The sequence below is a fragment of the Candidatus Dadabacteria bacterium genome (assembly GCA_026708565.1).
Taxonomy (GTDB): Bacteria; Desulfobacterota_D; UBA1144; order Nemesobacterales; family Mycalebacteriaceae; genus Mycalebacterium.
On the sequence record JAPOUR010000036.1, the window covers coordinates 1 to 41,499 of the forward strand.

Consider the following 41,499-nt stretch of genomic DNA (forward strand, 5'->3'; position numbering starts at 1 on the left):
GGATCAAAGAACGGTTCTACATCCACAACCGTAATGTGGAAAGGCCACGATGTCTGATCCCCATCTTCATCCGTTGCAGTCAGGGTATATTGGGTCTTTTCTAACACAGCGGGGAAAAAATGGTCAAAGGGATTAGGACTGTAAAAGACAAGAGAAGGAGAAGAACCGCTTCGTCCGGAGCTATAAGTCAATCCCAAAGGCAGAGCAGGGGTCGGGATTAATGCATAGGTTAAATTCCCGTTGCCACCCTCCGCTTGGGGCAATCTTAATCCACTACGGGGTGTACTGTCAGGAGTGAATGTATAATCAATCCGGGTTGCGGAACTAAAGTCCGGAACTGTGTTTATTTCAACTTTAATGTAGAAATCATAAGTCGCCGTGCTGTCGCTACCCGTTGCTGTCATGGTGTACCGGGTCCTGTCTTTCGCAGTAACTGGAGTTCCGCTAATGTGGCGTGTGGTGACATCAAAAGACAACCCTGCAGGCAGATCGCCAAAGGTTATTTCGTAAGTAAATTCCCCGTCACCGACTGCTGCAGGCAACTCCAAGGTGTCAGTCTTGCCGGTAACAAACAGCTTCTCAACTGGACTGTAGGGAAAGTGGGGACCCGTCTGCCCCCTCGCCTCCTGCACCCCCGCCCCTGCAACAACCGAAAGCAGTAAGGCAACAATGAGACACCGCGATAAAGTGAAAAAACCCAAGTCCTCGCTCCCAGACCCATTGGACAAAAGGCACAACGGGAAGCCGTGCCCCCGCCTAAGGGAATACCCCTATTCTATCGGCGTTTCAACGCCCCTGTCAATTGCCGCCCCCTTCTGTGGACACTGTGAATGGAGCGGACTTTATAGGCAAACACGGACAGGCGCAGAGACCTCCCCCGCCCCGCCTAATAATCCCCAAACGCGTAGTATTTCGTCAGAACAAAATTCACCAGAAACCCGATGCCGATGGCAAAGGCGTTTGCGAGAAAAACGCCGTCAAACGGAATGACCGGCAGGTCGCTTATCTCCCCCAGATGGACCGCCTCAACAAGCGTAATCAAAACGGCGAGATTCACGGCGAGAGCCACAATGCCGGAGACGAGCTTCCGCCACGACGCAGTCGCAAGCGAGCGCCCCCTCAGATTGAAGACAAACAAAACACAGAGAAAAAAGTTGATGGTGGTTCCTATCGCAAAAGAGCAAATTTTCGCCACCGTATATTCGGCTTCAAACCCATGACCGAAAACAGTTATGTGGCCGCCTATCTCAACAAATTCCCTTATGGCCTGAAAGACGGACAAATCCACCGCCGCAGACACCGCGCCCACAAACATGTATTGAATAAAGTGAAGCATCCACGGAGACGGACGGTTTGCAGGTTGCGATTCCACAGTGGCCTTCATTTGAAACTTTCCGCAGGAGCGGACGGGAAAGGTTATACCTATCCCCTGTGTTCCGCAACTATCCCCATATCTTTGTCACCCCTGCCGGACAGGCAAACCACCAGACTTGAGTCCTTAGGCATGTCTCCGGCGACTTTCATCACGTATGCCACGGCATGGGCGGATTCAAGGGCGGGGATTATGCCCTCGGTTTGCGAAAGGAAATAAAAAGCGTCAAGCGCTTCGGTGTCCGAGACCGATGTGTATGTGGCAAGACCGGCGGCTCTGAAAAATGAATGCTCCGGCCCGACGCCGGGGTAGTCAAGCCCCGGAGCTATTGAATGCGCCTCCTCTATCTGCCCGTCCGCATCCTGCAGAACAAAAGTCCTGCTCCCGTGGAGAATCCCCTCCGAACCCGCGGTTATCGTGGCGGAGTTGTTTCCCGGACCGGGCCCCCCGCCGCCCGCCTCAACGCCGGTTTTTGACACTTCGGGGTCATCCATAAAAGGGGCGAACAACCCCGCCGCATTTGAGCCGCCGCCCACGCACGCCACCAGAAGGTCCGGCTTCGGGACGCCGAGAGCGCGAACCTGCTCTTTCACTTCATCGCCGATCACAGACTGAAAATCCCTCACCATCGTGGGATACGGATGAGGGCCCGCAACACTGCCGATAACATAAAAGGTGTCCGCCACGTTTGTTATCCAGTCTCTCATTGCCTCATTGAGAGCGTCTTTCAGAGTGGCGGAACCGGTGTCAACGGGGTGAACCTTCGCGCCAAGCGCCTCCATTCTCAGAAGGTTTGCCCTCTGCCTGACCGTGTCCCTACGCCCCATGTAAACCTCGCACTTCTTGCCAAGCAGCGCGCAAACGGTGGCGGTGGCGACCCCGTGCTGACCGGCTCCGGTTTCGGCAATTATCCTGTTCTTTCCCATACGGTCTGCAAGCATCACCTGGCCGACCGTGTTGTTTATCTTGTGCGCGCCCGTGTGGGTAAGGTCTTCGCGCTTGAGGTAGATTTGCGCGCCGCCGAGTTCCCCGGTCATCCGGCGGGCGAAATACAGGGGCGTGGGCCTGCCGACATAATTTTTCAGACAGCGGCTCACTTCTTCGGAAAACCCCCTGTCGGCGCGGGCTTCGGCGTAGGCGCGCTCAAGTTCAAGAAGCGGAGGCATCAGGGTCTCCGAGACGAAACGCCCGCCGAAATCGCCGAAAAACCCCTCTCTATCGCTCTCCGTCGGCAAAACGCACCTCCTCCATAAACCGTTTCACTTTGTCCGGATCTTTAATGCCGGTTTTCTTTTCAACGCCGGAGCACACATCAACCGCATAAGGGCGGACGGCGCGGACGGCGTCCGCAACATTGCCCGGATTCAGCCCGCCGGAAAGAAACAGCCGCCTGCCCCCCAAATCAAAACCGCGCAACAACCCCCAGTCAAAAGACTCCCCCGTTCCCCCGAACCTTCTTTCGGAAAAAGTGTCAAGCAGAACAAACTCCGAATCATACATATCAACCTGCGCCAAGCTTTCAGAACCCTTCACCCGCACCGCCCTCATATACTTTCCCGGAATTTCCCGGCAGAACTGCGGCGTCTCGTCCCCGTGAACCTGAACGATGTCAAGCCCCGCCTCATCCACCGCGCGGCGCACAAAATCTATGTCCTGATTGACGAAAACTCCCGCCTTCATCACGCCCGGCGGCAACTCCCGCGCAATGGCGGCGGCGGCGGCGGGTTCAACATGCCTGCCGCTTCCGGGGAAAAAGATAAATCCGAGAACGGACGCGCCCGCATCCGCCGCCATAAGGGCGTCATCGGTGTTTGTTATTCCGCAAACCTTAACCTCGGTCATGGAGACCCAAACCGCCGCGCTACTTCTTCTTTTTCTTCGCGGATGACCTGCGCGCCATGGGAACAAAACTCCTCTTGCCCTTGCCGACATACACCTGCCGGGGACGCGCTATCTTGGTTTCCGGATTCGTTATCATCTCCTCCCACTGCGCGAGCCAGCCGGCCGTTCTCGCTATCGCGAACAGAACGGTGAACATGCTCACCGGAAGGCCGAGGCTCTGGTAAATGAGCCCGGAGTAGAAGTCCACATTGGGATACAGTTTGCGCTTGACGAAGTAGTCATCCTCAAGGGCTATCCGCTCAAGTTCAAGGGCGATGTCCAGAAGGGGGTTTTTGCCGACCTTCTTGAAAACCTGATGGGCTGTGCCCTTGATTATGGCGGCGCGCGGGTCATACGCCTTGTAAACCCTGTGCCCGAATCCCATAAGGCGGAACTCTCCGTTTTTCGCCCTTTTGATGTATTCGGGGATGCGTTTTTTGTCGCCGATTTCGGCAAGCATTTTGAGCACCGCCTCGTTTGCCCCTCCGTGTAGGGGGCCGTAAAGGGCGCTTACCGCCGCCGCAGTGGCGCAGTAGGGGTCGGGAAGGCTGCTTCCCGCGTCTCTCATGACGCTTGTGCTGCAATTCTGCTCATGGTCGGCGTGAAGGATGAAAAGCACATCAATCGCCCTCTCCACAACGGGGTCGGGCTTGTAATCCTTTTCGTTTATCCTGAACATCATTCTCAGAAAGTTTCCGGTGTAACTGAGTTCGTTGTCGGGGTAAACATAGGGCAAACCGGTCGCGTGCCTGTATGAAAATGCGGCTATGGTCGGCATCTTGGCGATGAGCCGGTACATCTGGAGCATCCTGTTGTCCGCATCCTCTATGTTCTTTGATTCCGGGTAAAAGGTGGAGAGCGCCCCGACGGTGCTCATCATCATCCCCATGGGGTGGGCGTCATAGCGGTAGCCGTCCATGAATTTTTTGATGTTCTCATGCAAGTAGGTGTGGTGCATGATCTCGTAAACCCATTCGTCGTGCTGTTTTTTGTTCGGCAACTCGCCGAAAATCAGCAGATAGGCGACCTCAAGAAAGGAGCTCTTTTGCGCGAGTTCCTCAATGGGGTATCCCCTGTAGCGGAGAATTCCCTTCTCGCCGTCAATAAAAGTTACCGCGCTCCGGCATGAGGCGGTGTTGGTGAACGCCGGGTCGTAACTCATCATTCCGAAATCGTTCGGTTTGACCTTGATTTGCCGCAGGTCGGCGGCCTTTATGGTGTCGCTCTCAACGGGAACATCGTATTTCTTCCCCGTCCTGTTGTCGGTAATTGTAAGAGTGTTTTCAGGCATTTGTTTATCCCTCCTTCGTCAAAACTTCAGGCGAAACCCGTTTTGTATTCGCCGTTAGTCAGTTTAACAATAAACCGGCTCGTTATCAAGAAACGAACCCTCAACCCACTTCCATAAGTGCCGGGTCCATCTCCTCAAGATGGTCGGCGAGAAGCCGCTCAATGTCCGCCTCATTCCTGCAAACCATAAGTTGTTTCCGCAAATCCGAAAGCGCGGCGCGGGAGACGCGGTTTAATATGAATTTGACCACCGGAATCCTGTGGGGAGAAACGCTGATGTTCCTGTATCCGAGGGCAAAGATAAGTAGCGCCCCCTTTGGAGAACCGGCCATTTCGCCGCAGATGGAAACCTCAAGATCGTTTTTGTCCGCGCTTTTGCGTATGGAGTCCAGAACGCGAAGAACCGCCGGATGAAAAGATGTGTAAAGATGCCCCACCGCCGTTGAGTTTCTGTCCACCGCAAGCAAATACTGCACAAGGTCGTTTGTGCCCACCGATATGAAATCAACTATCTCCGAGTATTCGTCAATCAGCGGCACAAGCGCGGGAACTTCAAGCATTACGCCCAGTTGCGGAATGTCTTTGAGCCCCATACCGGCGGCAATGTCATCCATTATCTGCCGCGCGGTCTCAACCTCCCAGATATTGGAGACCATGGGAAGGAGAATTCTCAGCCGCGCGCCGCGCGAGGCGGCAAGCAGTATGGACCGTATCTGCTCCCTGAACAGGTCAAGATACTCCATTGAAAACCGTATCGCCCTGAGCCCCAGAAGCGGGTTTTCCTCCTCCGGTATGTTGAAATACGGCAGAATCTTGTCCGCGCCCATATCAAGGGTTCTGACCGTTACGCAGCCGCGAAAATGCTCCGATATGTCGCAGTATATTGCCGTCTGCTCGTCAACGCCGGGCGGCTTTTCAAAACGGGTGAATGCAAACTCCGTCCTGAACAGCCCCACATCCTCAACGCCCTGAGCCGCGGCGGTTTCCACATCATCAGGAAAACCTATGTTCGCCGTGACGGAGACCCCGACGGGGTTGCGCCCGGCGGTTTCATCGGTCTCAAACAGGTGGCGAATCTCCTCAATTCTCTTGCCGCTGCTCTCATACTCGCGTATCAGGGTTTCGTCCGGATTGACAAAAACAAACCCCGTCCGCCCGTCAACGATTACACTGTCGCCCGATGACACAAGGTCGCAAATGTTGTCTATGCTTATAACCACCGGAATGCCGAGCGATTTGGCTATGATGACCGCATGGGATGTTTGTCCGCCGCGTTCCGTTATCACGCCCGAAACCCGTTTTTTGCCGAGCATGGAGACAAACGAGGGGCCTATGTCCTGAGCGACCAGCACGGTGGAGCCCTCCGGGTCTTCGGCAACCTCGCCGCCCCCGGCTTGAAGCCCGAGCAGTTCGTGCAGCAGTTTTTCGCCTATGTCCCTGAAGTCCTGCGCTTTTTCACGCACATAGCGGTCGGGATGGTGCTCAAACCTTGCCGCTATGGACTCAATGCCCTGAACCACCGCCGTTTCGGCGGAGACGCCGCCGCTTTCCAGCCGGGCGAGAAGCACCCCGCGAACCGAGTCCGGGCTCTCGCTTGAAAGAAGCATGTGGTGCGCCTCAAAAATTTCAATGTCGCTTTTGGAAAGAACATTGTCCTTGCCGAGGACTGATATGAAGTCTTTCATATCCTTTTGAACTCTGGAAAACGCCTCAAGCAGGCGCTTTCTTTCCTCCTCCGGCGGGCGCGGCGGAGACGCCGCGACCCCGGCGCGCCCGAAAAGCCCCCTGACGAGAAAAACCTTCCCGACCGCCACCCCCGGAGACGCGCCCGTGCCCTGGTAGGTTCTGGTTCTGTGCTCCAGAATGGACGGCGTGTGAAGGCGGTCAAGCGTGTCGGCCACCTCAAGTAGCCCCGCAAGACGCGAGGAAATTATCTCAAACAGCGTCTGCTCCGCCGGTGTGATGTGCCTTTTCTCGCTGGTCTGCCCCACAAGGACGCCCACGGGGCGGTTGTTGAGAACTATGGGCACGCCCAGATAGCAGTCGTATTTTTCCTCTTCGGCGATGTCTGAAACCGGCCTGTATTGCGGATGGCCGGACACGTTCATTGACACAAACGGGCGCATGGTCTGAAATATCATTCCCGCAATGCCCTCGCCTGCGGGCAAAGTAACATTCGCCGCCGGTTTGTCCGCAAGGGCGGTGCTTGCCATAAGGCGGAGGTTTCCACTCTCCCTGTCGGTGATGTATATTGACACGATTCCGAAATGGAGAGACTCGCTTATTTTGCTGACCACGCCCTTGAGGATGGTGTCCAGTCCCGTGGATTTGTTTACAAAATCGCTTATTTCCTGAACTATTTTCAGGTGAAGGTGTTCTCTGTCCACAGCGCGCGGCATATAAATCTCCGCCTCATTATACAGGCAAAACGGCGCGGAGGCGGTTTCAGGCGGCCATGAGCACTCCGGAAGGCAGACTTCGCGCGGCCGTCATAGGCTCCGGGCCGGCGGGCTTCTACACGGCGGACAGGCTTCTCAAAAAAAGCCCGGGCGTGGCGGTGGACATGTTTGACCTGCTTCCCACGCCGCACGGTCTTGTGAGGCACGGAGTCGCCCCCGACCACCAGAAAATCAAATCTGTCTCAAGAATCTACGACAAAATAGCGGAAAGTCCGGACTTCCGCTTCTTCGGGTTTGTGGAGTTTGGCAAAGACCTGTTTCTGGAAGACCTTAAAAGCCGCTATCACCAGATAGTTTTTGCGACCGGAGCGCAGACCGACAAAAGAATTGCAATCCCCGGCGAGGACATGCCCGGAAGCCACACCGCAACCGAGTTTGTCGCGTGGTATAACGGACACCCCTACAAATCAGACCTTGATTTTGATATGTCGCGCGAGCGCGCCGTAATCATCGGCATTGGCAATGTGGCGGTGGACGTGGCGAGGATTCTCTGCCTGTCGCCCGAAGAACTGGCAAAGACCGACATGGCGGACTACGCCGTGGAGAAACTCTCCCGCAGCAACATCAGGGAGGTGTTCATGGTCGGAAGGCGGGGTCCCGCTCAGGCGGCGTTTACCAATCCCGAACTGAAGGAGCTTTGCAATCTTGAACAGGCCGATGCCCTGACGCGCCCCGAAGAGACGGAACTTGACGATTTGACGCTTGAGTTTCTTGAGAACAACCCCAGCGCGGCGACCCGGAAGAAGATTGAAATCCTGAAAAGTCTTTCAGGGGCGGCGACCGGCAAAAAGAAAAAACTGCATATCCGGTTTCTGCTTTCACCGGCGGGCATTAACGACGGGGCGGACGGGCGCGTCTGTTCGGTAACTTTTGAGAAGAACAAACTTGCGGCGAGTGATGACGGAAGCATAAGGGCCGTCTCCGGCGGCGGAACGGAAACACTTGAGGCGGGCATTGTGTTTCGCTCCATCGGCTACAGGGGCGTGGCTCTCAGGGATGTTCCGTTTGACGAAAAGGCCGGAGTGATTCCAAACTCCGCAGGCAGAGTGCTTGACAAACCCGGCGGACGCGCGCAAACGGGTCTTTACACGGCGGGCTGGATAAAAAGGGGGGCGTCCGGGGTCATCGGCACAAACAAGACCGATTCGGCGGAAACGGTTGACAGCATGCTTGAGGATTTCGCGGCGGGCTCGCACCTGCGCCCCGACAAACCCGAAGAGTTCATAACCAAACTGCTTGAGCGGAGAAAGCCCGAGCATGTGAGTTACCGGGAATGGAAAAAAATAGACGAAGAGGAAAAAGAAACCGGCAAAAGCCGGGGGCGTCCGAGGGTCAAATACACCAGCGTTGACGAGATTTTGAAATCGCTGGGGAAGAAACCCTGAAAAAACTACACCGCTTTCAGTTTCAGTTTGCGCCTCACGGGGTCAAGATGGCGGACGGCAAGGGTTACTTCCTGCCCCTCTTTGAGGTTTCCCGTGTCAACCCCGATGGAAAACTCCGTCAAATAGTCGGGCAAATACGCGAAAACCCTGCCATCCCAGATGCGCGAGACTATGGCGCGGAAGCGCACATCGGAGCCCAAACGCCTGAAATGCTCAAGCAACCAGAACCTTCTTCTGCTTCTCTGGGCGGTCCTTCTGCGGGCGATAGGCTCGTCCGTCCGCGTGATAAGGTCAAGCACTGCCTGCTCGCCCAGCGCGGGGCTTCCCGTTATCTCGGCTAAAATCTGCCTCTGCACCACAAGGTCTCTGTATCTTCTTATGGGCGAGGTCGCCTGCGCGTAGCAGTCAACTCCAAGAGCGCGGTGGGCGCCGGGCGCGGTGTCTATTTTTGACGGCTTCATCAGGCGTCCCACCCGCGCGGGGAAAAGAGGGTCTGCGCGGTCAAGCGCGCGCGCTTCGGGCGAAACCTTTGAGAGTTGCAAGCGAAAAATTGCGGCAGTCCCCCTGTCTTTGAGAAAGGAGGCGCAAATCGCGTTGGCGGTTATCATCATTTCGGAAACAATTCCGTGCGCGGCTCCGGGCTCATCTTCGTGTGCGACTTTCAATCCGCCTTCTGCGTCAGCCTTTATAACAAGGCCGGGAATCTGAACTGAAACCGCCCCCCGTTTTTCTCTCGCCTCCTTCAGGTTCGCGCATATTCGCGCCAGACGCCCCCACTCCGGAGAGGATTCAATCATGGCGTCCGCCTCCGCATAAGAGAGGTTTTTCCTCACCACTATCTTTGATGAGACAAAGCGGAAACTCTTCACCTCGCGCGCCTCTTCGTCAAAGTCCATCAGGAGAGAAAGCGCCGCGCGCGGCTCGCCCCCGGCGAGGCTGAGCCGCCCCTTTATAAGTTCGGGGGGAAAGATGTCCGCCCGGCGTTCGGGCAGATACACGGTCTCGGCGGTCTCCACTGCGGCGCGGTCAAGCGGGCTTTCCGGCTTTATACACAGCGCGACATTGGCTATGTGGACTCCCACCCGCGCGCCCGCGCCGGTCAGTTCAACGGAAATGGCGTCATCTATGTCTTCGGTGGTCTCGTCATCAACGGAAAACGCCTCAAGGCCCGTAAGGTCTTCAAGGTCCCCGAAATTGACATCTCCGGAGAGCAACCGCGCCGCCTGCTCCATGGCTTCGGAACTGAATCCTTTGTCAATGCCCGCCTTTATTATCGCCGGGTCCGAGCCTTCGGGCAGGTCTCCGGTTTCAATGAGAAACCGGACGGCCAGGGCGGGGTCGCTCAGGCCGGTTTTCGTCAGTATGGCGCGCGCGTCCTTGAAGGCAGGAAGGTGTTCCGCATTTTCAATATACGCCATGAGGGCGGCCACGCACGCGGCGCGGTCAAAGCCGCCGGGTTCAGTCGGTTCGCCGTCCTGAACGGACTTTATCCACCGGACGGCGTACTGCTGCTGCTGTTCTTTTTCAGCGTGTCTTTTCAGCCGCGCAAGAGTCTTCTCAACATCTTCGGGGGGCAGGGGAACGTAGCCGCCCGACTGTCTGCGGAAGTAAACGGCGTCTTTGTCAACCGCCCAGAAAAGTTTCAATGTCTCTTCGGGAGACAGGGCGCCGGGGAAACAGTGGGCTGCGTATTCAAAACTTACCGCGCCCTGCCCGTCCAATTCAAGCCAGAGGGGTTTCAGGTCAAAATCCCCCCTTGCCTTTTCAAGGCTTTTTCTGAGTTTCCTCATCTCCATTGTCATCTCGCGCGGAGAGAGGCCGTCTTTAACCTTGATTCCGGTAAGGAAGGCGACTTTTTCCTCAGGGAAGGAGAGTTGTTTCCCCTCTTCGGAGACCACCGTCAGCTTTCCGGCGGAGGATGAGAGAAAGACGCCGCAGGAGGGCTCCTGTCTTTTCCTGAAAATTACAATTTCGCCGGAAGCGGGTGTTTTGTCCGGAGTTGAACTCAAAGCGGGAAGTTTATCCCTGTTTTGAGGCGTCAAGTCAAAAACTCAGGTCTGTTCCGGTTTTGGAAGGGAAAAACAAATCTCATTTGGATTTGCCGGACTTCAAAGCCGCCGCTATGAAATCACGGAACAAGGGATGAGGTGAAAGCGGCGTGGAAAGGAATTCGGGATGAAACTGGCAACCCACAAACCACGGGTGGCCGGCCACTTCCACAATCTCAACCAGAGAGGAATCCGGCGAGCGGCCGCTGATTATCAGACCGGCGGAAACAAGCCGCTCCTCATAATTGTTGTTGAACTCAAGCCGGTGCCTGTGCCGTTCCGATATTCGCGCCTTGCCGTATGCCTTGCGCGCAAATGTGCCGGAGGAGACAACGCACGGATAAGCGCCGACCCTCATGGTGCCGCCCATCTTTTTGATGTTTTTCTGCTCCTCCATAAAGTCAATCACAAGGTGCGGGGAATCTGGGGCAAACTCTCCCGTGTTTGCCTTTTTCATCCCGCACACATTTCGCGCGAACTCCACAACCGCCATCTGCATTCCAAGACATATTCCGAAAAACGGTATCCCCCTCTTCCTCGCCCGCGCCGCCGCCTTTATCTTGCCTTCACAACCCCTTTCTCCGAAACCGCCCGGAATCAGAACACCGTCCGCGCCTTTGAGGAGCGCGGAATCCTCGCTTTTGATGTTTTCGGAATCAACATACCTTATGTCCGCCTTGCAGCGGTTTGCCATCGCGGCGTGAACAAGCGCCTCGTGGAGGCTTTTATACGCATCGCTGTGCCCCACGTATTTCCCCACAACCGCTATGGTAACGGTTGTCCGCGCCCGGTTAATACTCTCAAACATCTTGCGCCAGCGCGACAGGTTGGGCTTTCCCGTCCAGATGTTCAGGTGGGAAACCACCATTTCGTCAAGCCCCTCGTTGTGAAGGATGAGCGGGACCTCGTATATGGAATCCGCGTCCCTGCCCGATATGACCGAAGCGGTTTCCACATTGCAGAAAAGCGCTATCCGCTCCTTAACATTGTCCGGTATCAGGCTCCGGGTGCGGCAGATAAGCAGGTCGGGCTGAATTCCTATCTTCAGCATCTCCTTGACGCTGTGCTGGGTGGGCTTTGTCTTGAACTCTCCCGCGGCGGACGCATAGGGAACGTAAGTCAGGTGAATGAATATGCAGTTTTCCCTTCCCACTTCCGACCTTATCTGGCGAACCGCCTCAAGGAAGGGAAGGCTCTCAATGTCTCCCACTGTGCCGCCTATCTCAACTATCACCACATCACTGCCGCTCTCTCCGAGCGCCTTGATTCTGGACTTTATCTCGTCCGTTATGTGCGGAATCACCTGAACGGTCTTGCCGAGAAATTTGCCCTCTCTCTCCTTGCTGATAACCGAATCGTAAACGGTTCCCGATGTGAAGTTGCTCGCCCGCGTGAGAACGGCCTTGGTGAACCTCTGGTAGTGTCCGAGGTCAAGGTCGGTCTCGGCGCCGTCATCGGTAACGAAAACCTCCCCGTGCTCATAAGGGTTCATAGTTCCCGGATCAACATTGATATACGGGTCAAGTTTCTGCACGGCGATGGAAAGCCCCCTGCTTTCAAGCAGAAGCCCCAGAGACGCCGCCGCTATCCCCTTGCCGAGAGACGACATGACGCCGCCGGTAACAAACACATACTTGACGGACCTGGCCTGCCGTTTGTTTCGCGCCCGGTTCATTTTGCAAGCGCGCGCACTTGCGCCGCTATCTCCCGCGCAGCCTTGCCTCTGTGGCTGATACTGTTTTTATGTTCCGGGCGGAGTTCGGCCATTGTCCTGCCGAGACCGGGAAGGAAAAAGACAGGGTCATAACCAAAGCCGCCCTCCCCTCTTTCATCGGTGGTAATTTCACCTTCGCACCGCCCTTCGGCGGTGAGTTCGCCGCCGTCGGGAAGCGCCATGGTCAGGTGGCATACAAAACGCGCTCTTCTGTCTTTCACTCCAATAATCTCGGACATTAACTTATCGGTATTTTCCCGGTCTGTCGCATTTTCTCCCGCATAGCGCGCGGAGCGGACGCCCGGCCTGCCGCCCAGCCCGTCCACCTCAAGCCCGGAATCATCCGCGAGAACCGCCCTGCCCGGCTTTGTCCCTATTGCCTCAAAAACTGCCCGCGCCTTGATGCGCGAGTTTTCCGCAAACGTTGCCCCCGTTTCCTCCGGCATAACAACGGAGGGAAATTCACCGAGAAAGGAGACTTTTTTGAAGAGGCCGCCAAACATGGCGCCGAATTCACGCGCTTTCCCTTCGTTGCCGGTTGCTATTACGATTTCATTTAATTTCAAAAGGTTTTCCCTGAAACAGTGGTGGAGGCGGCGGGAATTGAACCCGCGTCCGCAAAAGAGACCCGCCCAGCTTCTACATGCTTGTCCCGCCGTTGTTTAACGAAAAAAGTTGCCGACGGGCAAACGCTTTTTCCGCTGTCCCGACTGTTTTCTCGCCGTTCGCGCGCCGGGCGACGCGGGCGGCAGAGCCTGCTGAATGCCGCCTCACAAAGCCCGCAGGCGCTGCCCTGTGAAGCGTTGCGGCGTTAATCAGGCCGCAAGTGCGTTAATTGGTTCGCCGTTTAATAAGCGACGGGTCAGTTTAACGAGTTAGCCCGGCTCGGCATGCGGCATGAGCTGTCTTCAAATACGTCGAAGCCAGTTCGCCCCCTGTCGGGAAACGGATAATAACAGATGCGGCGGATATTTCAAGAAGAACGTTGCGTTACCGCCTTCTTGCCCCCCGCTTCATCGCCCTCTCCATCTCCCTGTCCGCCTCGCGCCTCTTTATGTCGCCGCGCTTGTCGTAGAGTTTTTTCCCCTTCACAAGCGCAATCTCCGCCTTCGCAAAACCGCCCCTGAAATATATGGCGGTCGGAACGAGAGTGTATCCCTTCATTTGAGTTTTCCCGATGAGTTTGTTTATCTCGCGCTTTTTAAGAAGCAGTTTTCTTGAGCGGCCGGGGTCTTGTTCAAGCGCGGACGCCGCCTCGTAGGGGGCGATGTAACTGCCCACAAGAACCACCTCTCCGGCGCGCGCAATGGCGTAGCTTTCCTTTATGCTCGCCTTGCCCGCCCGCAGGGATTTGACCTCCGGGCCCGTCAGCACAAGACCGGCCTCAAATTTCTCCTCTATATGATAGTCCCGATTAACGGTGGGATGTGTGCATACCCTCTTCATCACAACCACGGCGAAGCCGCGCGCACGCGCGGGAAATCAGTAGAAGGTGCCCGCCACCCCGATAACGGTGGCAATGAAACTTACGGGCGCAAGGTCTTCAATGGTGTCCAGACTTGTGTTGGCTTTGATGATGGTGTCCTTTGCGGCATCATAGAGGTCTTCATCATTGACCAGTTTCCCGATTGAGCCGCGCCCCTCGTCAACCTTGGTGAGTATGGAATCAAGCCGGGCGGCGGCGTCAGACGCGGAACTGAGAAACTTCCCCGCGCTTTGGATTATTTTGTCAAAATCGTGAGGAGAACTGCCTTGCAGGGCCGCGTCGGGAGGAAGCGGCTCTCCGCCGGAGGAATCAAGGGAAAGGTTGATGTAGCCGGTTCCGAGTAAACTGCCGAGCCGTATGGTCGCCTCGGTGTTTTCAGTCAGGGGAATATCCTTTTGAACCCGCGCGGAAACTTTGATTTTTGAGCCGTCCTCGGAAAATCCTATATCTGTAACATTCCCCACCCGGACGCCTTCCATTTTGACAAACGCGCCTCTCTCAAGGCCGGGGGCGGAATCAAAGTATATGCCCAGTTGCCTGTAGTCCGAAAGAAACGGCAGCGACCCGGCAAACTCAAGCACGACAAGAACGGCAACAACCCCCGCGAGGAAAAACGCCCCGATCTTCAAGTCTCTTTTTCTGTTGTCTCTCAACCTTCCTCCACCCGGTCTCCTCTGAGAAACCGGCTCACAAGCGGGCTGGCGCCGGATGAAACCTCTTCGGGCGTTCCCGTCTCCGCTATGCGCCCGCCGTGCATAATAGATAACCTTCCGGCAATGGAAAAAGCAAGTTGTATGTCATGGGTAACAACCAGCTGCGTTATTCCGACCTTGTCCCTTATGGTGAGAATTATTTCCTCAACCGACTTTTTTGTCGCCGGGTCAAGCCCCGTTGTCGGCTCGTCGTAAAGCAGAAGGTCGGGATTTGTGAGAAGCGCCCGCGCTATGGCGACCCGCCTTTTCATTCCGCCGCTGAGTTCGGAGGGAAGCGCGGAGCCCCTGCCCTGAATTCCCACAACGGAGAGAGCCGCTTCGGACACCTCCGCCAGCTCCGCCTCGTCTTTTACAAGGCCGTGCTCCCTCGCAAACAGTTCAACATTTTCCGCAACGGTCATTGAGTTGAAAAGCGCGGATGACTGAAAAACAAGGGAAACCCTCGCCGTTGTTTCGGAGACGGAAAGGGAGTCAACCAGAACCTCCCCCTCATCGGCTTCCTCAAGCCCCGCCATGTGGCGGAGGAGAACCGTTTTGCCCGAGCCGCTTCCGCCTATAAGCACCATCACCTCTCCGGGCTCCGCCTTCAGGTTGACGCCTCTGAGAACCTCGCGGGAGCCGAACGATTTTTTCAAATTCCTCACCTCAAGCGGCACGGGGCGGCCGTTAAGGCGGGAAAGCAGAATTTCAAGGTTTGTTTTTTCCATCGTTAAACTATCCCGAAAACCAGCAGGATTTTTGAAATGAAGTAGTCGCACACGAGTATCATAACGATTGAGGAAACAACCGCGCGTGTTACGGAAACACCGATTTGCCTCGGCCCCCCGCTTGTCTCAAGGCCGATCTTGCAACATATCATCAGTGTTATGACGCCGAACACAAGCGCCTTTATAACGCCGTTCAAAACGGTTGAGAAGGTTACAAAATCTCCGAGATTGTTGAAGTATGTGGCGGACGAAAGCGATATTGCCGGATTGGTCGCCCCCACTATGGCGCCGCCCGCCCAGCCGGTAACGATTATGAAAAGCACAAGCACCGGCATGGAAATGACAAACGCTATCAGGCGCGGCATTACAAGAAACTTGACGGGGTCTATCTTCATCGTTACAAGCGCGTCAATCTCGTCGTAAACCCTCATGGACGCTATCTCCGCCGTTATGGCGGAGCCCAGCCGCCCGGCCACCAGTATTGAGCACATCACGGGGCCTATCTCCCTTGAAACCGCTATCCCGATTAGCCCGCCGAGCGTCTCCTGAATTCCGAAGTCCGCAAGCAGGGGGCCGGTCTGAAGGGCGAGAACAGCCCCGCCGGAAAACCCTATCGCGGCGGCGACAAGCAGCGTGTCCGCGCCGATGATTGATATCTGGCGGAAAATTTTGTCGCGGTTTGCCCCCGCATCCTTGCACCAGTAAACGGACTCAATAAAGATCTTAAGCGCCCCTCCCGTGAAGGATGCAAAACGTTCTGCGATTCCCGTTATCATGCCACGCAACTCCCGGCGTCTTCCACCGGCCCCCCGATTTTAACAGGAATAAACAGAAATCTTATTCTCCGCCCTTCGGCGTCCGAGGAATAACCGAACATTTTCGGCACGATATAAAACGACTTTTCCCCGCACGACCTTCTGTAACCGACCGCTCCGAACAGGGCGGAAACCGAAAACCGCCCGGGCGCGCGGCGCGTCTCAAACACCCTCCACAGAAAAGCGTAGTTTCTGTATATCTTCCGGCTTTCCCCCATGACGGATTCAAGCGGCGAAAACATGTGGAAGTGGGAGTTTCCGGCCCCGTCCTTCGCATAGGAAAAAACGGGCCAGAAATCAATCCGCAACGCCGGGTCCGGTGTGCCGCCAAACGGTTTTTTGCGCCGTATTTTCAGAGCGAGCAGAACCCTGTCCTGCTTGTATTCGTATGTTTCCAGTTTCGCCCTTGACGAGCCGTAAAGGGGCCAGAGAAAAAACCGCGCCTTTTTCACCCCGTATATTTCGGATGTTCCGAAAAACGGAAAAAACCTGATCCTTTTGCCCTCATCGCTCCGTTTGAAATTTACAAGGGGCCACGGCATGTGCCACGACCTCAGGTTTGTCGCTGGGTCAACGCTTTTCTGAAAAAGCGGCCACAAAAATATCCTGTGCGACTGCGTTCCGTAGTCAAACCTGTAGTAAAAGGGAAACAGTGACTTGAAAAACCTGTATGAGGGCCCGCTTCCTTTTTTCTGCTCAAAATAAAACGGCCACAGGGCAAAACGCGTGTGAGAGTCTCCCTGACGGTGAGAGCCGAAAAGCGGCCACAGGCGGAAGCCCTCCCGGTCTCCCGAATAAAAAGCGAGAATCGGCCACATTATGTTTGTGGCAGAGCCGCGTTCCGATTCGGTGCGGAAGTAAAGGGGAAGCATGTAAAACTTTGTTGAGTTTCCGAAATTCCCGTAAAAAGGGGCAACCGCAAACACCCGCCGCTTGGGAAGGAGCGAGGAGCGGTAAAATATCAGGGGATAAAGTCTGAAATCGGTCTCCGGGCCCTCCGAGCGGGCTTCGGGCCCTCTGCCGAATGAGATTGCGTTAAACAAAAACCCCGCCCTGTAGCCCTGCCGGGCTCTTTTGTAATGGAAAAACGGATACAGAATGTCCGTCTCAACCGTCTCCGTCTTCGGGTCTTTTTTCACATAGAAAAGGGGCCTGACGCCGAACTCGTCATCACTTTTGAGAAACGGGCCGAAGGAGTATGCGCTGTCAAAACCCTCCTGACCGTGAAAGATAAAAGCCCGCGCGGGATGCGCCCCGGCAAGGCACAAAAAAAACAACGCGCCCGCAAGCAGCGCTCTTGCCGCCGCTTTCATAACGACTCCGGCGCCTTCTTGCGGGCCATGCCTCCGGCAACGGTCATTACCTCGTAGGGAATAGTCCGCGCCCAGCCCGCCACATCTCCGGCGCTCACAACGCCGTCTCCGAACAGAACCGCCTCGTCTCCCGCCTTCACTTCCCCGGCGTCCGTTATGTCAATCGTTGTAAAGTCCATGCACACCTCGCCCACCACGGGGGCCGCCGCCCCGCCCACCGAAACCTTTGCGCGACCGGAAAGCGCTCTGAAATATCCGTCCTTGTATCCCACGGGAACGGTCGCCAGAAGGGTCGGCCTTTTGGTCACAAAAGTCCCGCCGTATCCCACCGGCATTCCGGCGGGCATTTTTCTTATTCTGACAATGGAGGTTTTAACTTTCATAACCGGAGCAAGGCCGGACGGGTCAAACGATGAGCCGTAAAGCATAATTCCGGGTCTCACCATGTTGCCGAAAGACCCGGGAAACCGCTGAACCGCCGCGCTGTTTGCAATATGCCTGAGGCGGGGCGGCATTCCCGCGCGGGCGAGTTCGGAAACCGCCGATTCAAAACGCTCCACCTGTGTTAAAGTCCGTTCGGCGGGTCCCGAAGAGTCGGCAAGGTGGGTGAACACGCCTTCAAAATGCAGGTTTTTGGCGGCCCGCGCCTTTTCCATAATGGCCGCCACATTCTCCGGCTCCGCGCCGAGACGCCCCATTCCGGTGTCAACTTTCAGGTGGAAGGAGACCTGTTTTCCGGTCTCTGCGGCGGCTGAGGAAAGGCGGCTGACGCATTCTTCGGTAAAAACTGAAAAAGTGAGGCCCGCGCGCGCGGCGTCCGCCGCCATGCCTTCGGGGGCGACCCCCATAACCAGAATGGGAGCGGAAACGCCGGATTCCCTTAACTCAAAGCCCTCTTCAACGGAAGAGACGCCCAGCATTTTGACTGGCGGCATTTTCTCAAGGGCGCGGGAAATCGTGACCGCGCCGTGCCCGTAGGCGTCGGCTTTGACCACCGCTAAAATTCCAACATTGTTTCCAACTGTCCGCGCCGCCGTGTTCACATTGTTTTTCAGCGCGTTCAAGTCAATTTCAGCCCATAAGCGGTTCATGAAGCAAAGGTCGCAGAGAGGGGAAAGCCCTGAAGTTATGATAAGTCAACGGGTCTGGGAAAGCAACAGGGATGAGTGGGGGATTTCTGTCATTCCGTGCTACGACACGGAATCCAGAGGGGGTGGGGAGGTGTTTCGTTGCAGAAACGGGGGGCTGTCTTTAGAATGCTTGCTGTTCAGTGAGACAATGACGGGAGGAGTTGAGAAATGGAAAGAGTAAATGAAGATGACATAACGGTCCTGATGGAGGCAACAAGCGAAGGCGACATCGAAACAATACGCGAATTGCTGAAAGAGGGAGCGGATGTAAACGCAAAGGATAATTACGGCAGTACAGCCCTGATGGAGGCGGTGCGCCACGGAGATACCGAAGCAATAAGGGAATTACTGAAAGCGGGAGCGGATGTAAATGCAAGGGATAATCACGGCGGGACGGCTCTGATGGACGCGGCGGGTTTAGGAGACACTGAGGCAATAGGGGATTTGCTAGAAGCGGGGGCGGATGTAAACGCAATGAATAATGACGGTGTGACAGCCCTGATGGAGGCAACGGGTTGGGAGCAGACCGAAGCAATAAGGGAATTGCTGAATGCAAGCGCGGATGTAAATGCAAAAAATAACAAAGGCCAGATGGCGTATGACCTTTGGAAAAGAAACCGTAAAGATGATCCGCAAGTTGCTGAAAGCGGGAGTAGATATAGGAGCATTGGATAATAAAGGCAGGACACCTCTGATGGTGGCAGCGGGCAACGGACATACCGAAGTAATAAGGGAACTGTTGAAAGTGGGAGCAGATATAGAGGCATGGGATAATGAAGGCTGGACACCCTTGATGTTGGCAGCGAATAGAGGACAAACGGAAGCAATACAAGTGTTACTGAAAGCAGGTGCAGATATAGAAGCAAGGGATGAATATAAACTGCGGTCTCTTACGCCTCTGATGGCGGCGGCAGGTAAGGGGCATACCGAAGCAATAAGGTTGCTGCTGAAAGCGGGAGCGGATGTAAACGCAAGTAACTATGTCAGCAAGACGGCTTTAATATGTGCAACGGAAAACGGAAATACTGAAGCAATAAGAGAATTGCTAAAAGCGGGAGCGGACGTAAGTGACGATAGGGCTCTGATAAGGGCGGCAGAAAACGGAAATACCGAAGCAATAAGAGAATTGCTAAAAGCGGGAGCGGACGTAAACGCAAGGGAGAATGATGGCGATACATCTCTGATGAGGGCGGCGGAAAATGGAAATACCGAAGCAATAAGAGTGTTGCTAAAAGCGGGGGCGGATATAGAGGCAAGGGGTGATGAAGGCCGTTTTATAAGCGAAGGATGGGGTAGTCCGGGCTGGACACCTCTGATGCATGCAGCGGGCAACGGACGTATCAAAGCAATAAGGGAATTGCTGAATGCAGGAGCGAACATAGAGGCAAGAGGCAGTAATGGAGACGGAACGGCTCTTATAGTAGCAGCGGGCAACGGATATACCGAAGCAATAAGAGTGTTGCTGAAAGCGGGAGCGGATGTCGACGCAAGGCATAATGGCGGCAAGACGGCTCTGATGAAGGCAGCGATGGAAGGGCAGACTGAAGTAATAAGGGAGTTGTTGAAAACGGGGGTGGGTACAGAGACAAGGGATTCCGTATATGGCCGGACGGCCCTAATGTGGGCAACGGTCAACGGGCAAACCAAAGCAACAAAGGAATTGCTAAGAGCGGGGGCTAATACAGAAGCAAAAGATAATTGGAACCGGACAGCTTTTGACTTGTGGTACGAAAGCGGAGCAAAAAACCATCCTGATTTTCACAAAATCGCGGAGTTGCTGAAACCTTAAAGGGGTTCTACCAATCTGGATGTTGGTTCTCGCCCAACAAAAAGCCCCGCCGAGTGGCAGGGCTTTTTTCATCACCTTTATACTCCCATAAAGATGTCTATTATTTGCAAAATTGCTTTAATGGCTTCTTTCATAGTTTTAATGACTTTCTGCCATTTTGTTGGCTTTTCTACTTCGCCAACTTGAATGTTGATGTTGATGATGCGGATGTCTATTTTCAATCCACAATCCTTTCATTTTCCATAAATTTTATACCTCCTTATTAAAGGAGAGGCGAGGCTTCCCCGACGCCCTCTCCGTCTTTATTCACTTTTACCTGCCACACAACAGTAGCCGACAAAAGATTAACCTCGCACTTTACACACTCACAATGAGGTTGTCAAGTTTCTTTCTGGATCCGTGCCGCAGCACGGAATGACGGGAGGCAAACAATAGCGGAAGATGACCATAGACACGACCATAGTCAAAATGTATAGTGAAACAGCAGAAAGGAGTGAAGAAGGCGTGATAACCAAAAATGGCAAACCTGTGTCAAAGTTAGTTCCGTTTCGGGCGGGGCAAGAAAGCAAGGGTCCCTTCTTCGGCAGAGGCAAAGGCAGAATTAAGATACTTGGCAACGTAGTTTCCCCGGTTACGGATGAGGGAAATGCGGAGAAAGGGTTTGTGGTTAACAGGGAAGACGGTTGATACTCCTTGATACGCACAGTTCCCGAACTGCTTTCGCTTAACGGAAACGGCGAGAACCGCTTTTTGTGATTGTCCGCCGGAGAATCATTCAAACCTCATCGGCTCAGCAAGTTTTTTGTTCTTTGCGATCTCCTGTTTCAATGCGGTGAATTCATCATCAGTTAAGCCGACCTCTCCCCATATCATTGCAAGAGCGTCTCCCATAAGAAGACCGTCCTCCGGCTTTGCCACCTTCGGAGAACCATCAGGCAACTTACAAGATTTGCGTTTCGTAGTCAGAATAATGGAATGATACCCCCTACAACCGGACTGCAAACCCCGCCCCACCCCTCTGGATTCCGTGTCGTAGCACGGAATGACGGGCAAAGACATCTCTCTTTCGGAAGAGACTCTCTATTCAACCCAACTCTCACCTATACACTTCTTTTCTGTGTCCAATCTTGATTATTCTGATTGTGTCTTCCCTGTCATCTATTGAATAGATAATCCTGTAATCGCCCTGTCTTATTCTGTAATTTTTCACACCCTTTCCGCCGCCCGCCATCTTTTCCACTCCCGCCATTCTTGGATTGCCGGAAAGAAGCGCAATTTTGCTTATGATTTGCTGTCTGGTTCTCTTGTCGCCGACTGAAAGCAACTCCTTTTCTGCAGACGGCTTGAAGGAGAGTTTATATCTTCCCACTTTTCTTCAGTCTCGCCACAACTTCATCAAACGGAATATCCGGCTCGCTTTTGCGTTTTTCAATGTCCGCATAGTCTTCCGCATCTTCCGCAAGAGAAAGTTTAAGCGCCTGATTTACGAGGGATGAAACGGAAGTGTCAGTCCCGGTCGCCTTCTTGCGAACCGCGCGGGCGACCTTCTCCTCAAGATAAACTGTCGTCTTGTGTGTTTCAGTTGCCTTCCGCATCATTTCAGCAATGTATCTCCGTGCCTGTGTAGTGTCAAACCCCACCCCCTCTGGATTCCTTGTCGCAGCACGGAATGACAGGTAGGCGGCTCTGCCGCCCCCGAACACGGACGGATACAGACAAACACGGACTGACCGCCGCAAATGGGCGGCGAAACCGCCTCCGGTTTCCGTGATAAACTAACCCCTCAAGAGGCGCAACCACCCACAATGAACCCCACCGAAATCAGAGCAACCGGAATAATCGGAACAATACTCGCCGCCCGGCTTTTGGGCATCTTCCTAATCCTGCCCGTTTTCAGTTCCTACGCCCTGCTCTATCCGGGCTCATCCCACTTCCTCGCGGGCATTGCCTTCGGCATATACGCGCTCACTCAAGCCGTATTACAAATCCCCTTCGGGCGGGCAAGCGACCGCTTCGGCAGAAAACCCGTCATCATCGCCGGGCTTGTCCTCTTTTGCGCGGGCAGCGTTGCGTGCGGCCTTGCGGACAGTATATGGGAACTGATAGCGGCAAGAGCCATTCAAGGAAGCGGAGCGGTCGGCTCAGTCGCCATTGCCGCGCTTGGAGACTTCACAAGGCCCGAAGTGCGCGGACAGTCTTTTGCGGCGGTGGGCATTATCATCGGGGCGGCGTTTATCGCCGCCACAGCCGCAGGTCCCGCAGTGGCGGCTTGGCTTGGATTTGAAACCGTCTTTTACATCCTCGCGGCAATGGGCGCGGCGGCAATGGCGACAACGATTCTCTTGTTCCCCGGCGCAAAAGGGCAACCGGAAACGGGAAAAACTGTCGGTCTTCTATCCGCCCTCCGCAAGGCGGACATCCGGAAAATTATGGCAAGCGCATTCATACTTTCCACCGCGCTCAACATATTTCTGTTTGTCTATCCGCTCAACTGGCAGGACGCGGGCGGCGACATATCGCGGATTTGGAAGGCGTATCTTATTGTCCTTCTCCCCTCGGCGGTTCTCTCCTACCCCTTCCTCAAGGCGATGGAGAGGCGGAAAACGATGAACATCCCCGGCATGGCGGCGTTTGCCCTGCTTGCGGCGGGAGTGGCGACCATTGCTTTCGGCGGCAGCAAAACGGGCATGATAGTCGCGGGCGCGATGTTTTTTCTCGGACACTCCATATTTCAGCCGCTGCTTCCGGCGTTTCTCACTCAGGCGACTCCGGGCGAATCACGGGGAAGCGCGGCGGGGTTTCTTAACCTTTCAACCTTTCTGGGGGCGTTTGCGGGAAGTCTGGCGGGCGGGGTTTTCTACGCCGCCGGCGCGAGGGCGGCGCTTATGGCATGCCTTGCGCTCGTTGTCGCGTGGGCGGCTGTCGGCATTCCCAAAGCGCCCCGCGCGGGCGGGGGAACGGAGCGGACATGACCTTCGGGGAACTTTACAGGGACGGCTCAAAGCCGGTTATATCGTTTGAAATTTTTCCTCCCAAAACCCCGGAGGGAAAAAGCAAACTGATGCGGACGCTTGAGGAACTTGCGGAGATGCGCCCGGCGTTTATCTCCGTTACCTACGGGGCGATGGGAACGACACGGGAGGGCAGTTTTGAGATAGCGTCCCGCATTAAAAGCATGGGCGTTGAGACCGCGAGCCATCTTACTTGCGTGGGCTCTTCGGGAGCGGAAATAGACGGGATTTTGACGGATCTCGGAGAGCGCGGAATTGAAAATATAGTCGCGCTTCGGGGCGACCCGCCCGCCGGGAAACAGTTTGTTGCGGCGGAGGGCGGATACGGGCACGCAAACGAACTTGTGGAGCACATCAGAAGATTTGAAAAACAAAACGGCGGGCGTTTCGGCGTTGCAGTCGCCGGGTATCCGGAAAAGCATGTTGAAGCCGAATCAATGGAAAAAGACATGGAAAATCTGGCGCAAAAAGTCCGCGCGGGGGCGGACGCCGTTATCACCCAACTGTTTTACGACAACTCGCGCTACTTTGATTTTTTGGACATGGCGCGCGGCGCGGGTGTGCAAACCCCGATTGTGCCCGGACTGATGCCCATACTCTCAAGCCGTCAGGTTGTGAAAATAACCTCAATGTGCGGGAGTTCCGTGCCGCCCGATATTATGAAACGGCTTGAGCGGTGCGAGAGCAAAGGCGGCGACCCCGCCGGGGTGGGAGTGGACGTCTGCGCGCGGCAGGCGGAGGAACTGCTCAAGGCGGGAGCGCCGGGCATACATTTTTACGTCCTGAACAGGGCGTCTCATGTGAAATCGGTTCTGAAACGGCTGGGGCTGTAGTCAGGGGGCAAGGCGCTCAATTATCCAGCGGCCGTTTTTGTCCAAACGGTGGCGAATTCTGTCGTGCATGCGGTTTTCCCTTCCCTGCCAGAACTCAAACACGGACGGCGTTATTCTGTATCCCTTCCAGTGCGGGGGGCGGGGAATCTGCGGCAAGCCGCTAAAACGGTCTTCGCAACTCCTGAAACTTTCCTCCAGTTCCCCCCTGTCGCTCACAACCCTCCCCTGCGGAGACGCCCACGCCCCCAACTGACTCGCGCGGGGCCTTGACGCAAAATAATCATCAGCCTCCTTTTCAGAAACCTCCCCAACCGCGCCCTCTATTCTCACCTGCCTCTCAAAGGCACTCCAGAAAAAACACGCCGAAACGCGCGAATTTTCCGCCATCTCCAAGCCCTTTCTGCTCATTGAATTGGTGTAAAAGACAAACCCGCGCCCGTCCGCCTCTTTGAGAAGAAGCATCCTGCAAGACGGCTTCCCGCCGTCCGAAACCGTGGAAAGCGCAAACGCATTTGGAAGGTCAACGCCGGACTTGACGGCTTCCTCATACCACAGGGAAAACTGCTTGAACGGGTCGGGCGAGACCGTCTGTTCGTCAAGCCTCATAAGCGTGTATTGCCTGTCCGTCCTACCCACGCCGCCCGCCTCCAATCTCCGAACGGAGAAACGTTTCAAGGTCTTCATCTTCAAAGCGGAAACCCGCCTTTATCAGTTTTTGGGGAACAACCTTCGCGCCGCCGAGGATAATCTCTTCACCCATTTCACCCAGAACGAGTTTTATTACCCGCTTCGGAACAGTAAAGAAAACGGGGCGCTTCAGCACGCTGCCAACGGTTCGGGAGAAATCCCCGCTTTGGACGGGAGAAGGTGAAACGATATTCACGGAGCCCGAAATCCCGCCGTTGTTAATCAAAAACCGCATCGCCCTGACCGCATCGGCAAGGGATATCCAACTGAACCACGCGCTTCCGTCTCCCGCTTTCGCGCCGAGACCGAGGGAAAAAACGGCCCTTGCCGCGCGGAGCATGGCGGCGCGGTTTGAGAGGACAACCCCGAACCGGAGGCGGGCGACCCTTGTTGCCGGAGATGCGGCGCAGTCCGCCGCATCCTCCCACCGGCGGGCGACATCGGCAAGAAAGCCCTCCCCGGCGGCGCTTTCCTCCGTGAGCAACTCATCGCCCCTGCTTCCGTAAAACCCCGTTGCGGAAGCGCAGAGAAACACCTTCGGCGGACGGGAAAGACCTGAAAACATGTCGGCGAAAAACTCCGCGCTTTCAACCCTGCTTCGCTCAATCTCTTTCTTTGCGGCGGCCGTCCACCTGCGCATTATTCCAAGTCCGCACAGATTCACGGCGGCGTCCGCGCCTTCAAAGTCACCGGGGGCGGCGTCAAAGAAAGCCCCCCCGGCGCGGCGGGACCGCCTGAGACGCACAACGCCGTGGCCGTCCGCCTCAAGGGAGGCGGCAAGAGCGGAGCCGATAAGACCGCTTGAACCGGATATTAAAACTTTCACGGTATAAAATAGTGTTTGACGGAGCGGGAAAAAACAACCCGGCGGCCTCAGGAACCAAACGCCTCAACTATTCTGTTCTGATACATGGCGACCTGGTCGGGGTCAAGAAAGTAGTGGGGGGCGCTTAAGATCGGCAGGTCAAGAAAGTCGGCGCAACTCTCAATTTTCTTTCTGCACAGGTCTGTGGGGCCGACAACGGCGAAGGTCTCAAGCATGTCATCGCTCACATTTTCCACCATGCCGTCAACATCCCCTTTGAAGTAGGCGTCCCGTATCTTCTGAATCTGCTCCGTGAAGCCGTGCAGAATGAAGGGTTTCCAGTATGTCTTTACCGTGGCGTAAAACGCGACAGTTGCTTTTGCCGCTCTGCGGACTTCCGGCAGGTCGTCCGCGCCGCAGACCGCGCAAATGAATATGGAAGAGACACAAAAATCACTCCGCTCCCGTCCGGACCGAGCAAGCCCGTCCCGAAGGGAGGGAAGCACACTTTCTTCAATGTATTTCCTTGAACAGACTATGTGTCCTATGTAGCCGTCCGCAGACTGTCCCGCCGCGCGCGCCATGTTCTCCCCCACCGCGGCGAGGAACACCGGGACGGACCGGCGGACCGGCGCAAACGGCCTCCTGAAACCCTTCATATTGATGTCGTAATGCTCTCCCCCGTAAACCACGTCTTCCCCCGTGTGCGAGACGGAAATCACCCGCCTTACTATGTCAACGCACTCCCTGATTCTGGCAACGGGTTTGCCGTGAGGCTGGCCGTGCCACATCTCGTTTGTGCGCCGGGCTCCGGAGCCGAGCCCTAAAATGAGCCGCCCGCCGGACGCCTCGTCCACGTCCATGGCGCTCACGGCGGTTATCAGGGGACTCCTCGCAAACGCCAGAGAGACGGCAGTGCCGAGTTTGATTGTTGATGTGCGCGGGGCTATCGCCGCAAGCTGCTGAAACGCCGTTCTGTAAAGTTCCGTCGCCCAAACGGAATGAAAACCCGCCGCTTCGGCCAATCTTGAAACCTCCACTATCCCGTCAAGGGAGTGGGAGTCAACTATCAATCCGAGCGGGGCCGCCTTCATTGCGGGAGAAAACCGGTTCAGTTTTCCGGTTTCGTCTCCGGTTCAGGTTCGGCGGCGGCTTCGGCCTGTTTCTCCGGCGCGGCTTCGGCGGGAGCATCGGGAGATTCGCCCGCGCTCTCCGGCGCGGCTGCGGAAGGTTCGGGAGGCGTTTTCGGCGCGTTTTCCTCCGTTACGGCGGAATCGGTTTCGGGCAACGCCTCCTCTTTCTCCTTTTTCGCCTCATCTTCCGGAGAAGGCGGCAACGGCAGGTTTGATTTCTTTTGCGTCTTCTTTTTTGAGGACGGCTTGTATTCCTCGGTTACAAGTTCTATACGCGAAACGGGCGTCCGGTCTCCCCTGCGAAATCCGAGGCGGACTATCCTTGAGTATCCGCCGGGACGCTCTTTGTGCATTCCGGCAATTTCAGTGAACACCTTTCTTGCCACTTCCTTGTCGTTTATGTAGCCGAAGATGCGCCTTTTATAGGAAAGCCCCCCGTCCGGCGCGTCCTCTCCGGCGCTGTTCTTTGCAAGGGTGATTATCTTGTCCGCAACGCGCTTCAGTTCTTTGGCTCTGGCGTCAGTGGTTTGTATGCCGCCGTGCCTGAAAAGCTCCGTTGCCATGTTGCGGAACATCGCCTTTCTGTGCTTGGTCTTTACGCCAAGTTTTCTTCCCAGCCTTCTGTTTCTCATCGCTCAAACTTCCCGAAAACACAAACACTCCGGCGCTCAGGGTTTTGCCCTGCTCTCTTTGACCCGGTTGTATATCTCCTGATTGATATTCATATCAAGAGACATCTGCGGCGAGAGGGTCTTCAGTTTCTTGAGCACATCCTCAAGGGAGCTCTTGCCAAAACTGGGCAGGTTAAGCAACTCGCTCTCACTCTTTTGAACAAGGTCTCCGACATACTCCATATTGGCGCTGGTCAGGCAGTTAAGGGAGCGGACGGAGAAGTCCACCTCGTCAAGCGGAGTGAACAGAATTTCCTCGTCCCCTTTTATCGTATAGGTCTCCTCGCTCTCTTCCTGATCAACCCCCTGGTCGCTGAAGTTTATAAACCGCTTGAGTTGGTGAGTGATAATCTTCGCCGCATACGCCAGCGCGTCTTCGGGAACCACGGAGCCCTTTGTCCATATCTCAAGCACGAGATTTTCATAGTCGGTCTTCCTCCCGACGCGGGCGTTCTTTATGGAGTAGTTCACCTTGGTCACCGGCGAGAAAAAGGCGTCCACCGGAAGGTATTCCTCTCCCATTGAGCGCGGGGCCTCTCTCTCTTCAACCGGCTGGTAGCCCCTGCCGGTCTCAACCACCAGACTCATCTCAACTTTGGTCTTGGTTGAAACGGTCGCTATGTAATGGTCGCCGTTCAGAACCTGCATATTGTTTGTTGATTGGATGTCCGAGGCTTTGATCTCGCCGGGACCCTGAAAAGACAGTTCCAAAACCTGCATATCCGGCGTGTTCGCCTTGAAGTTGACCCCTTTGAAGTTCATCAGTATCTCCGAAACATCTTCGGCAACACCGGAGATGGAGGAAAATTCGTGAAGAACGCCCCCTATCTTCACCGCCGTAATGGCGGGTCCCTGAAGGGAGGAGAGCAGAACCCTCCTCATCGCATTTCCGACCGTAACGCCGTAGCCCCTCTCAAGAGGCTCAAAGTTGAACTTTGAATAAAAAGGCGTCACGGTCTTTTCGTCCTTGACGACCTTTTTCGGCCTTACGAGTGTTGTCCAGTTGCTCTGAAAATCTTTCAAACTTGCTTCCTCCTATTTAATCATTCAAAAGGGGCCGTGCGACTACACCCTTGAATAAAACTCAACAATCAGGTTCTCACTGATGGGAACCTGAATGTCCTCCCTTTGCGGAGTCCTTACCACCTTCCCCCTGTATTTTTCCCTTTCCAGAGCGAGCCACCCGGGAAGGCTCTTTTTCTCCGACAGCCCCAGAGAGCGGTTGATGCCCGGCATCTTCCTGCTTGCTTCCCGCACCTCAACAACATTGCCCGCCTTCACCCTGCATGAAGGCACGTCAACGCGCGCGCCGTCAACGGACACATGCCCCAGATTGACAAGCTGGCGCGCCTCATTGCGCGAAGACGCAAAACCCAGACGAAACACCACATTGTCAAGGCGCGTCTCAATCAGGGAGAGAAGAAGCGAACCGGTAACCCCCTTGGTTCTTACCGCCTCTCTGAAATAAATTTTGAACTGGCGCTCGGTCACTCCGTATATGCCTCTGGCTTTCTGCTTCTCCCTCAACCGCAACCCGTATTCAGTGCTCCTTCTGCGTATCCTCTTGCCCTGCAAGCCGGGAGGATAGGGCTTCCTCTCAACGGCGCACTTGGGGGTTGAGCACCTCTCGCCTTTGAGAAACAGCTTCTCTCCCTCTCTCCTGCAAATTTTGCAAACCGGACCCGTGTATCTTGCCATTATACTTTCCGCCTCACACTCTTCTTCTGCCGCGCGGCCTGCACCCGTTGTGCGGTATGGGCGTTACGTCCCTGATGGAAGACACCCTGAGACCCGCCGCCTGAATTGACCTTATGGCGGCTTCACGCCCCGGACCCGGCCCCTTGACATACACCCGCGCGGATTTCATTCCGGAACCCATTGCCCTCTTTGCCACATCCTCGGCCGCCACCTGAGCGGCGAACGGAGTTCCCTTCCTTGTGCCCCTGAATCCTCTGGCTCCGCCGCTTGACCACGCAATAACATCGCCCTGAGGGTGGGACACGGTGATAACGGTGTTGCTGAAGGTGGCGTGTATGTGCACGACGCCCTCGTCAACAGACCTCTTTATCTTCTTTTTTGATCCCTTGGTTGCCATGATTCGCCGTTACTTGCCCGCCTTTTTCTTCTTCGCTATCGCCGTGCCCCGCGGGCCTTTCCTTGTTCTCGCGTTCGCCTTGGTTTTCTGCCCGCGCACCGGAAGACCGGTGCGATGCCTTATGCCCCTGTAGCACCCTATCTCAACCAAGCGTTTGATGTTCATCTGCACATCTTTCCTGAGGTCTCCCTCAACAACGCAGTTGCGCTCTATGTATTGCCGTATGTCCGCCACCTCTTTCTCACTGAGGTCTTTTGACCGTTTGGCGGAGTCTATGTTCAAAGCGCCCACTATGCCCGAGGCCGTGGCTCTGCCTATGCCGTATATGTAGGTCAAGGCAAACTCAACTCTCTTCTCAAGGGGTATGTCAACACCGGCTATTCTCGGCATAATGTTATCCCTGCCTCTGCTTGCAGCGTTTGTTTGAGCAAATCACCCTCACTACGCCCCTGCGCTTGATAATCCTGCACTTGTTGCAAATCTTCTTTACCGACGACCTTACTTTCAATTTACTCTCTCCGGCTTCATCCTGTATGTGATTCTCCCCCTTGACAGGTCGTAGGGAGACATCTCTATCTTCACCTTGTCCCCGGGGACTATCCTCACAAACCTTGACCTTGTTCTTCTCATTTTACCTGAAACATAGGCAAGAACCCTTGAACCGTTCTCCATCTCAACCCTGAACATGGCGTTGGGAAGCGCCTCAACCACCGTTCCTTCAAACTCAACCGTTTCGTTCTTTGACATACGCCTCCGCGTCCGCGCTCCTCATCAGTTAAACCCCGTGAGCACCTCGGGGCCGTTCTCAGTTATCGCCACCGTGTGCTCAAAATGAGCGGACATTTTACCATCACTTGTAACAACAGTCCACTTATCGGGCAAAGTTTTTATCTCCGCCGAGCCTTCATTCACCATCGGTTCTATGGCAAGAGCCATGCCCGGACGCAAAACAGGACCCCCGCTTGCGCCGCCGGGCGGAACAAAATTGGGCACTTGCGGCTTCTCGTGAAGTTCCCTTCCTATGCCGTGCCCCACAAACGCCCTTACCACTGAAAACCCTTTGCTTTCAACATATTTCTGTATGGTTTCGGACACTTCGTAGAGCCGCGCGCCGGGGGCGGCTTTCTCTATGCCGCGCTCAAGCGACCGCCGCGCAATTTCCAGCAGACGCTCTTTTGCGGGGGTAACCGCGCCCACGGGAATGGTTACGGCGGAGTCGCCGTAAAACCCGGCTTTGTAGGCGCCGAAATCCACTCCCACTATGTCGCCCTCGCAAAGCACCCTGTCTTTTGACGGTATGCCGTGCACCACCTCATCGTTCACCGATACGCATATTGAGCACGGGAAATCCATGTAACCCTTGAATGCGGGCCTTGCCGACCGCCTGTCCGCCACTTGTTCCGCCACACGGTTGAGTTCCCATGTGGACACGCCTTCACGGGCGGCCCCGCTGAGTTTTTCAAGAACCTCCGCCACAACGGAGCACACCGTCCTCATGCCCTCAAACTTCTCTTTTATCTCCGCAACCGTCATGCCTTTTCCGGCGGGGATACTTCAGAATGTATCCTCCCCCTAACCTCGTCAATCGTCCCGGTTCCGTCTATGGCGCGGAAGACGCCCCTGTTACCGTAGTATTCGGCAAGCGGCAAAGTCTGCCGCCGGTAAACATTCATTCTTTCCCTTATGACGGCCTCGTTGTCATCCGCCCTGCCCTCTGTTTCCGCCCTGAGCAGAAGCCGTTTTACAATTTCCTCCTCGTCCACCTCAAGAGACAAAACCGCGTCTATGGCTTCGCGGCGGCTCTCAAGCATGCCGTCCAGAGCGCGCGCCTGTTCGGCGGTTCTGGGAAAACCGTCCAGAAGAAAACCCGCGCCGCCGAGGTTCTCTATCTTCTGTCTTATTATCTCTATGACCACCTCGTCGGGAACGAGTTTGCCCGCATCCATATAACTTTTCGCAAGAAGGCCCGTTTCGGTCTCATTCTTCACGGCTTCCCTGAGCATATCTCCGGTGGATATGTGCGCCACTCCGAAAGATGCGGAGATGAACTCCGCCTGAGTTCCCTTCCCCGCTCCGGGGGGTCCGAATATAATCAAATTCATGATTGACACCTCAGGTTTTAGAACCTTCTCCTCCTGCGCGGCGGGCGGGGGGCGCCCGGAGTGGAGAAAGACTCGTAATTCCGGGTTATCACAAAAGACTGAACACGTTGCATGAAATCAAGTGTTACACCGATGATAATCAGAAGCGAAGTGCCCCCGAAGTAAAAGGGCAGGTTGAACGGGTCTCTCTGAAGAAAACTGGGAAGAACGCATACGGCCACAAGATAAATTGAGCCGATGAGCGTTATCCGGTTCAGAATGGAGCCTATGTAGTCCGCCGTTTTCACTCCGGGCCTTATGCCGGGAATGTTTGCGCCGCTGTTTTTTATGTTGTCCGAAAGGTCCGCCGGGTCGTAAACGATGCCCGTATAAAAGAAAGAGAAAAACACTATGAGAACCGCGAAAATGGTGTTGTAGAAAAACGGATTCTGGACAACGCCCTCGGAAATCATCCGGACAAAGGGGCTGTCCGTCACAACCATGATGGTCGCGGGAAAGATGAGCAGTGAGGAGGCGAAAATGGGAGGGATAACTCCGGACGGGTTTATCTTCAGCGGAAGGTGGGTGGACTGCCCTTCAATCATCTTTCTGCCGACAACTTTTCGCGGATGCTGAATGGGTATCTTTCTTGAAGCGGTCTCAACAAACACGATGACCCCCATCACAAGGATGAGAAAGGCAAGTATGAGCCCCATGCCCAGCACCGTTATATCACCCGCGCTCACAAGCCGCCCCATGTTGAACAGCGCGGACGGAATTCCGGCGAGTATGGACATGGTGATTATCAGGGAGACGCCGTTTCCAATGCCCTTTTCGGATATCTGCTCTCCCAGCCACATGACAAGCATGGAGCCCGAAGTCAGGGTAAGAATGGTGGTAAGGCGGAACGCCAGCCCCGCCTCTCCGGACGCGCCGGACTCAAGGGCGAGGGTAAACACGGTCGCCTGAATCACCGATATGGGAACAGTAAGATAGCGGGAATACTGGTTGATTTTCCTTCTTCCCGCCTGCCCTTCCTCCTTCTGGAGAGCCTCAAGCGAGGGAATCGCCTTAACCATCAGAGACATGAGAATGGAGGCGGTTATGTAGGGAATTACTCCGAGGGCGAAGATTGACGCCTGCTCAAGCGCGCCGCCGGAGAATGCGTTGAACAGGTCAAAAACGGTCCCGCTCGTGCGCTCAAACAGCCGGGATATTTCGGCCGGGGAAATGCCCGGGACCGGGATAAAAACCCCGAGCCTGTAAATCAGCAGTATAAATAAGGTGATGAGCAGCCTTTTGTTCAGCTCGGAGATTCCGGAGGTTCCCGAAGAGGGCGAACTCATACAAACTCCACCTTGCCGCCGGACTTCTCTATCTTTTCAACGGATGAGCCGGTTGCGGCGTCAACTCTCAGAGTCAGTTTTTTTTCAACGGCTCCGCCGCCCAGAATTTTTACCGGATTTTTTCCGCTCACCAGCCCGCTTTCAACAAGCGCCGCGCGGTCAACTGTGGAGCCGTCCTCAAAACGCTCCAGCGCGCTCAGGTTGACCGTGTCGTAAACCTTCCTGAACCTGTTTTTGAACCCTCTCTTGGGAATCCTCATCTTGAGCGGGGTCTGTCCGCCTTCAAACCAGCGCGACACCCCTCTCCCCGATCTGGAGCCCTGCCCTTTCTGTCCGCGCCCGGAAGTCTTGCCCTTTGAACCGGCCCCCCGGCCCACTCTCTGGCGCGATTTTGCCGAACCCGCCGGTTTTGGAAATCTGTCAAGCATTGCGGATAAAACCTCTAAATCCTGTAATAGGGCGGAAGGTCAAGGTCGGAGACCTCTTTGTGCCGCGTGAGCGCAACGGCCTCCGGCGGGGAAAGGAGGGAAAGAGCCTTCATAACCGCCGCCACTACATTGAGCGGATTTCTTGAGCCCACAACCTTGGAAAGGATGTCGTGAATGCCCGCAAGGTCTGCCACGGCGCGCACGGCGCCGCCCGAAATAACGCCCGTTCCGGGAGCGGCGGGCAGAAGCACAACACGGCTTGATGAACTTTCACAACAAACCTCATGCGGTATGGTGGAACCCTTAAGGGGAACTTGTATGAGGTTTTTGCGGGCTTTGTCCGCCCCTTTCTTGATGGCGCCCGGAACCTCGTTTGATTTGCCAAGCCCGTAGCCCACAACACCGCTTCCGTTGCCGACAACCACCATCGCGGTGAAGTGAAACCGCTTTCCGCCCTTGGTAACCTTCGCCACGCGCCGGATGTCAACAACCTTTTCTTCCAGCTCAAGCCCGGCGGAGTCAACATACCGCGGATTTGTGTAACCGGTTGCGTTTTTATTAGAACTCAAGTCCCTTCTCCCTGAGGCCGCCCGCAAGAGATTTCACCCTTCCGTGAAACGGATAGCCGCCCCTGTCAAACACCACTTTTTTGAGGCCGCCCGCAACTGACACGCCCCCCAGATACTCGCCCACGGCCCTTGCCTGGTCAATCTTGGAGTCATCACCGGAGATGTTTTTTCTTATCTCCGGAGTGAGTGAGGAAGCCGCAAACAGAGTGCTTCCCGCCACATCGTCAACAATTTGCGCATATATGTGCCTTGACGACTTGAAAACGCACAACCGGGGCACGGACGCGGTTCCGGAGATTTTCCTCCGTATCCTTCTGTGCCTGCTGTTTCTCAGATCTTTTCTGCTTTTCTTCATCCCTTTGCCGCTCCGCCTGACTTGCCGGGTTTGAGCCGTATGCGCTCGGTGGAAAACCTCACCCCTTTGCCCTTGTAGGAGTCCGGAGCGCGAAGTTTCCTTATGTTCGCCGCCGTCTCGCCTATCACCTGCTTGTCAATTCCCTCCAGAGTGAGCCGGGTCCCCCGCGCCTCAACCGTGGCTTTAACGCCTTCGGGAAGAGGAAACTCTATCGGGTGGGAATAGCCGAGAGACATCTTAAGAGCGTCTTTGCCCGCCAGTTCCGCCTTGTATCCGGTTCCCACAATTTCAAGTGTTCTGGCAAATCCCTCCGTAACACCCTGAATGGAGTTTGCTATAAGCATCCTCACAAGGCCGTGCGACGCCTTGACACCCTTGCCGGACTGCTCCGCTTTAACAGTCACAAATCCGTCCGCCACTTCAACATTCAGCCCGCCCGCAACAGCAACCTCAAGTTCGCCGCGGGGACCCTTGACCTTAAGGGTGTCTCCCGACTGGGCGATCTCCACCTTGTCGGGAACAGGTATCGGTTTGTTTCCTATCCTTGACATAATTCAACTCAGACCACAGTGCAGAGAACCTCGCCGCCTATGCCGACGATTCTGGCGCTCCGTCCCGTCATTATCCCTTTTGAGGTGGAAAGTATAGCCGTTCCAATGCCCGTAACAACACGGGGAATTTCACCCCTGCCTATGTAAACCCTGACGCTGGGCTTGCTCACTCTTTTGATTTCCCTTATGGCAGGCGCCCCTTCGGGAGAGTATTTGAGGGCTACAACTATATCCCTTTTGGGGCCGTCCCCCTCGGAGATACTGAAGCCTTCCACATAGCCCTCGTCCTTTAGAACCCTGCATATCTCCAACTTGATGCCGGAGTGAGGAATCGCCACATCTTCGTGGCCGACCATCAGCGCGTTCCTGATTCTTGAAAGCATGTCCGCTATAGGATCCGTCATATCTTCCTTCCCGCCGTTTAGAAACTGGCTTTTCTGACTCCCACAATTTCTCCGCGGCTCGCAAGTTCGCGGAAGCAGAGGCGGCAGATGCCGAACTGCCTTATAAAACCCCTCGGCCTCCCGCAGAGCGAGCACCGGTTAACTTTCCTCACCGGGTATTTCGGCTTCCTTAAAGATCTTTCCCAAAGCGCTTTTCTTGCCATTTCTCACACTCCTCCTTTTGCAAAAGGCACACCCATCTCCTCAAGAAGCATTCTTGCCTCCGCATCATCGTCCGCAGTCGTAACAAAAGTGATGTTGAGCCCCTTCACCCTCGCAACCTTGCTGTAGTCAATTTCCGGAAATATGATGTGCTCTCTTATTCCGAGCGTGTAATTGCCGTTGCCGTCAAACGAGGAGACGCTCACCCCCTTGAAATCCCTCACTCTCGGAAGGGCGAGATTGACAAGGCGGTCAAAAAACTCATACATCATCGTCCCCCTCAGGGTAACGGCGCAACCGATTGGCATGCCGTCGCGGAGTTTGAAACCGGCTATGGATTTCCTGCTCATTTTCACGGCGGGCTTCTGCCCGGCGATAAGCGCAAGTTCGGCGACCGCATCGTCAATGACGGACTTGTTGCGCCCCGCCTCGCTGAGGCGACCCAGCCCCATGTTGAGAACTATGCGCTCAAGGCGCGGAACTTTCATGGGATTGGAGTAGGAACTCTTCTCCATAATGGCGGGGATTACCCGCTCATTGAATATTTTTTTCATTCTCGGTTGCGCGGATGTCATATCTGTTTGCCCGTCTTTCTGTTCACTCTGACCTTTTTGCCGTCTTCAATTCTGTGTCCGGCTTTGAAGGGAGTCGCCTCTTTTGAGTCATAAAGCATCAGGTTTGACAAGTGCAGGCTCGCCTCCTTGTCAACTATGCCGCCGGACGGATTGTCGCGTGTGGGGCGCGTGTTGCGTTTGACCATGTTGAGTTTCTCCACTATCGCCCTTCCCTTTTCCGTAAGCACACGGGAAACAGTGCCGGTTTTGCCCTTCTCTCTGCCGGTGAGCACGATGACTTCGTCGCCCTTCCTGATGTGATATTTCACCGACACCGTCAAACCACCTCCGGAGCAAGAGAGATTATCTTCATAAATCCTTTGAACCTGAGCTCGCGCGCGATGGGTCCGAAAACCCTTGTGCCAATGGGCTCTTTGTCTTCATTGATGATCACTGCGGCGTTGCTGTCAAAGCGCACGTAGGTTCCGTCCGGTCGCCTGCTCTCCTTGGTAACGCGCACCACGACCGCCTTGCACACATCACCCTTTGACACCTTTGAGTTGGGCATCGCCTCCTTTACGGAAACCACAACCACATCGCCCAGCCGCGCAAACCTTCTGCGCGAGCCGCCGAGAACCTTGATACAGTAAAGTCTCTTGGCGCCCGTATTGTCCGCAGACTCCAGATATGAACTGGACTGAATCACCTTTCCGCTCCCTCTCCGGAAACTGCGGGGGCTTTCTCAACAATTTTGCCGACCCGCCACCTCTTGGTTTTGCTTATGGGCTTTGAGGCGTATATAAGCGCCTTGTCGCCCGCCGCGCACTGGTTTTTGCTGTCGTGAACGATGTAGCGCACCCGCCTGCTGATTGACCTGTTGTAAACAACATGCTTCTTTGTGGTTATCACATCCACAACCGCCGTCTTGTCGCCGCTGCTCCTCACAACCGTCCCCACAAACGAGGTCAGCCGCCCTCTTTTTTCGTTTCTGTCAGCCATTTTCTTCCTTCACCTGCTCCTGTCCGCCCCGGCTTTCAATCTCCCGCCTCACGGTCTTTACTCTGGCAATGTCCCGCCGGAGAGACTTTATCCGCGCAAACGAGGCTGTCTGTTTGGTGGCAACCCGCATACGGAGATTGAAAAGAGAGGACATAAGTTCGCGCTCCTTCCTGTTCAGGTCGCCCGTGGTAAGTTCTCTGAGTTTAGCCGGTTTTTCAGCCATTATACAATCTCCTCGCTCCGCTCAACCGCGCGGGTTTTCACGGGCAGTTTGTGGGACGCAAGCCGGAACGCCTCCTTTGCAAGAGGCGAGGGAACTCCGCTTAACTCGTAAAGTATCTGCCCGCGCCGTATCGGAGCCACGTATTCCGCCACATCGCCCTTGCCCTTCCCCATTCTTGTTTCGGCGGGCTTTTTGGTAACGGGCTTGTCCGGGAAAATCCTTATCCACAGTTTCGCCCCCCTTCTCACATGGCGCGTTATGGCGATCCTTGCGGACTCTATCTGCCTTGAGGTCAGCCGCCCGTTTTCAAGAGTCCGGAGACCGAACCGCCCGAAGTCAATGTCAGTCCCCCGGCTCGCAACCCCCCTTATGCGCCCCTTGCGCGCCTTGCGGTATTTTGTCTTTTTAGGTTGAAGCATACGGTTTTCCTCAAGTCGGCGGGGCAGCCCTCTTCTCTATGACATCTCCCTTGAATATCCATGTCTTGATGCCGATGATCCCGTATTTGGTTTTTGCCTCGGCAAAGCCGTAGTCAATGTCCGCCCTGAGTTTTGCCAGCGGAACACTGCCTTCCTTATACCACTCTCTTCTGGCAATCTCCGCGCCCGCAAGCCGCCCGGAAGCCATTATCTTTATTCCCAGCGCGCCCGTCCTCATGGCGGACGCAATCGCCTGTTTCATCGCTCTCTTGTAGGCAACTCTGCGTTCTATCTGAAGGGCGACATTCTCCGCCACCATCTGGGCGTCGGTTTCCGAACGACGCACCTCCTTGATGTCCACGACAATCTCCTTGCCCGTCTGTTTCTGAAGGTCTCTCCTTATTTTCTCTATCTCCTGACCGTTGCGCCCTATGACAATTCCGGGACGCAAGGCGTGAATGACCACCCTGACCTTCTTCCTGATAACCCGCTCTATCTCAATTTTGGAGATTCCCGCCTGATAAAAATCCTTTTTCAGAAATCTTCGTATTCTCACGTCCTCGCCCAACATGGCGGTAAAATCCGCCTTCTCGGCATACCATTTGGAATGCCACGTGCGGGTAATGCCTATTCTCACCCCTATCGGATTTACTTTCTGACCCATGATTACAGTCCCTTCCTCTCAAGCACTATGGTGATGTGGCTTGACCTTTTCTTGCGCTGAAAAGCCCTGCCCATTGCTCTCGCTCTGACCCTTTTGAGCACAACGCCCTCATCGGCAAACGCCTCTTTCACATACAACTCGTCCGGTTCAGGGTAGCCCTTTTCAGACGCATTTGCCACCGCAGACTTAAGCAATTTCGCAATCACCGGCGCAGACCTCTTGTGTGTCAGGTGGAGAATGCTGAACGCCTCTTCAACGCCCTTGCCCTTTATGAGAGGGAGAACAAGGCGAACCTTGTAAGGCGATATTCTGAAGTGTCTTAAAACTGAACGCGAAACCATTTCATCTACCCCATCTTGGACTTTTTGTCACCGCCCGCATGCCCGTGAAAATTTCTTGTCGGAGAAAACTCTCCCAGTTTGTGCCCTATCATGTGCTCGTTGACGGAGACGGGGATAAACCTCTTGCCGTTGTGAACCGCTATGGTCAGCCCTATCATCTCCGGTATTACCATTGATGAGCGCGACCATGTTTTGATGTAAACATCGCTCTTTCCCGCCGCTCCTTTCACCGCCATGACCTTCTTCAGAAGTTTCTCATGAACAAAGGGCTGTTTTTTCGTTTTTTCCGCCATTTCCTGTCAGTCCATCCCGTAGCCGACCCTTCTGGGCCTTACTATGTATTTGTCCGTTCTCTTGTTCCGCCTTGTCTTGTATCCGATGGTTATCCAGCCCCACGGGGAAACCGGATGAGGGTTTCCTTTGGTTGCCTTGCCCTCTCCGCCGCCGTGCGGATGGTCAACCGGATTCATTGCCACTCCCCTTACATTCGGCCTCCTGCCCCTGTGCCTGTTTCTTCCCGCCTTGCCCATGCTCACAAGTTCATGCTCGGAATTGCCCACCCTGCCCACGGTCGCCATGCACTCAATTCCCACCATTCGTATCTCACCGGAGGGAAGTTTGAGGAGGGCGTGGCTTCCCTCTTTGGCGGTTACCTGCACGGAACTGCCCGCCGAGCGGGCTATCTTTGCCCCGCCGCCCGGACGAAGTTCAACATTGTGCACAAAAACGCCCGTGGGAATGTCTTTCAATTTCAGAGAGTTGCCCGGCGAAACCTCCGGCTGCCCTCCGGAGAAAACGGTATCGCCCACAGAAAGCCCCTCACAGGCGATGATGTATCTCTTCTCCCCGTCCGCATAGTGCACAAGGGCTATCCTCGCAGACCTGTGGGGGTCGTATTCTATGGTCGCGACCGTGCCGGGAACTCCCGCCTTGTTCCTTTTGAAGTCCACCATTCTGTAACGCCTTTTGTGCCCGCCGCCGCGATTGTAGGACGATATTCTGCCGCCCGCCCCTCTGCCCGCCTTGCGGGGAGACGGAGATGTAAGCGGCTTGTGCGGAGAGGACGAGGTAACTTCCGAGAAATCCTCTCCCGTTCTGAAACGCGTTCCCGGAGATGTGGGGTTAAACTTTCTTATTCCCATTACAGTCCCTCAAAAATTTCTATGGTTCCCTCAACCACTTTCACATACGCCTTCTTGATGCCGGGCCTTCTTCCCGCAAGACGCCCCGCGCGTTTGACCGTCTTGCCGGGCATCGTGGAGGTTCGCACCCCGCCCACTTTCACGCCGAACACTTTCTCAACGGCGTCCTTGATCTGGTGTTTCTTTGACCTCTCGTCAACGGAAAACACATACCACCCCTTATCACGGAGGGAAAAACTCTTCTCCGTAACAACCGGCGCTTTGAGTATGCTGTGCGCGCTGTTCAATGGACAAGCGCCTCCTGCACCGATTTGACCGCCTCAACGGTAAGTATCAGGGATTCAAACCCAAGCGTGTCGTAAACATTGACGCCGGACGCCGAAAGCATCTTCACTCCGGGAATGTTGTTTGCCGACTTCGCAAAATTCTCCCAGTCCGCCCCCGGAACGTCTATAAAAAGGGCGCCGGTAACGCCGAATGCGGAAAGCATATCGGCAACCTGCCGCGTCTTTATCTCCGGAAGGCTCAATTCCTGAACAACCTTTATGCCCCCGTCTCCGAGGCGAGCCGAAAGCGCCGACCTGAGCGCCTGTTTTCTGACTTTGCGCGGAACATTGAAAGACCAGTCTTTGGGCTTGGGCCCGAATGTAACCCCGCCCTTTCTCCAAATGGGCGAACGTATTGAACCGTGCCGGGCGCGTCCGGAATGCTTCTGCCTCCACGGCTTGGAGCCGCCGCCCCTAACTTCGCTGCGGGTCTTGGTTGAGGCGGTGCCGCTTCTCGCCGCCGCCAGTTGCCACCTGACGACAACCTGCATGAGGTCCTCCCTGACGGGAGACTCAAAAACCTCGCTCATCAACTCAAGCGAACCGGATTTGTTTCCGGCAATGTCGTAAACTTCAACCGTCGGCACGCTGACCGCCCCCCTTGACCGAATATCTTATAAACACACCCGCGCCGCGCGGACCCGGAACAGAGCCTTTCACCGCCACGAGGTTTTTCTCCGCATCAACCGAAACCACCCTCAAGCCCTGAGAGGTAATGCGGCCTCCGCCGGACCTTCCCGCCATCTTGATTCCCTTCCATACTCGCGCCGGGTATGACGCCTGCCCGATTGAGCCGGGCCTCCTGTGCGCCTTGCCGCCGTGTGATGCGGGCTGTCCGGAAAATCCGTGCCTTTTCATTGCTCCCGTAAACCCCTTTCCTTTGCCCGTCCCTATGACGTCCACCTTGTCGCCTTCCTTGAAGATGCCCGCGGTGAAGATGTCTCCGGGTTTTACGCTGTCATCACAACCGGTCTCAACTATTCTTTTCATTGCCGGAAGACCCGCCGCCGCGCAGTGCCCCGCCGCCGCTTTTGTCGGGGAAAAATCCTCTTCGTATCCTATCTGCGCCGAGGAAGAGCCGTCATCCTTGCGAACCACATAACAGGGGCCTACCTCAAGCAACGTTACGGGCACAAGCACGGAGCCGCCCTCAAACAGTTGGGTCATTGCCAGTTTCTTTCCCATAAGTCCGCCTATCATTGCCGTTGCTCCGTCAAGTCAGTTTTATATCCACATCAACACCGGACGCCAAATCCAGTTTCATAAGTTCGTCAACCGTCTGGTTGTTGGGCTCAAGGATGTAAACCAGCCGCTTGTGAGTCCTTATCTCAAAATGCTCCCTTGAATTCTTGTTCACATGCGGAGACCTGAGAACGCAGAATCTGCGTATGCGGGTGGGAAGCGGCAGGGGACCCGATATGCGCGCCCCGGTGCGCTTTGCCGTTTCCGCTATCTCAAACGCCGACTTGTCAAGAAGACGATGATCAAACGACTTGATCTTTATCCGTATTTTTGAGGCAAGGTTCATGGCTTAACGTTCACTCAATAATCCCCGTAAC

Annotated in this window: 59 protein-coding genes and 1 other RNA gene; 7 read left to right on the plus strand and 53 right to left on the minus strand. The window is 55.2% G+C overall.

The window, feature by feature from the left end:
* The 6 genes from OXF42_04615 to ptsP form a co-directional block, all read right to left on the minus strand.
* Positions 1 to 701 (minus strand): putative Ig domain-containing protein (locus tag OXF42_04615; GenBank protein ID MCY4047376.1); only part of this gene is annotated, 701 nt, incomplete at its 3' end.
* Between the two features lie 185 nt (positions 702 to 886).
* Positions 887 to 1,384, minus strand: coding sequence for a GtrA family protein (locus tag OXF42_04620; protein ID MCY4047377.1), 498 nt, complete (start codon positions 1,382 to 1,384; stop codon positions 887 to 889).
* Positions 1,385 to 1,422: 38 nt separating this feature from the next.
* The gene (gene trpB / locus OXF42_04625) at positions 1,423 to 2,607 is read right to left on the minus strand and encodes a tryptophan synthase subunit beta (GenBank protein ID MCY4047378.1); all 1,185 of its coding nucleotides are present in this window, start codon (positions 2,605 to 2,607) and stop codon (positions 1,423 to 1,425) included.
* The gene (locus OXF42_04630; protein MCY4047379.1) at positions 2,588 to 3,214 is read right to left on the minus strand and encodes a phosphoribosylanthranilate isomerase; all 627 of its coding nucleotides are present in this window, start codon (positions 3,212 to 3,214) and stop codon (positions 2,588 to 2,590) included. Before OXF42_04630 ends, trpB begins: the two co-directional genes overlap by 20 nt.
* 19 nt (positions 3,215 to 3,233) lie before the next feature.
* Positions 3,234 to 4,544: a citrate synthase gene (locus tag OXF42_04635; protein MCY4047380.1), complete on the minus strand. Its 1,311-nt coding sequence runs from the start codon at positions 4,542 to 4,544 to the stop codon at positions 3,234 to 3,236.
* 100 nt (positions 4,545 to 4,644) lie between these two features.
* Positions 4,645 to 6,942: a phosphoenolpyruvate--protein phosphotransferase gene (gene ptsP, locus OXF42_04640; GenBank protein ID MCY4047381.1), complete on the minus strand. Its 2,298-nt coding sequence runs from the start codon at positions 6,940 to 6,942 to the stop codon at positions 4,645 to 4,647.
* A 56-nt stretch (positions 6,943 to 6,998) separates the two neighbouring features.
* Here ptsP and OXF42_04645 point away from each other — a divergent pair, with 56 nt between their 5' ends.
* Positions 6,999 to 8,387 (plus strand): FAD-dependent oxidoreductase, encoded by a 1,389-nt coding sequence (locus OXF42_04645; GenBank protein MCY4047382.1) that lies wholly within the window; start codon positions 6,999 to 7,001, stop codon positions 8,385 to 8,387.
* A 5-nt stretch (positions 8,388 to 8,392) separates the two neighbouring features.
* Here OXF42_04645 and OXF42_04650 read toward each other — a convergent pair whose 3' ends face one another.
* From OXF42_04650 to alr, 10 genes are all read right to left on the minus strand, one after another.
* The gene (locus OXF42_04650; protein ID MCY4047383.1) at positions 8,393 to 10,396 is read right to left on the minus strand and encodes an RNB domain-containing ribonuclease; all 2,004 of its coding nucleotides are present in this window, start codon (positions 10,394 to 10,396) and stop codon (positions 8,393 to 8,395) included.
* Positions 10,397 to 10,475: 79 nt separating this feature from the next.
* Positions 10,476 to 12,110, minus strand: a complete 1,635-nt coding sequence (locus tag OXF42_04655; GenBank protein MCY4047384.1) for a CTP synthase — start codon at positions 12,108 to 12,110, stop codon at positions 10,476 to 10,478.
* Positions 12,107 to 12,715, minus strand: a complete 609-nt coding sequence (locus OXF42_04660; protein MCY4047385.1) for an XTP/dITP diphosphatase — start codon at positions 12,713 to 12,715, stop codon at positions 12,107 to 12,109. The genes OXF42_04655 and OXF42_04660 overlap by 4 nt, the downstream gene beginning before the upstream one ends.
* Positions 12,716 to 12,734: 19 nt before the next feature.
* Positions 12,735 to 13,085: a transfer-messenger RNA gene (ssrA, locus tag OXF42_04665) on the minus strand.
* Between the two features lie 54 nt (positions 13,086 to 13,139).
* Positions 13,140 to 13,595: an SsrA-binding protein SmpB gene (gene smpB / locus OXF42_04670; protein ID MCY4047386.1), complete on the minus strand. Its 456-nt coding sequence runs from the start codon at positions 13,593 to 13,595 to the stop codon at positions 13,140 to 13,142.
* Positions 13,596 to 13,631: 36 nt separating this feature from the next.
* Positions 13,632 to 14,288, minus strand: a complete 657-nt coding sequence (locus tag OXF42_04675; protein MCY4047387.1) for an MlaD family protein — start codon at positions 14,286 to 14,288, stop codon at positions 13,632 to 13,634.
* Positions 14,285 to 15,055 (minus strand): ATP-binding cassette domain-containing protein, encoded by a 771-nt coding sequence (locus OXF42_04680; GenBank protein MCY4047388.1) that lies wholly within the window; start codon positions 15,053 to 15,055, stop codon positions 14,285 to 14,287. The genes OXF42_04675 and OXF42_04680 overlap by 4 nt, the downstream gene beginning before the upstream one ends.
* A 2-nt stretch (positions 15,056 to 15,057) precedes the next feature.
* Positions 15,058 to 15,831 (minus strand): ABC transporter permease, encoded by a 774-nt coding sequence (locus OXF42_04685; protein MCY4047389.1) that lies wholly within the window; start codon positions 15,829 to 15,831, stop codon positions 15,058 to 15,060.
* On the minus strand, positions 15,828 to 17,183 hold the full coding sequence (locus OXF42_04690) for a hypothetical protein (GenBank protein MCY4047390.1): 1,356 nt from the start codon (positions 17,181 to 17,183) through the stop codon (positions 15,828 to 15,830). Before OXF42_04690 ends, OXF42_04685 begins: the two co-directional genes overlap by 4 nt.
* A complete protein-coding gene (alr, locus tag OXF42_04695) occupies positions 17,180 to 18,274 on the minus strand; it encodes an alanine racemase (protein ID MCY4047391.1) in 1,095 nt (364 codons plus the stop codon). The genes OXF42_04690 and alr overlap by 4 nt, the downstream gene beginning before the upstream one ends.
* Positions 18,275 to 18,311: 37 nt before the next feature.
* Between alr and OXF42_04700 the strand changes: the two genes are divergently transcribed.
* Genes OXF42_04700 through OXF42_04710 form a run of 3 tightly spaced genes read left to right on the plus strand, consistent with a single transcriptional unit; the run spans position 18,312 to position 20,102 of the window.
* Positions 18,312 to 18,494 (plus strand): hypothetical protein, encoded by a 183-nt coding sequence (locus tag OXF42_04700; GenBank protein MCY4047392.1) that lies wholly within the window; start codon positions 18,312 to 18,314, stop codon positions 18,492 to 18,494.
* A complete protein-coding gene (locus tag OXF42_04705; protein ID MCY4047393.1) occupies positions 18,482 to 18,988 on the plus strand; it encodes an ankyrin repeat domain-containing protein in 507 nt (168 codons plus the stop codon). The genes OXF42_04700 and OXF42_04705 overlap by 13 nt, the downstream gene beginning before the upstream one ends.
* Positions 18,912 to 20,102, plus strand: a complete 1,191-nt coding sequence (locus tag OXF42_04710) for an ankyrin repeat domain-containing protein (GenBank protein ID MCY4047394.1) — start codon at positions 18,912 to 18,914, stop codon at positions 20,100 to 20,102. Before OXF42_04705 ends, OXF42_04710 begins: the two co-directional genes overlap by 77 nt.
* A gap of 77 nt (positions 20,103 to 20,179) precedes the next feature.
* On the opposite strand, the gene OXF42_04715 is transcribed toward OXF42_04710, so the two are convergent.
* The gene (locus OXF42_04715) at positions 20,180 to 20,323 is read right to left on the minus strand and encodes a hypothetical protein (GenBank protein MCY4047395.1); all 144 of its coding nucleotides are present in this window, start codon (positions 20,321 to 20,323) and stop codon (positions 20,180 to 20,182) included.
* A gap of 220 nt (positions 20,324 to 20,543) precedes the next feature.
* Between OXF42_04715 and OXF42_04720 the strand changes: the two genes are divergently transcribed.
* Positions 20,544 to 20,789 (plus strand): type II toxin-antitoxin system prevent-host-death family antitoxin, encoded by a 246-nt coding sequence (locus OXF42_04720; GenBank protein MCY4047396.1) that lies wholly within the window; start codon positions 20,544 to 20,546, stop codon positions 20,787 to 20,789.
* Positions 20,790 to 20,873: 84 nt separating this feature from the next.
* Here the strand turns inward: OXF42_04720 and OXF42_04725 are convergent, their stop codons facing one another.
* The 3 genes from OXF42_04725 to OXF42_04735 form a co-directional block, all read right to left on the minus strand.
* Positions 20,874 to 21,020 (minus strand): plasmid stabilization protein, encoded by a 147-nt coding sequence (locus tag OXF42_04725; protein MCY4047397.1) that lies wholly within the window; start codon positions 21,018 to 21,020, stop codon positions 20,874 to 20,876.
* Positions 21,021 to 21,198: 178 nt separating this feature from the next.
* Positions 21,199 to 21,471 (minus strand): type II toxin-antitoxin system RelE/ParE family toxin, encoded by a 273-nt coding sequence (locus OXF42_04730; GenBank protein MCY4047398.1) that lies wholly within the window; start codon positions 21,469 to 21,471, stop codon positions 21,199 to 21,201.
* Positions 21,458 to 21,700, minus strand: coding sequence for a CopG family transcriptional regulator (locus tag OXF42_04735; protein ID MCY4047399.1), 243 nt, complete (start codon positions 21,698 to 21,700; stop codon positions 21,458 to 21,460). Before OXF42_04735 ends, OXF42_04730 begins: the two co-directional genes overlap by 14 nt.
* A gap of 207 nt (positions 21,701 to 21,907) precedes the next feature.
* On the opposite strand from OXF42_04735, the gene OXF42_04740 reads away from it, so the two are divergent.
* Positions 21,908 to 23,074, plus strand: a complete 1,167-nt coding sequence (locus OXF42_04740; protein ID MCY4047400.1) for an MFS transporter — start codon at positions 21,908 to 21,910, stop codon at positions 23,072 to 23,074.
* On the plus strand, positions 23,071 to 23,946 hold the full coding sequence (metF, locus tag OXF42_04745; protein ID MCY4047401.1) for a methylenetetrahydrofolate reductase [NAD(P)H]: 876 nt from the start codon (positions 23,071 to 23,073) through the stop codon (positions 23,944 to 23,946). The genes OXF42_04740 and metF overlap by 4 nt, the downstream gene beginning before the upstream one ends.
* Here the strand turns inward: metF and pdxH are convergent, their stop codons facing one another.
* The 33 genes from pdxH to rpsJ are packed head-to-tail and all read right to left on the minus strand — an operon-like array spanning position 23,947 to position 41,468.
* Positions 23,947 to 24,630, minus strand: a complete 684-nt coding sequence (pdxH, locus tag OXF42_04750) for a pyridoxamine 5'-phosphate oxidase (GenBank protein ID MCY4047402.1) — start codon at positions 24,628 to 24,630, stop codon at positions 23,947 to 23,949.
* Positions 24,575 to 25,459, minus strand: coding sequence for a TIGR01777 family oxidoreductase (locus OXF42_04755; GenBank protein ID MCY4047403.1), 885 nt, complete (start codon positions 25,457 to 25,459; stop codon positions 24,575 to 24,577). Before OXF42_04755 ends, pdxH begins: the two co-directional genes overlap by 56 nt.
* 47 nt (positions 25,460 to 25,506) lie before the next feature.
* Entirely contained in the window at positions 25,507 to 26,532 is a 1,026-nt protein-coding gene (locus OXF42_04760; GenBank protein ID MCY4047404.1) for an LLM class flavin-dependent oxidoreductase, read from the minus strand.
* A 17-nt stretch (positions 26,533 to 26,549) separates the two neighbouring features.
* Positions 26,550 to 27,203, minus strand: a complete 654-nt coding sequence (rplQ, locus tag OXF42_04765) for a 50S ribosomal protein L17 (GenBank protein MCY4047405.1) — start codon at positions 27,201 to 27,203, stop codon at positions 26,550 to 26,552.
* A 36-nt stretch (positions 27,204 to 27,239) separates the two neighbouring features.
* Complete coding sequence (locus OXF42_04770; GenBank protein MCY4047406.1) at positions 27,240 to 28,265, minus strand: DNA-directed RNA polymerase subunit alpha; 1,026 nt, start codon at positions 28,263 to 28,265, stop codon at positions 27,240 to 27,242.
* Positions 28,266 to 28,307: 42 nt separating this feature from the next.
* Positions 28,308 to 28,940, minus strand: coding sequence for a 30S ribosomal protein S4 (gene rpsD, locus OXF42_04775; GenBank protein MCY4047407.1), 633 nt, complete (start codon positions 28,938 to 28,940; stop codon positions 28,308 to 28,310).
* Positions 28,941 to 28,953: 13 nt separating this feature from the next.
* Positions 28,954 to 29,337 (minus strand): 30S ribosomal protein S11, encoded by a 384-nt coding sequence (gene rpsK, locus OXF42_04780; GenBank protein MCY4047408.1) that lies wholly within the window; start codon positions 29,335 to 29,337, stop codon positions 28,954 to 28,956.
* Between the two features lie 9 nt (positions 29,338 to 29,346).
* Complete coding sequence (gene rpsM, locus OXF42_04785; protein ID MCY4047409.1) at positions 29,347 to 29,727, minus strand: 30S ribosomal protein S13; 381 nt, start codon at positions 29,725 to 29,727, stop codon at positions 29,347 to 29,349.
* Between the two features lie 4 nt (positions 29,728 to 29,731).
* A complete protein-coding gene (rpmJ, locus tag OXF42_04790; protein ID MCY4047410.1) occupies positions 29,732 to 29,845 on the minus strand; it encodes a 50S ribosomal protein L36 in 114 nt (37 codons plus the stop codon).
* Positions 29,842 to 30,084, minus strand: a complete 243-nt coding sequence (gene infA, locus OXF42_04795) for a translation initiation factor IF-1 (protein MCY4047411.1) — start codon at positions 30,082 to 30,084, stop codon at positions 29,842 to 29,844. The genes rpmJ and infA overlap by 4 nt, the downstream gene beginning before the upstream one ends.
* A gap of 24 nt (positions 30,085 to 30,108) precedes the next feature.
* The gene (map, locus tag OXF42_04800) at positions 30,109 to 30,870 is read right to left on the minus strand and encodes a type I methionyl aminopeptidase (protein ID MCY4047412.1); all 762 of its coding nucleotides are present in this window, start codon (positions 30,868 to 30,870) and stop codon (positions 30,109 to 30,111) included.
* The gene (locus OXF42_04805) at positions 30,867 to 31,442 is read right to left on the minus strand and encodes an adenylate kinase (protein ID MCY4047413.1); all 576 of its coding nucleotides are present in this window, start codon (positions 31,440 to 31,442) and stop codon (positions 30,867 to 30,869) included. Before OXF42_04805 ends, map begins: the two co-directional genes overlap by 4 nt.
* Before the next feature lie 14 nt (positions 31,443 to 31,456).
* Positions 31,457 to 32,764: a preprotein translocase subunit SecY gene (gene secY, locus OXF42_04810; GenBank protein ID MCY4047414.1), complete on the minus strand. Its 1,308-nt coding sequence runs from the start codon at positions 32,762 to 32,764 to the stop codon at positions 31,457 to 31,459.
* Positions 32,761 to 33,192 (minus strand): 50S ribosomal protein L15, encoded by a 432-nt coding sequence (gene rplO, locus OXF42_04815; protein ID MCY4047415.1) that lies wholly within the window; start codon positions 33,190 to 33,192, stop codon positions 32,761 to 32,763. Before rplO ends, secY begins: the two co-directional genes overlap by 4 nt.
* A gap of 14 nt (positions 33,193 to 33,206) precedes the next feature.
* Positions 33,207 to 33,761: a 30S ribosomal protein S5 gene (gene rpsE, locus OXF42_04820; GenBank protein MCY4047416.1), complete on the minus strand. Its 555-nt coding sequence runs from the start codon at positions 33,759 to 33,761 to the stop codon at positions 33,207 to 33,209.
* A complete protein-coding gene (rplR, locus tag OXF42_04825) occupies positions 33,751 to 34,116 on the minus strand; it encodes a 50S ribosomal protein L18 (GenBank protein ID MCY4047417.1) in 366 nt (121 codons plus the stop codon). The genes rpsE and rplR overlap by 11 nt, the downstream gene beginning before the upstream one ends.
* Positions 34,113 to 34,667 carry a 50S ribosomal protein L6 gene (gene rplF, locus OXF42_04830; protein MCY4047418.1) on the minus strand — a complete coding sequence of 185 codons (555 nt, stop codon included), beginning with the start codon at positions 34,665 to 34,667 and terminating at the stop codon, positions 34,113 to 34,115. The genes rplR and rplF overlap by 4 nt, the downstream gene beginning before the upstream one ends.
* Positions 34,668 to 34,675: 8 nt before the next feature.
* Positions 34,676 to 35,071 (minus strand): 30S ribosomal protein S8, encoded by a 396-nt coding sequence (gene rpsH, locus OXF42_04835; protein ID MCY4047419.1) that lies wholly within the window; start codon positions 35,069 to 35,071, stop codon positions 34,676 to 34,678.
* A gap of 17 nt (positions 35,072 to 35,088) precedes the next feature.
* Positions 35,089 to 35,274, minus strand: coding sequence for a type Z 30S ribosomal protein S14 (locus tag OXF42_04840; GenBank protein MCY4047420.1), 186 nt, complete (start codon positions 35,272 to 35,274; stop codon positions 35,089 to 35,091).
* A 3-nt stretch (positions 35,275 to 35,277) separates the two neighbouring features.
* On the minus strand, positions 35,278 to 35,847 hold the full coding sequence (gene rplE / locus OXF42_04845; protein ID MCY4047421.1) for a 50S ribosomal protein L5: 570 nt from the start codon (positions 35,845 to 35,847) through the stop codon (positions 35,278 to 35,280).
* Complete coding sequence (gene rplX, locus OXF42_04850) at positions 35,844 to 36,161, minus strand: 50S ribosomal protein L24 (protein MCY4047422.1); 318 nt, start codon at positions 36,159 to 36,161, stop codon at positions 35,844 to 35,846. The genes rplE and rplX overlap by 4 nt, the downstream gene beginning before the upstream one ends.
* A gap of 2 nt (positions 36,162 to 36,163) precedes the next feature.
* Positions 36,164 to 36,532, minus strand: a complete 369-nt coding sequence (gene rplN / locus OXF42_04855) for a 50S ribosomal protein L14 (GenBank protein ID MCY4047423.1) — start codon at positions 36,530 to 36,532, stop codon at positions 36,164 to 36,166.
* Positions 36,529 to 36,825, minus strand: coding sequence for a 30S ribosomal protein S17 (gene rpsQ / locus OXF42_04860; GenBank protein MCY4047424.1), 297 nt, complete (start codon positions 36,823 to 36,825; stop codon positions 36,529 to 36,531). The genes rplN and rpsQ overlap by 4 nt, the downstream gene beginning before the upstream one ends.
* The gene (gene rpmC / locus OXF42_04865; protein ID MCY4047425.1) at positions 36,818 to 37,048 is read right to left on the minus strand and encodes a 50S ribosomal protein L29; all 231 of its coding nucleotides are present in this window, start codon (positions 37,046 to 37,048) and stop codon (positions 36,818 to 36,820) included. Before rpmC ends, rpsQ begins: the two co-directional genes overlap by 8 nt.
* Positions 37,048 to 37,467 carry a 50S ribosomal protein L16 gene (gene rplP / locus OXF42_04870; GenBank protein ID MCY4047426.1) on the minus strand — a complete coding sequence of 140 codons (420 nt, stop codon included), beginning with the start codon at positions 37,465 to 37,467 and terminating at the stop codon, positions 37,048 to 37,050. Before rplP ends, rpmC begins: the two co-directional genes overlap by 1 nt.
* 10 nt (positions 37,468 to 37,477) lie before the next feature.
* The gene (gene rpsC, locus OXF42_04875; protein ID MCY4047427.1) at positions 37,478 to 38,131 is read right to left on the minus strand and encodes a 30S ribosomal protein S3; all 654 of its coding nucleotides are present in this window, start codon (positions 38,129 to 38,131) and stop codon (positions 37,478 to 37,480) included.
* A gap of 2 nt (positions 38,132 to 38,133) precedes the next feature.
* On the minus strand, positions 38,134 to 38,472 hold the full coding sequence (gene rplV / locus OXF42_04880) for a 50S ribosomal protein L22 (GenBank protein MCY4047428.1): 339 nt from the start codon (positions 38,470 to 38,472) through the stop codon (positions 38,134 to 38,136).
* Positions 38,473 to 38,477: 5 nt separating this feature from the next.
* Positions 38,478 to 38,765 (minus strand): 30S ribosomal protein S19, encoded by a 288-nt coding sequence (gene rpsS / locus OXF42_04885; protein ID MCY4047429.1) that lies wholly within the window; start codon positions 38,763 to 38,765, stop codon positions 38,478 to 38,480.
* 6 nt (positions 38,766 to 38,771) lie between these two features.
* The gene (gene rplB, locus OXF42_04890; GenBank protein ID MCY4047430.1) at positions 38,772 to 39,614 is read right to left on the minus strand and encodes a 50S ribosomal protein L2; all 843 of its coding nucleotides are present in this window, start codon (positions 39,612 to 39,614) and stop codon (positions 38,772 to 38,774) included.
* Complete coding sequence (gene rplW, locus OXF42_04895; GenBank protein ID MCY4047431.1) at positions 39,614 to 39,901, minus strand: 50S ribosomal protein L23; 288 nt, start codon at positions 39,899 to 39,901, stop codon at positions 39,614 to 39,616. The genes rplB and rplW overlap by 1 nt, the downstream gene beginning before the upstream one ends.
* Complete coding sequence (gene rplD / locus OXF42_04900) at positions 39,898 to 40,527, minus strand: 50S ribosomal protein L4 (protein ID MCY4047432.1); 630 nt, start codon at positions 40,525 to 40,527, stop codon at positions 39,898 to 39,900. The genes rplW and rplD overlap by 4 nt, the downstream gene beginning before the upstream one ends.
* On the minus strand, positions 40,514 to 41,140 hold the full coding sequence (gene rplC, locus OXF42_04905) for a 50S ribosomal protein L3 (protein MCY4047433.1): 627 nt from the start codon (positions 41,138 to 41,140) through the stop codon (positions 40,514 to 40,516). Before rplC ends, rplD begins: the two co-directional genes overlap by 14 nt.
* 13 nt (positions 41,141 to 41,153) lie before the next feature.
* On the minus strand, positions 41,154 to 41,468 hold the full coding sequence (gene rpsJ / locus OXF42_04910) for a 30S ribosomal protein S10 (GenBank protein MCY4047434.1): 315 nt from the start codon (positions 41,466 to 41,468) through the stop codon (positions 41,154 to 41,156).
* Positions 41,469 to 41,499 lie beyond the last annotated feature (31 nt).

Coding starts and splice junctions, on each gene's coding strand:
- OXF42_04620 (MCY4047377.1), bottom strand. CDS start 1,384: ATGAAGGCCACTGTGGAATCGCAACCTGCAAACCGTCCGTCTCCGTGG.
- OXF42_04630 (MCY4047379.1), bottom strand. CDS start 3,214: ATGACCGAGGTTAAGGTTTGCGGAATAACAAACACCGATGACGCCCTT.
- OXF42_04635 (MCY4047380.1), bottom strand. CDS start 4,544: ATGCCTGAAAACACTCTTACAATTACCGACAACAGGACGGGGAAGAAA.
- ptsP (MCY4047381.1), bottom strand. CDS start 6,942: ATGCCGCGCGCTGTGGACAGAGAACACCTTCACCTGAAAATAGTTCAG.
- OXF42_04645 (MCY4047382.1), top strand. CDS start 6,999: ATGAGCACTCCGGAAGGCAGACTTCGCGCGGCCGTCATAGGCTCCGGG.
- OXF42_04655 (MCY4047384.1), bottom strand. CDS start 12,110: ATGAACCGGGCGCGAAACAAACGGCAGGCCAGGTCCGTCAAGTATGTG.
- smpB (MCY4047386.1), bottom strand. CDS start 13,595: ATGAAGAGGGTATGCACACATCCCACCGTTAATCGGGACTATCATATA.
- OXF42_04680 (MCY4047388.1), bottom strand. CDS start 15,055: ATGGAAAAAACAAACCTTGAAATTCTGCTTTCCCGCCTTAACGGCCGC.
- OXF42_04685 (MCY4047389.1), bottom strand. CDS start 15,831: ATGATAACGGGAATCGCAGAACGTTTTGCATCCTTCACGGGAGGGGCG.
- OXF42_04690 (MCY4047390.1), bottom strand. CDS start 17,183: ATGAAAGCGGCGGCAAGAGCGCTGCTTGCGGGCGCGTTGTTTTTTTTG.
- alr (MCY4047391.1), bottom strand. CDS start 18,274: ATGAACCGCTTATGGGCTGAAATTGACTTGAACGCGCTGAAAAACAAT.
- OXF42_04700 (MCY4047392.1), top strand. CDS start 18,312: ATGATAAGTCAACGGGTCTGGGAAAGCAACAGGGATGAGTGGGGGATT.
- OXF42_04705 (MCY4047393.1), top strand. CDS start 18,482: ATGGAAAGAGTAAATGAAGATGACATAACGGTCCTGATGGAGGCAACA.
- OXF42_04710 (MCY4047394.1), top strand. CDS start 18,912: ATGACCTTTGGAAAAGAAACCGTAAAGATGATCCGCAAGTTGCTGAAA.
- OXF42_04720 (MCY4047396.1), top strand. CDS start 20,544: ATGACCATAGACACGACCATAGTCAAAATGTATAGTGAAACAGCAGAA.
- OXF42_04735 (MCY4047399.1), bottom strand. CDS start 21,700: ATGATGCGGAAGGCAACTGAAACACACAAGACGACAGTTTATCTTGAG.
- OXF42_04740 (MCY4047400.1), top strand. CDS start 21,908: ATGAACCCCACCGAAATCAGAGCAACCGGAATAATCGGAACAATACTC.
- metF (MCY4047401.1), top strand. CDS start 23,071: ATGACCTTCGGGGAACTTTACAGGGACGGCTCAAAGCCGGTTATATCG.
- pdxH (MCY4047402.1), bottom strand. CDS start 24,630: ATGAAGACCTTGAAACGTTTCTCCGTTCGGAGATTGGAGGCGGGCGGC.
- OXF42_04760 (MCY4047404.1), bottom strand. CDS start 26,532: ATGAAGGCGGCCCCGCTCGGATTGATAGTTGACTCCCACTCCCTTGAC.
- rplQ (MCY4047405.1), bottom strand. CDS start 27,203: ATGAGAAACAGAAGGCTGGGAAGAAAACTTGGCGTAAAGACCAAGCAC.
- rpsD (MCY4047407.1), bottom strand. CDS start 28,940: ATGGCAAGATACACGGGTCCGGTTTGCAAAATTTGCAGGAGAGAGGGA.
- rpsK (MCY4047408.1), bottom strand. CDS start 29,337: ATGGCAACCAAGGGATCAAAAAAGAAGATAAAGAGGTCTGTTGACGAG.
- rpsM (MCY4047409.1), bottom strand. CDS start 29,727: ATGCCGAGAATAGCCGGTGTTGACATACCCCTTGAGAAGAGAGTTGAG.
- infA (MCY4047411.1), bottom strand. CDS start 30,084: ATGTCAAAGAACGAAACGGTTGAGTTTGAAGGAACGGTGGTTGAGGCG.
- map (MCY4047412.1), bottom strand. CDS start 30,870: ATGACGGTTGCGGAGATAAAAGAGAAGTTTGAGGGCATGAGGACGGTG.
- secY (MCY4047414.1), bottom strand. CDS start 32,764: ATGAGTTCGCCCTCTTCGGGAACCTCCGGAATCTCCGAGCTGAACAAA.
- rplO (MCY4047415.1), bottom strand. CDS start 33,192: ATGCTTGACAGATTTCCAAAACCGGCGGGTTCGGCAAAATCGCGCCAG.
- rplR (MCY4047417.1), bottom strand. CDS start 34,116: ATGAAGAAAAGCAGAAAAGATCTGAGAAACAGCAGGCACAGAAGGATA.
- rplF (MCY4047418.1), bottom strand. CDS start 34,667: ATGTCAAGGATAGGAAACAAACCGATACCTGTTCCCGACAAGGTGGAG.
- rpsH (MCY4047419.1), bottom strand. CDS start 35,071: ATGACGGATCCTATAGCGGACATGCTTTCAAGAATCAGGAACGCGCTG.
- OXF42_04840 (MCY4047420.1), bottom strand. CDS start 35,274: ATGGCAAGAAAAGCGCTTTGGGAAAGATCTTTAAGGAAGCCGAAATAC.
- rplE (MCY4047421.1), bottom strand. CDS start 35,847: ATGACATCCGCGCAACCGAGAATGAAAAAAATATTCAATGAGCGGGTA.
- rpsQ (MCY4047424.1), bottom strand. CDS start 36,825: ATGGCTGACAGAAACGAAAAAAGAGGGCGGCTGACCTCGTTTGTGGGG.
- rpmC (MCY4047425.1), bottom strand. CDS start 37,048: ATGGCTGAAAAACCGGCTAAACTCAGAGAACTTACCACGGGCGACCTG.
- rplP (MCY4047426.1), bottom strand. CDS start 37,467: ATGCTTCAACCTAAAAAGACAAAATACCGCAAGGCGCGCAAGGGGCGC.
- rpsC (MCY4047427.1), bottom strand. CDS start 38,131: ATGGGTCAGAAAGTAAATCCGATAGGGGTGAGAATAGGCATTACCCGC.
- rplV (MCY4047428.1), bottom strand. CDS start 38,472: ATGGTTTCGCGTTCAGTTTTAAGACACTTCAGAATATCGCCTTACAAG.
- rpsS (MCY4047429.1), bottom strand. CDS start 38,765: ATGGCGGAAAAAACGAAAAAACAGCCCTTTGTTCATGAGAAACTTCTG.
- rplB (MCY4047430.1), bottom strand. CDS start 39,614: ATGGGAATAAGAAAGTTTAACCCCACATCTCCGGGAACGCGTTTCAGA.
- rplC (MCY4047433.1), bottom strand. CDS start 41,140: ATGATAGGCGGACTTATGGGAAAGAAACTGGCAATGACCCAACTGTTT.
- rpsJ (MCY4047434.1), bottom strand. CDS start 41,468: ATGAACCTTGCCTCAAAAATACGGATAAAGATCAAGTCGTTTGATCAT.